Source organism: Phaeobacter sp. NW0010-22 (assembly GCF_040365955.1).
Taxonomy (GTDB): domain Bacteria; phylum Pseudomonadota; class Alphaproteobacteria; order Rhodobacterales; family Rhodobacteraceae; genus OMPR01.
Map to the genome: position 1 here is coordinate 454755 of NZ_BAABWT010000004.1, position 47834 is coordinate 502588.

The 47834-nt window shown below is 53.8% G+C and carries 51 protein-coding genes (1 of these 51 only partly in view); 28 read left to right on the forward strand and 23 right to left on the reverse strand.

The annotated features are described in order from the left end of the window. On the reverse strand, positions 1 to 438 hold the 5' portion of the coding sequence (locus ABWV33_RS11565) for an AraC family transcriptional regulator (protein ID WP_353330848.1). Its footprint begins 336 nt before the window's first position; 438 of the gene's 774 nt are visible here — the first part of the coding sequence; the start codon lies at positions 436 to 438; its stop codon lies off the left edge, out of view. Between the two features lie 136 nt (positions 439 to 574). Beyond that, positions 575 to 1450, reverse strand: a complete 876-nt coding sequence (gene miaA, locus ABWV33_RS11570; RefSeq protein ID WP_353330850.1) for a tRNA (adenosine(37)-N6)-dimethylallyltransferase MiaA — start codon at positions 1448 to 1450, stop codon at positions 575 to 577. Between the two features lie 119 nt (positions 1451 to 1569). Between miaA and pyrH the strand changes: the two genes are divergently transcribed. The 13 genes from pyrH (at position 1570) to ABWV33_RS11635 (ending at position 14150) form a co-directional block, all read left to right on the forward strand. After that, on the forward strand, positions 1570 to 2310 hold the full coding sequence (gene pyrH / locus ABWV33_RS11575; protein ID WP_113824305.1) for a UMP kinase: 741 nt from the start codon (positions 1570 to 1572) through the stop codon (positions 2308 to 2310). A gap of 48 nt (positions 2311 to 2358) precedes the next feature. After that, positions 2359 to 2922 carry a ribosome recycling factor gene (frr, locus tag ABWV33_RS11580; RefSeq protein WP_113824304.1) on the forward strand — a complete coding sequence of 188 codons (564 nt, stop codon included), beginning with the start codon at positions 2359 to 2361 and terminating at the stop codon, positions 2920 to 2922. A gap of 11 nt (positions 2923 to 2933) precedes the next feature. Then, positions 2934 to 3665 (forward strand): undecaprenyl pyrophosphate synthase, encoded by a 732-nt coding sequence (gene uppS / locus ABWV33_RS11585; RefSeq protein WP_113824303.1) that lies wholly within the window; start codon positions 2934 to 2936, stop codon positions 3663 to 3665. Next, positions 3662 to 4444 (forward strand): phosphatidate cytidylyltransferase, encoded by a 783-nt coding sequence (locus tag ABWV33_RS11590; protein ID WP_353330853.1) that lies wholly within the window; start codon positions 3662 to 3664, stop codon positions 4442 to 4444. The genes uppS and ABWV33_RS11590 overlap by 4 nt, the downstream gene beginning before the upstream one ends. Next, the gene (gene dxr / locus ABWV33_RS11595; protein ID WP_353330855.1) at positions 4444 to 5616 is read left to right on the forward strand and encodes a 1-deoxy-D-xylulose-5-phosphate reductoisomerase; all 1173 of its coding nucleotides are present in this window, start codon (positions 4444 to 4446) and stop codon (positions 5614 to 5616) included. Before ABWV33_RS11590 ends, dxr begins: the two co-directional genes overlap by 1 nt. A gap of 4 nt (positions 5617 to 5620) precedes the next feature. Next, complete coding sequence (gene rseP / locus ABWV33_RS11600) at positions 5621 to 6970, forward strand: RIP metalloprotease RseP (protein WP_113824300.1); 1350 nt, start codon at positions 5621 to 5623, stop codon at positions 6968 to 6970. A gap of 353 nt (positions 6971 to 7323) precedes the next feature. After that, positions 7324 to 9684: an outer membrane protein assembly factor BamA gene (gene bamA, locus ABWV33_RS11605; protein ID WP_113824299.1), complete on the forward strand. Its 2361-nt coding sequence runs from the start codon at positions 7324 to 7326 to the stop codon at positions 9682 to 9684. 3 nt (positions 9685 to 9687) lie between these two features. Beyond that, positions 9688 to 10281, forward strand: a complete 594-nt coding sequence (locus ABWV33_RS11610) for an OmpH/Skp family outer membrane protein (RefSeq protein WP_353330857.1) — start codon at positions 9688 to 9690, stop codon at positions 10279 to 10281. Positions 10282 to 10352: 71 nt separating this feature from the next. Continuing rightward, complete coding sequence (gene fabZ / locus ABWV33_RS11615; protein WP_113824297.1) at positions 10353 to 10817, forward strand: 3-hydroxyacyl-ACP dehydratase FabZ; 465 nt, start codon at positions 10353 to 10355, stop codon at positions 10815 to 10817. Between the two features lie 3 nt (positions 10818 to 10820). Next, positions 10821 to 11606, forward strand: coding sequence for an acyl-ACP--UDP-N-acetylglucosamine O-acyltransferase (gene lpxA / locus ABWV33_RS11620; protein ID WP_353330859.1), 786 nt, complete (start codon positions 10821 to 10823; stop codon positions 11604 to 11606). Between the two features lie 4 nt (positions 11607 to 11610). Continuing rightward, on the forward strand, positions 11611 to 12405 hold the full coding sequence (locus ABWV33_RS11625; RefSeq protein ID WP_353330861.1) for an LpxI family protein: 795 nt from the start codon (positions 11611 to 11613) through the stop codon (positions 12403 to 12405). Next, the gene (gene lpxB / locus ABWV33_RS11630; RefSeq protein ID WP_215402341.1) at positions 12405 to 13565 is read left to right on the forward strand and encodes a lipid-A-disaccharide synthase; all 1161 of its coding nucleotides are present in this window, start codon (positions 12405 to 12407) and stop codon (positions 13563 to 13565) included. Before ABWV33_RS11625 ends, lpxB begins: the two co-directional genes overlap by 1 nt. Before the next feature lie 6 nt (positions 13566 to 13571). Next, positions 13572 to 14150: a cadmium resistance transporter gene (locus ABWV33_RS11635; RefSeq protein ID WP_353330863.1), complete on the forward strand. Its 579-nt coding sequence runs from the start codon at positions 13572 to 13574 to the stop codon at positions 14148 to 14150. A gap of 6 nt (positions 14151 to 14156) precedes the next feature. Here the strand turns inward: ABWV33_RS11635 and mnmA are convergent, their stop codons facing one another. Further along, positions 14157 to 15302: a tRNA 2-thiouridine(34) synthase MnmA gene (gene mnmA, locus ABWV33_RS11640; protein WP_353330865.1), complete on the reverse strand. Its 1146-nt coding sequence runs from the start codon at positions 15300 to 15302 to the stop codon at positions 14157 to 14159. Positions 15303 to 15432: 130 nt separating this feature from the next. On the opposite strand from mnmA, the gene sciP reads away from it, so the two are divergent. The 5 genes from sciP (at position 15433) to ABWV33_RS11665 (ending at position 21192) form a co-directional block, all read left to right on the forward strand. Further along, a complete protein-coding gene (gene sciP / locus ABWV33_RS11645; protein WP_113821695.1) occupies positions 15433 to 15711 on the forward strand; it encodes a CtrA inhibitor SciP in 279 nt (92 codons plus the stop codon). Between the two features lie 99 nt (positions 15712 to 15810). Beyond that, positions 15811 to 16527 (forward strand): response regulator transcription factor CtrA, encoded by a 717-nt coding sequence (ctrA, locus tag ABWV33_RS11650; RefSeq protein WP_113821694.1) that lies wholly within the window; start codon positions 15811 to 15813, stop codon positions 16525 to 16527. 125 nt (positions 16528 to 16652) lie between these two features. Then, positions 16653 to 18773 carry an NAD-dependent DNA ligase LigA gene (gene ligA / locus ABWV33_RS11655; RefSeq protein ID WP_353330868.1) on the forward strand — a complete coding sequence of 707 codons (2121 nt, stop codon included), beginning with the start codon at positions 16653 to 16655 and terminating at the stop codon, positions 18771 to 18773. Continuing rightward, positions 18770 to 20860 (forward strand): ATP-dependent DNA helicase RecG, encoded by a 2091-nt coding sequence (recG, locus tag ABWV33_RS11660; RefSeq protein ID WP_353330870.1) that lies wholly within the window; start codon positions 18770 to 18772, stop codon positions 20858 to 20860. Before ligA ends, recG begins: the two co-directional genes overlap by 4 nt. A gap of 209 nt (positions 20861 to 21069) precedes the next feature. Then, positions 21070 to 21192, forward strand: a complete 123-nt coding sequence (locus tag ABWV33_RS11665; RefSeq protein WP_258547005.1) for a hypothetical protein — start codon at positions 21070 to 21072, stop codon at positions 21190 to 21192. Positions 21193 to 21415: 223 nt separating this feature from the next. Here ABWV33_RS11665 and ABWV33_RS11670 read toward each other — a convergent pair whose 3' ends face one another. Beyond that, positions 21416 to 21868: an iron-sulfur cluster assembly scaffold protein gene (locus ABWV33_RS11670; RefSeq protein WP_113821691.1), complete on the reverse strand. Its 453-nt coding sequence runs from the start codon at positions 21866 to 21868 to the stop codon at positions 21416 to 21418. Between the two features lie 67 nt (positions 21869 to 21935). Between ABWV33_RS11670 and hisI the strand changes: the two genes are divergently transcribed. Continuing rightward, the gene (gene hisI / locus ABWV33_RS11675) at positions 21936 to 22295 is read left to right on the forward strand and encodes a phosphoribosyl-AMP cyclohydrolase (protein ID WP_113821690.1); all 360 of its coding nucleotides are present in this window, start codon (positions 21936 to 21938) and stop codon (positions 22293 to 22295) included. 10 nt (positions 22296 to 22305) lie between these two features. Here the strand turns inward: hisI and gluQRS are convergent, their stop codons facing one another. From gluQRS to ABWV33_RS11695, 4 genes are all read right to left on the reverse strand, one after another. Further along, positions 22306 to 23145 carry a tRNA glutamyl-Q(34) synthetase GluQRS gene (gene gluQRS / locus ABWV33_RS11680; protein WP_353330873.1) on the reverse strand — a complete coding sequence of 280 codons (840 nt, stop codon included), beginning with the start codon at positions 23143 to 23145 and terminating at the stop codon, positions 22306 to 22308. After that, positions 23142 to 23756 carry a class I SAM-dependent DNA methyltransferase gene (locus ABWV33_RS11685; protein ID WP_353330875.1) on the reverse strand — a complete coding sequence of 205 codons (615 nt, stop codon included), beginning with the start codon at positions 23754 to 23756 and terminating at the stop codon, positions 23142 to 23144. Before ABWV33_RS11685 ends, gluQRS begins: the two co-directional genes overlap by 4 nt. Positions 23757 to 23793: 37 nt before the next feature. Further along, positions 23794 to 25134, reverse strand: coding sequence for a methylenetetrahydrofolate--tRNA-(uracil(54)-C(5))-methyltransferase (FADH(2)-oxidizing) TrmFO (gene trmFO, locus ABWV33_RS11690; protein WP_353330877.1), 1341 nt, complete (start codon positions 25132 to 25134; stop codon positions 23794 to 23796). A gap of 307 nt (positions 25135 to 25441) precedes the next feature. Next, positions 25442 to 26245 (reverse strand): enoyl-CoA hydratase, encoded by an 804-nt coding sequence (locus tag ABWV33_RS11695; RefSeq protein ID WP_353330940.1) that lies wholly within the window; start codon positions 26243 to 26245, stop codon positions 25442 to 25444. Positions 26246 to 26285: 40 nt separating this feature from the next. Between ABWV33_RS11695 and ABWV33_RS11700 the strand changes: the two genes are divergently transcribed. Then, complete coding sequence (locus tag ABWV33_RS11700; RefSeq protein WP_353330879.1) at positions 26286 to 26729, forward strand: PaaI family thioesterase; 444 nt, start codon at positions 26286 to 26288, stop codon at positions 26727 to 26729. Positions 26730 to 26818: 89 nt separating this feature from the next. On the opposite strand, the gene ABWV33_RS11705 is transcribed toward ABWV33_RS11700, so the two are convergent. Beyond that, a complete protein-coding gene (locus ABWV33_RS11705) occupies positions 26819 to 27046 on the reverse strand; it encodes a DUF1127 domain-containing protein (RefSeq protein ID WP_353330881.1) in 228 nt (75 codons plus the stop codon). A 98-nt stretch (positions 27047 to 27144) separates the two neighbouring features. Between ABWV33_RS11705 and ABWV33_RS11710 the strand changes: the two genes are divergently transcribed. Then, on the forward strand, positions 27145 to 28539 hold the full coding sequence (locus ABWV33_RS11710) for an aminotransferase-like domain-containing protein (protein ID WP_353330883.1): 1395 nt from the start codon (positions 27145 to 27147) through the stop codon (positions 28537 to 28539). Here ABWV33_RS11710 and ABWV33_RS11715 read toward each other — a convergent pair. After that, positions 28529 to 28930, reverse strand: a complete 402-nt coding sequence (locus ABWV33_RS11715) for a nuclear transport factor 2 family protein (RefSeq protein WP_353330885.1) — start codon at positions 28928 to 28930, stop codon at positions 28529 to 28531. The genes ABWV33_RS11710 and ABWV33_RS11715 overlap by 11 nt on opposite strands. Positions 28931 to 28974: 44 nt before the next feature. Continuing rightward, entirely contained in the window at positions 28975 to 29499 is a 525-nt protein-coding gene (locus ABWV33_RS11720; RefSeq protein ID WP_353330887.1) for a hypothetical protein, read from the reverse strand. A gap of 395 nt (positions 29500 to 29894) precedes the next feature. On the opposite strand from ABWV33_RS11720, the gene rplM reads away from it, so the two are divergent. Beyond that, the gene (gene rplM, locus ABWV33_RS11725) at positions 29895 to 30353 is read left to right on the forward strand and encodes a 50S ribosomal protein L13 (protein ID WP_113821681.1); all 459 of its coding nucleotides are present in this window, start codon (positions 29895 to 29897) and stop codon (positions 30351 to 30353) included. 5 nt (positions 30354 to 30358) lie between these two features. Continuing rightward, positions 30359 to 30844 (forward strand): 30S ribosomal protein S9, encoded by a 486-nt coding sequence (gene rpsI / locus ABWV33_RS11730; protein WP_113821680.1) that lies wholly within the window; start codon positions 30359 to 30361, stop codon positions 30842 to 30844. A gap of 112 nt (positions 30845 to 30956) precedes the next feature. Here the strand turns inward: rpsI and ABWV33_RS11735 are convergent, their stop codons facing one another. From ABWV33_RS11735 to ABWV33_RS11775, 9 genes are all read right to left on the reverse strand, one after another. Then, positions 30957 to 31571: a TetR/AcrR family transcriptional regulator gene (locus tag ABWV33_RS11735; protein WP_353330889.1), complete on the reverse strand. Its 615-nt coding sequence runs from the start codon at positions 31569 to 31571 to the stop codon at positions 30957 to 30959. After that, positions 31564 to 32433: a polyphosphate kinase 2 gene (ppk2, locus tag ABWV33_RS11740; RefSeq protein ID WP_164617284.1), complete on the reverse strand. Its 870-nt coding sequence runs from the start codon at positions 32431 to 32433 to the stop codon at positions 31564 to 31566. Before ppk2 ends, ABWV33_RS11735 begins: the two co-directional genes overlap by 8 nt. A gap of 49 nt (positions 32434 to 32482) precedes the next feature. Then, positions 32483 to 33382 (reverse strand): alpha/beta fold hydrolase, encoded by a 900-nt coding sequence (locus tag ABWV33_RS11745; protein WP_353330891.1) that lies wholly within the window; start codon positions 33380 to 33382, stop codon positions 32483 to 32485. A 40-nt stretch (positions 33383 to 33422) separates the two neighbouring features. Then, positions 33423 to 34340 carry a homoserine O-acetyltransferase MetA gene (gene metA, locus ABWV33_RS11750; protein ID WP_353330893.1) on the reverse strand — a complete coding sequence of 306 codons (918 nt, stop codon included), beginning with the start codon at positions 34338 to 34340 and terminating at the stop codon, positions 33423 to 33425. A 45-nt stretch (positions 34341 to 34385) separates the two neighbouring features. Next, positions 34386 to 35249, reverse strand: coding sequence for an ATPase (locus tag ABWV33_RS11755; protein WP_353330895.1), 864 nt, complete (start codon positions 35247 to 35249; stop codon positions 34386 to 34388). Positions 35250 to 35317: 68 nt separating this feature from the next. Then, positions 35318 to 36199 carry a DMT family transporter gene (locus tag ABWV33_RS11760; RefSeq protein ID WP_353330897.1) on the reverse strand — a complete coding sequence of 294 codons (882 nt, stop codon included), beginning with the start codon at positions 36197 to 36199 and terminating at the stop codon, positions 35318 to 35320. Between the two features lie 150 nt (positions 36200 to 36349). Continuing rightward, positions 36350 to 36658 (reverse strand): EthD family reductase, encoded by a 309-nt coding sequence (locus ABWV33_RS11765; protein WP_113821699.1) that lies wholly within the window; start codon positions 36656 to 36658, stop codon positions 36350 to 36352. Positions 36659 to 36875: 217 nt separating this feature from the next. Continuing rightward, positions 36876 to 38438: a glutamine-hydrolyzing GMP synthase gene (guaA, locus tag ABWV33_RS11770; protein ID WP_353330899.1), complete on the reverse strand. Its 1563-nt coding sequence runs from the start codon at positions 38436 to 38438 to the stop codon at positions 36876 to 36878. Positions 38439 to 38502: 64 nt separating this feature from the next. Next, complete coding sequence (locus ABWV33_RS11775) at positions 38503 to 39183, reverse strand: DUF2270 domain-containing protein (protein ID WP_215402340.1); 681 nt, start codon at positions 39181 to 39183, stop codon at positions 38503 to 38505. Positions 39184 to 39421: 238 nt separating this feature from the next. Here ABWV33_RS11775 and ABWV33_RS11780 point away from each other — a divergent pair, with 238 nt between their 5' ends. Next, complete coding sequence (locus ABWV33_RS11780; protein ID WP_353330901.1) at positions 39422 to 40966, forward strand: trimethylamine methyltransferase family protein; 1545 nt, start codon at positions 39422 to 39424, stop codon at positions 40964 to 40966. Positions 40967 to 41002: 36 nt separating this feature from the next. On the opposite strand, the gene ABWV33_RS11785 is transcribed toward ABWV33_RS11780, so the two are convergent. Then, entirely contained in the window at positions 41003 to 41302 is a 300-nt protein-coding gene (locus ABWV33_RS11785; RefSeq protein ID WP_113821671.1) for a DUF6477 family protein, read from the reverse strand. Between the two features lie 243 nt (positions 41303 to 41545). On the opposite strand from ABWV33_RS11785, the gene ABWV33_RS11790 reads away from it, so the two are divergent. Further along, positions 41546 to 42703: a DUF6456 domain-containing protein gene (locus ABWV33_RS11790; RefSeq protein WP_353330903.1), complete on the forward strand. Its 1158-nt coding sequence runs from the start codon at positions 41546 to 41548 to the stop codon at positions 42701 to 42703. A 265-nt stretch (positions 42704 to 42968) separates the two neighbouring features. Here the strand turns inward: ABWV33_RS11790 and ABWV33_RS11795 are convergent, their stop codons facing one another. Further along, the gene (locus tag ABWV33_RS11795) at positions 42969 to 43199 is read right to left on the reverse strand and encodes a catalase (protein WP_353330942.1); all 231 of its coding nucleotides are present in this window, start codon (positions 43197 to 43199) and stop codon (positions 42969 to 42971) included. Positions 43200 to 43419: 220 nt separating this feature from the next. On the opposite strand from ABWV33_RS11795, the gene ABWV33_RS11800 reads away from it, so the two are divergent. Continuing rightward, positions 43420 to 44346: a hydrogen peroxide-inducible genes activator gene (locus ABWV33_RS11800; protein ID WP_353330905.1), complete on the forward strand. Its 927-nt coding sequence runs from the start codon at positions 43420 to 43422 to the stop codon at positions 44344 to 44346. Between the two features lie 64 nt (positions 44347 to 44410). Here ABWV33_RS11800 and ABWV33_RS11805 read toward each other — a convergent pair whose 3' ends face one another. Continuing rightward, a complete protein-coding gene (locus ABWV33_RS11805) occupies positions 44411 to 44959 on the reverse strand; it encodes a peroxiredoxin (RefSeq protein ID WP_353330907.1) in 549 nt (182 codons plus the stop codon). 262 nt (positions 44960 to 45221) lie between these two features. Between ABWV33_RS11805 and lipA the strand changes: the two genes are divergently transcribed. Together lipA and ABWV33_RS11815 are read left to right on the forward strand one after the other, a co-directional pair. Further along, positions 45222 to 46175: a lipoyl synthase gene (lipA, locus tag ABWV33_RS11810; protein WP_113821698.1), complete on the forward strand. Its 954-nt coding sequence runs from the start codon at positions 45222 to 45224 to the stop codon at positions 46173 to 46175. A 530-nt stretch (positions 46176 to 46705) separates the two neighbouring features. Next, positions 46706 to 47563: a sulfotransferase family protein gene (locus ABWV33_RS11815; protein ID WP_353330909.1), complete on the forward strand. Its 858-nt coding sequence runs from the start codon at positions 46706 to 46708 to the stop codon at positions 47561 to 47563. Positions 47564 to 47834: the final 271 nt, after the last annotated feature.

The window sequence follows — 47834 nt, forward strand, 5'->3', positions numbered from 1 at the left end:
TGCAGCGGTTTTTTTAGGATCTGGCGGCGCTGCTGTCTGATAGCGTTGGAGCCAAATTCCGATGAGACTAGCGTAAGACTGCAAGCTTTGAGACAGGAGATTATCGCCCAATGTGTGTTCTCGATTAACCGCATCAAGCAACGCCACGAGTTCAGCCTGTTTGCCAGTTTCGCGAATCTTTAAATGCACGGGCTGGTCGGGCCAGTGTTCACCTTGATCTTTAGAGATTAACGCCGCTTGCCCAAAGCTCTGACGCCCCAGATCAATGGCCATGAGGTGATGTGCCGGAACAAAGATAGCGCTGTGCAGGCTGACCCCTGACCGAACCCCATCCAAAAGCGCCACACCCTGACCGCGGGTGATCCACAAGAGCAGGTGGTGATCACGATCATGTGACAGGTTCAGCTGCCAGGGCCCGAACGGGGTTAACTGCGCCAAAGCGACGTTCCGAATCGGGATTCTTTCTAAATCAGGGGCTGCCATATGTTCGAAAATCGCACACGCTTAAGGGTATCAGGCAGATGTACTCCACTTTTTGTACGATTTCAGCAGAAAAATGAAACAGCGCACCCGATCACTGATTCGGGGCAACGCGATGCCAGTTTTTCATTTTTGAACGGAACCACGTGCGTTGGCGCTTTGCAAATTGCCGCGTTGATATGCCTGCGCGCTCGCGGGCCGTATCCAATGAACAGGTGCCATCTAGATAGGACATCAATTCAGGCACCCCGATGGCTTTGCAAGCGGGCAGGGTGGGGTCATACCGGGATCGCATCGCAGCAACTTCGTCCAGAGCGCCTTGGTCCAGCATCATATCAAACCTTCGCATGATCCGATCCAGCAACCATTCCTTTTCAACATCGAAAACGAGTGGGACTGTCTCTGTAATCGACAACAAAGGTGGGGGTGTTTCGGCTTGCCAACTCAACAGCGAGCGTCCTGTTGCCGCCTGTACTTCCCATGCCCGCTGTACGCGGGCTCGGTTGAGCTGGTCAATTGCGCTGGCTGTTTCTTGATCCAGATCACCAAGCATTGTTGCCAAAGGCAGAGCATCTGCGGTCGTTCTAACCTCGGCCGGGGTTGGTGGTATGTCCGCCATCCCTTTTGTTAACGTTGAGAAATAGAGCCCCGTGCCACCGACGATAATTGGACGTTCTCCCCCCTTCAAAAGGGGTTGCACATCGCGCAGCCAGTGCCCGGCAGAGTACGCCGTGTCGAAGGGTACGTGGCCATACAGAAGGTGAGGTGCGTGCGCCTCTTCTTCGGCCGAAGGTCGCGCCGTGATTACCCGCCAACAGTCATAGACCTGACTGGCATCTGCATTGACGATAACACCCCCGAACCGGTCCGCGATTTCCAGAGCAAGTGCCGACTTGCCGGATGCAGTGGGACCGGCAATTAAAACGGGCGCCGCGTCGGGGATTGGAGGCACTTGATCTAACAATCCCATGCTGTGCTTTCCGAAACCATCACATTCCCACCCATATTTGCATCATGCAGCATTGAATCCCAACGCGTTTTGCTTCATTTTCGCCGGGAAAATAACCCCGTGCCGCAGCGGAGCGCAACATGACCTCTTCCTCCTCCATCGAGATCAACGAAACCACCTATAATCGAGTGATGCTTAAAATCTCCGGTGAGGCCCTAATGGGGGATCAGGGCTTTGGCCTGCATCCGCCCACCGTTCAGCGCATCGCCGAAGAGGTAAAGTCGGTTCACGATATGGGGGTCGAAATCTGTATGGTGATTGGGGGCGGCAATATTTTCCGCGGTCTCAGTGGCTCGGCTCAGGGTATGGAACGGACTACAGCGGACTACATGGGTATGCTGGCCACGGTCATGAACGCATTGGCGATGCAATCTGCACTGGAAGAGCTGGGCGTTTTTACACGGGTCATCTCGGCCATCCCAATGGATCAGGTGTGTGAACCCTACATTCGCCGCCGCGCTGTGCGCCATCTTGAGAAAAAGCGGGTTTGCATTTTTGCCGCAGGCACTGGGAACCCCTATTTCACGACTGACACAGCGGCCACCTTGCGCGCGAATGAGATGAGCTGTGAAGCGATTTTCAAGGGCACCAAAGTAGATGGCGTTTACGACAAGGATCCGGTCAAATTTGACGATGCGGTTCGCTATGACACCGTCTCTTATGATGATGTTCTGGCCAAACGTTTGGGGGTTATGGACGCTTCGGCCATTGCATTGGCAAGAGACAATAATTTGCCCATCATCGTGTTTTCGCTGGACGAACCCGGTGGGTTCCGTGGCATTCTTGCAGGTAGGGGCACCTATACAAAGGTGGTCGGCTAGGTTTATAGACCTCGGCAACCAATAATCCTTTTAAGGGGAGTGGGCAGCATGTCTGACGATTTTATTCTTGATACTGATGACCTTCAGCGCCGTATGGACGGTGCGATGTCAAACTTGAAAACAGAATTTGCATCTTTGCGCACCGGGCGTGCCTCGGGTTCGATGTTGGAGCCGGTGATGGTTGATGCCTATGGCTCAATGACACCGATCAATCAGGTGGGAACTGTGAATGTTCCCGAGCCGCGCATGGTTACGATCAACGTGTGGGACAAAGGTCTGGTCAACAAGGTCGAAAAAGCAATCCGTGAAAGCGGCCTTGGCATCAACCCGCAGCTGAATGGCACGATCATCATGCTGCCCATTCCCGAATTGAACGAAGAACGTCGCCGCGAACTGACCAAAGTCGCAGGCCAATATGCTGAGCATGCACGGGTTTCTGTGCGCAATGTGCGGCGTGATGGGATGGACCAGATCAAAAAGGCGAAAGCTGACGGCATGTCCGAAGATGACCAGAAGTTCTGGGAAACCGAAGTTCAGGAACTGACGGACAAGATGATCAAGGTCATCGACGATGGTCTTGAAGTGAAACAAGCCGAAATTATGCAGGTCTGAGCGTCGAGTTGATGCCCATTGACCCGTATTCAGAGCCCGCAGTCGGCCCGCGTCATGTCGCGATCATCATGGATGGCAATGGACGCTGGGCGCAGGCTCGTGGACGCCCTAGATTGTTTGGTCACCACGCGGGCGCAAAACGCGTGCGCGAGGTTGTTGATGTTTGCCCAACCATCGGGGTGAAATATCTGACGATTTTTGCGTTTTCGACTGAGAACTGGAAACGCACACAGGTCGAAGTTGCAGGCCTGATGAGTTTGTTTCGCCGCTATATCACTAAGGAAACACGTGAACTGCATCGCCGTGGCGTGCGGGTGCGGTTCATTGGGGACCGGCTGCGGTTAGATGCCAAATTGGTTGGGTTGATGGGGGAACTCGAAGATTTGACCAAGGACAACCCAGGGGTCCAATTGACGATTGCGCTTAACTACGGCGGTCGCGACGAAGTTGCGCGTGCAACCAAACGGCTGGCGCAGGACGTTGCTGACGGTAAGCTGTTGCCCAAGGATGTAGACGAAGAAACCTTGCCACGGTATCTGGATACACATGTTTTGCCGGATCCTGATTTGGTTATTCGAACCAGTGGCGAAGCGCGGATTTCCAATTTCCTGTTATGGCAATCAGCCTATGCAGAATACGAATTCATCGACACGCTTTGGCCAGACTTCACTGCGGCTGAGCTGACGCGCCTGTGCCAAAGCTATGGATCGCGTGATCGCCGGTTCGGAGCGGTCAAAACATGAGCGACAGTCGGTGGTCTGATCTTGCAGCACGTGTAACCTCAGCCGTCGTCTTGGTTGGGATTGGGGCCATCGAAGTTTGGCAAGGCGGTTTGTGGTTCGAGAGCTTCATCGCGGTTGCTGCTGCAATAATGATTTGGGAACTCGTGCGCATGCTCGACCCCGAACGATCTGGTGTTGCGGTGCAACTGGCGGTTCTTACCGGTGTCGCAGTGATGGCCTGCTATCATATCCCGCCCGTTTTCCGACTGCCTGTTGTCCTTGCGCCCGCGTTGGTTGGTATGGGGCAGTTGCGACAAAACCGGGGTCTGTATGTGGTGTTTTCCATTTGGATCACCGCAGCGGGTTTGGGTTTTATCTCAATCCGCGAAAACATGGGGTTTGACTGGATGCTTTGGCTCATCTGTGTCGTTGTCGCGACAGATGTGGCCGGGTATTTTGTTGGCAAGGCTATTGGTGGGCCAAAGTTTTGGCCCCGTGTGAGCCCTAAAAAAACCTGGTCGGGAACGGCTGGTGGTTGGGTCGCGGCAGGTTTCGTTGGGGTTGGTTTTGCAATCATCGGTGGGTTTGGCCTGCCATTGGTTGTGATATCGGTCTTAACCTCGATGGCCTCTCAGGCGGGGGATTTCGCAGAAAGCGCGATCAAACGCAAAACAGGGATCAAAGACAGCTCGAACCTTATCCCTGGACATGGCGGTTTTTTGGATCGATTTGATGGTATGATGGGGGCCGCTGTGTTTGTTCTGATCGTCGGATTGTTTCTGGCACCCGGAGATATGTAATGCGTAAGGTCTCGATTTTCGGGGCAACAGGGTCGATCGGTCAGAATACTATTGATTTGATTGCCCGTGCGCCTGAGAGCTATGATGTGGTCGCCCTGACAGGGGGCCATAACATTGAACAACTCGCTGCTGATGCCCAACGCGTGGGGGCGAATTTGGCTGTTACAGCCTTTGATGCCCGTCTTGATGATTTGAAAAATGCCTTGACCGGCACCGGGGTCGAAGCTGCGTCGGGGCAGGCGGCATTGACTGAGGCCGCCTCCAGACCTGCCGATTGGGTGATGTCTGCGATTGTTGGGGCAGCAGGGTTGGCACCGGGCCTAGAGGCCTTGAAACACGGGGCGACCCTTGCGCTGGCCAACAAGGAATCCTTGGTGTGTGCGGGCAGTTTGATATTGGAAACAGCACGCACGCATGATGCCTGTTTGCTACCGGTCGATAGCGAGCACTCTGCCATATTTCAAGCCCTGGTGGGGGAGGATATGGGAGCGGTTGAACGGATTATTATCACCGCCAGCGGGGGAGCATTCCGGGATTGGCCGTTGGTGGATCTGGAAAACGCAACGCCTGACCAAGCCTCAAGCCATCCCAATTGGGATATGGGGCAAAGGATCACCATCGATAGTGCGTCAATGTTTAACAAGGCGATGGAAGTCATTGAAACACGAGAGTTCTTTGGTGTTTCTCCTGACCAGATTGAGGTGATTGTTCACCCTGAATCTATTGTTCACGCATTGGTTGGGTTTCGCGATGGTGCGCTGATGGCGCACCTGGGTGCACCGGATATGCGCCATGCCATCGGATATGCACTACATTGGCCTGATCGGCTGGATTTGCCGGTTGAACGACTGGATCTTGCAAAGCTGGGTCAGTTGAATTTCCGCGCCCCAGAGGATGCGCGCTATCCGGCGTTGCGACTGGCGCGCTGGGTCATGGAGCGTGGCGGATTATCGGGTGCCGTCTTCAATGGCGCCAAAGAGCGCGCTTTGGATCATTTTATTGCCGGGCGCATTGGTTTTTTGGATATGGCGATCCTTGTTGAGCAGGTTTTGGACCGTTTTGAGGCAGGTTCGGGTCTCATTGATGCCGCAATGACCCTTGATAATGTGACCGAAACGGACCATCTCGCGCGTCAATGGACAGATGACGCCATGGTAAATAGAGCAGGGTAAAATTTTGGATATTGCAGCGTTGATCCCCCAATTCGGTGGTTTGATCTACATGATCGTGGCTTTCGTGCTGGCCCTTTCCGTGATTGTGGCGGTTCATGAATACGGACATTATATTGTTGGACGGTGGTCGGGCATTCACGCCGAAGTGTTTTCACTTGGGTTTGGGCCGGTTCTTTGGAGTCGTGACGACAAGCATGGCACACGCTGGCAAATAGCTTTGTTGCCCTTTGGTGGCTACGTAAAGTTTTTGGGCGACGCCAATGCAGCATCTGGAAAAGACGAAGGCACGATGGCCGATCTGGAACAGGATCCAGCCGCGCTGCGTCGGACCATGCACGGGGCGCCACTATGGGCCCGAGCTGCGACTGTTGCTGCGGGGCCTGTTTTTAACTTTGCGCTCTCTATTTTGGTGTTTGCCAGCATTTTCATGGCGCGCGGTGTTGCGACTGATCCACTGACCATTGGCGAACTCAAGACTCTTCCGAACACAGTACAAGAGCTGCAGATCGGGGATGAGATACAGGCGATCAACGGCAAAACTCTTCCAAAATTTGATGATGCAGACGGGTGGACTGACTATGTCGATTCCCTTGAGGCGCAGAAGCAACTGGAGTTTACTGTTAATCGCGATGGCCAAACGCAGACTGTTACCGGGCCTTGGTTGTTCCCGCCATTGGTACAACAGGTGGCCCCCCGTAGCGCGGCTATGGATATCGAACTGGCCTCTGGCGACGTTATCACGGCTGTTGATGGTCAAGACATCTTTGCGTTCGAGCAATTGAAAGAGGCTGTCGAAGGATCCGACGGACGAGTGTTGCTATTGTCTGTCTGGCGCGATGGTGAAATGCTGGAATTTGCGCTTGCACCCCGGCGTACGGATGAACCGCAACCCGAAGGTGGCTTTGTCACACATTGGCGTGTGGGGATCGTCGGCGGCATGATGTTGGTGCCTGCGACCGAGGCGGGTGGTGTTGGCATGGCGCTTACAGATGGCGTCGTTCAGACCGGGAAAATCATTCAAGGATCGCTGTCGGGCCTCTGGCATATGGTGACTGGGGCAATCAGCACCTGCAACATTTCCGGACCTATAGGCATTGCCGAGACATCAGGCGCGATGGCAAGTCAGGGCGCACAAAGCTTCATCTGGTTTATTGCGGTTCTGTCCACGGCTATCGGGATGTTGAACCTGTTCCCAATTCCTGCACTGGACGGGGGGCACTTGGTTTTTTATGCCTACGAGGCTGTCACAGGCAAACCACCAAGCGATACTGTGTTGCGTTTCTTGATGGCGATTGGGATTACCATGATCCTTTCGCTGATGGTTTTCTCGCTCGGCAACGATTTGTTTTGCTAAAATTTTCCCAACCTCTCTGAGCTAACGCCCAAGTCTGGCCACAATGTATGTCTAGATTGTGCTAAACGAGTAGCTCTAAGAGGATTTGGGCATGCAAACATTGCAGCATTCATATCGTGGCTTGGGCCTTTTAGTGGCCCTGAATTGGGATCGTGTGCTGTTTATTACAGCAATTGGTTTTGCGCTGCTCCTCGGGGCATTTCTCGGCAGTCTCTGATTCCGCTTCACATCTTTAGGACATTCGACAAGCAACACGCGGCTCACAGGGCCGCGTGTCTTTTTGTGCTTTTGACAACTCACGCCAATGCCGTTACTCACATCCCAAGGTCTAAAAAATTCGGGTTGATGATTTGATGTCTATTGGGAGATGCGCGGGTACATCCTGCGGAGGGAAAATTTCAAGCGACTACATCTTGTATCGCGTTCTAGGAGGGATTTTTCTTTTCTTGGCAACGGTTTTTACCGGATTGGCGACGCCAGCGATGGCTCAAACCTACACTTTCAATTCTGTGCAAGTGGAAGGAAATCAGAGAATCGAGACATCGACGATTGTCGCTCGAACGGGAATCGCCCGCGGTGAAAAGGTGACAGCAGGTCAATTGAACGACGCGTATAAGCGCATCCTTGACAGTGGTGTTTTTGGATCAGTCGAATTGACACCTCGTGGAAGCACATTGCTCATCACCGTCGAAGAGCACCCGACGATTAACAAAATTAGCTTTGAAGGCAATAAACGCATCAAAGATGAGACCCTAGAAGGTGTTGTTTCATCACAATCGCGTCGCGTTTTCACGCCCGAGCAAGCCGAAAAAGATGCCAGTGAAATCTCCAAAGTGTATTCTTCGCAAGGCCGTGTTGCAGCAACCGTCGTTCCTCGGATCATTCGCCGCTCAAACAACCGCGTGGATTTGGTATTTGAGATCGCCGAAGGGACCACGATTGAGATTGAACGCGTCAGCTTTGTTGGGAACCGTGTTTACTCTGATCGTCGTTTGCGTCGCATTCTGGCGAGTAAACAGGCAGGTCTGTTGCGTACATTTATCCGCTCCGACACATTTATTGCGGACCGGGTTGAGTTCGATAAGCAGTTGCTTCGCGATTTTTATCTGTCGCGCGGATACATCGATTTCCGGGTCAACAGCGCAAACGTAGAGTTCACACGCGAACGCGATGCGTTTTTTCTGGTGATGGACGTTCAGGAAGGTCAGCAGTTTTCGTTTGGTAAAATTTCGACCGTTAGCGAAATAAAAGGCGTGGAAGCTCCGAGATATAACGATGTTCTGAAGATCAAGCCCGGTGTGATTTACTCGCCGTCTCTGGTCGAAAATTCCATCGCACGTCAGGAACGCCTCGCCCTTCGTGATGGCGTGGATTTCCTAAGAGTTGAACCCCGGATTACCAGAAACGACCGGGATCTGACATTGGATGTTGAGTTTGCATTGGTTAAGGGCCCGCGCGTCTTCGTTGAACGGATCGACATCGAAGGAAACACGACCACCCTCGACCGGGTCATTCGCCAACAGTTTACTAGCGTTGAGGGGGATCCTCTGAACCCTCGTGAAATTCGTGAAAGCGCAGAACGTATTCGAGCACTTGGTTTTTTCAAGGAATCCAGCGTGGAAACCCGTGAAGGGACAACGCCCGACCGCGTGATTGTAGACGTTGATGTTGAAGAACAGCCAACAGGATCGCTTAATCTCGGTGGTAGCTTTTCGGCGGCTGACGGCTTTGGGGTGGCGATCGGTCTGAAGGAAGAAAACTTCCTTGGGCGGGGGCAACGTCTGGGCCTTCAAATTTCGACGGCTCAGGATTCTAAATCTTATGTTCTAGGGTTCGGTGAACCACATTTGCTTGGCCGAAATCTTGCCTTCAATGTTGATCTGGGGCTTTCGACCAGAAACTCCAGTTTTGCCAGCTATGACACGTCTCGTCGGTTCTTTAACCCTTCGCTGGCCTTCAAGCTTGGTGAGCTATCTACGTTGCAGGTCCGTTACGGATGGAACAACACAGAAATGTTGACCCGTACAAACATTGCAACTGGGGCCGTGATCACGTCAGAGATCGCGCAAGGAAAAAGATCTTCGAGCTCTCTAGGTCTAACCTATTCGTACGACAGCCGCCTCGGTGGATTGAATCCAAATTCTGGCGTGTTGTTCGAAGTCGGTCTCGATGCTGCTGGGCTGGGTGGTGACAACGAGTTCATAAAAACAGCGGCCAAGGCGATTGCGCAAACCAAGGTTCTGCATGAAGAAGTAACTCTGCGGGCATCTTTCGAAGTTGGTGCGTTGAGCTGGCGTAGTAATACAAGCAGCCGGACGATTGACCGCTTTATTCTCGGCTCCGAGGTCATTCGGGGCTTTGAACCAGCGGGTATTGGTCCACGCGATCTGTCCGGCGGGCAGGATGATGCAATCGGCGGCAACTACTTCGCTGCCGCCCGTTTTGAAGCGGAATTCCCACTTGGGCTCCCCGAAGAGCTCGGGATCCGGGGTGGGTTGTTCTATGATGTTGGTAATCTCTGGGACCTTAAGAACGTCAATACGGCCGGTGGCAATATTGTTGGTGCGGATGGGTCTTTGCGTCACGTCGTCGGGTTTTCCGTCTTGTGGACAACGGCGTTTGGTCCTCTGCGTTTCAACTTCACCAAAGCTCTCAAGAAAGAAACATTCGACAAGGAGCAGAGCTTTGACCTGACCATCCAGGCACGGTTCTAAACCGTGGAACTTAAGCTCCTCAAGAAACATTTCTGGACACAGGGCCTATTTCTGGCTCTGTGTCTTTTGCTTTGCCTTCCCTCCCAAGGTCTACAAGCGCAGGAATTAGGCGTCCCTCAAAGTCAGATCCTGACCCTTTCGTGGGAAACGATGTATGGGCGGTCAGCTTACGGACGTCGTATCGCCAATGAAATTGAGGCAGAAAGTGCTGTTCTTGCTGCTGAAAACGAGCGGATCATTGCTGAACTCAGTCAAGAAGAACAGAACCTAACAGAGCGGCGCAGCGAAATGGAACCCGAGGCTTTTCGGGTTCTGGTGGATGCGTTTGATCGCAAGGTACAAAGCCATCGAAATGGGCAGCGGGCCAAGCTGGAAGATTTGGATCGTAAGCAACAGCAGGCCGGAAGTGTCTTTCTGCAGTTGGCGCAACCTGTTCTCGAAGCCCTTATGCAAGAGGCCGGCGCCGTAGCAGTATTGGAGCGATCCAATGTGTTTTTACGTTCGAAGGATTCAGATATCACGGATATTGCCATTTCGCGCATAGATGCGACAATTGGAGATGGATCCAATATTCGCCTGCCAGCTCCTGAACAGTGAGCGCCTTGCTCTAACGCGCTTGTATTGTTAGTCAGATCCTAGAAAAACTAAAAAAATCAGGACACCTGCACATGACGACCGAAACCCAAAGTGCCGACATTCAGTTGATTCAGCGTATCTTGCCGCATCGGTATCCGTTTCTGCTGGTAGACAAGGTTTTGGACATTCGGGGCTATGAGTCCGCACGTGGCATCAAAAACGTGACGATGAACGAACCTCATTTCCAAGGACACTTTCCGGGTGTGCCGATTATGCCCGGCGTCACGATTGTGGAAGCCATGGCGCAAACAGCAGGTGTTATGATTGGTACGGCTTTGGATTTGGCGGATAAAGAGTTGCTGATCTATTTCATGTCGATCGACAAATGCAAATTCCGCCGCAAAGTTGTTCCCGGCGATGTGCTTGAGATGGAGCTCAAGACTCTGCGCGGCAAGCCGGGTGGCAAAGTCTGGAAATTTGGCGGCCTTGCAACCGTAGAGGGCGAAGTGGCAGCCGAAGCTGAGTTTTCCGCGCTCGTTGATCTTCAAAAGGCTTGACCCATGTCGCAGATTCATCCCAGCTCGGTCATTGAAGACGGCGCTGTTATCGGGGCCGATTGTACGATTGGACCTTTCTGCGTTGTTGGCCCGGACGTTCGTTTGGGGGATCGGGTTGAACTCAAGTCCCACGTCGTTGTGACCGGGGATACAGAAATCGGCGATGATTCCGTTATCTTCTCCTTTGCTGTGATTGGCGAAATCCCACAGGACCTGAAATTCAAAGGCGAACAATGTTCGGTCGTGATCGGGGCGAGAAACCGGATACGGGAACATGTGACCGTAAATGCCGGTACCGAAGGCGGTGGTGGCATCACACGGATTGGAAATGACAATCTGCTGATGGCTGGGTGTCATATTGCCCATGATGTACATGTTGGAAATCACGTGGTCATCGTAAATTCAGCGGCAATCGCTGGGCATGTCGTTATTGATGACAATGTCATTATTGGGGGCTTGTCCGGAGTTCACCAGTTTGTTCGTATCGGGCGCGGCGCCATTGTTGGTGCTGTCACAATGGTCACAAATGACGTCATTCCTTATGGCTTGGTTCAGGCCCCGCGTGGGGAGTTGGATGGGTTGAATCTTGTCGGCCTCAAACGACGTGGTGTCTCGCGACAGGATATCACATCGCTTCGGGCGGCGTTTCAAATGCTGGCGCAAGGCGAGGGCACGTTTCACGAGCGGGCCAAGCGTTTGGGTGATGAAACCGAAAGCGATTATGTGCGCGAGATAGTGGAATTTGTGATGGGCGACTCTGATCGGTCCTTCCTAACGCCGGGGAGCTAACACCATGCTTGCACTCATCGTCGGATCGGGTGGGTTGCCTGCCGAAGTTGTGGCGCGTTTGCCAAATGCGCCTTTGGTTTTCGCCCTCGAGGGATTTACTCCCGACGAGGTGCAGGTTGATCGTTCCTTTCGGTTGGAAACTCTTGGAACCTTGATTGCCGAGATCAAAGACAAAGGCGTCACTGATGTGTGCTTTGTCGGCTCTATTCAGCGACCACCAGTTGATCCGTCGCGGATAGATGCTGCAACGATGCCTTTGGTTCCGATCATTCAGAAGGCGTTGATGGCCGGGGATGACGGGGCTTTGCGCGCGGTGATCGAGATTTTCGAGCATGCTGGGTTGCATGTGCGCGCGGCGCATGAATTGGCGCCAGACCTGCTGCCTGAGGTTGGTTGCCCAACGAAGGCGCAGCCTTCGGACACGGATCACGCGGATGCCTCCCGGGGAACTGAAATCGTGCAATGCATGTGTGCCGCTGACGTGGGGCAGGCCTGTGTCGTTTTGCGTCGTCAGGCGTTGGCGATCGAAGGGGTGTTTGGAACTGATTGGATGCTGCAATCGCTGACCCAACGTCCTGATGCGGGCGGCGGTGTTTTGTTCAAAGCCCCAAAGCCTGATCAAGACCGCAGGGTGGACCTGCCAACCATCGGAGCGGGAACCGTCACCGCTGCTGTAGCCGCGGGCCTAGCGGGCATTGTGATAGAACAAGGTGGTGTCATAGTTTTGGATTGGGACCATGTGGTGGGCGAATGTGACCGCCTTGGCCTATTTCTATGGGTTCGTGAGCGAGCCGTCTGATGCGTGTCTTTATCCTGGCCGGTGAACCGTCGGGGGACCGGCTTGGTGCGGCATTGATGGAGGGTTTGAAAACCCTCTGTCCTGATGTGCGCTTTGATGGGATCGGTGGACCACTGATGCAAGGGCAGGGGCTGGTCAGCCGGTTTCCCATGCAAGAACTGAGCATCATGGGCCTGACTGAAGTGTTGCCCAAGTATTTTCATCTGAAGAAGCGGATTGCTGAAACTGCGGAACAGGTGCTGGAAACCCAACCCGATGTGATGATCACAATCGACAGCCCGGATTTTTGCCTGCGGGTTGCAAAGATCGTTAAAGCAGCCAGTAACATCCATACCGTACACTATGTTGCGCCCAGCGTATGGGCATGGCGTCCGAAGCGGGCGGACAAGATGGCGGCTGTCATTGATCATGTTCTTGCTCTGCTGCCGTTTGAACCTCCATATATGGAGGCCGCTGGCACGGCCTGTGATTTCGTCGGGCACCCAGTGGTTGGTGAGCCACAAGCAACCGAAGAAGAGATCACAGCATTCCGCGCGCATTATGGTTTAGGAGATGCGCCTGTTCTGCTGGCGTTACCCGGATCGCGACGTGGCGAAGTAGGCAAGCTAACCCCGATATTTGGGCAAGGGTTGAAACCATTCCTTGCCGATCATCCAGACATGCGCGTTGTTGTACCGGCAACGCCAAACGTCGCGGCATTGGTAACTGAGCTTGTCAAAGATTGGCCGGGAAATCCGGTTGTCATCAACCCTAGTGAATTTGACCAAGACATTGCCAAGAGCCATAAACGAGCGGCGTTCGCTACTGCTTCGATGGCCTTGGCAGCCTCTGGGACTGTGTCGCTTGAATTGGCCGCTGCACATACGCCAATGGTGATTGCGTACAAATTCAGCTGGCTGACCCATACCATCATGGAAAAGATGGCGCTGATTGATACCGTCACACTGGTCAATCTTGTCAGTGAGACCCGGACCATTCCCGAAAGCCTTGGCCCGGCCTGCTTGCCCGAGAATATAGCAGCAGGCTTGGCGCATGTATTCGAAAACCCAGAAGAGCAGGCAGAGGCGATGCGCATCACGATGGAACGTCTCGGTCGCGGTGGTGAAGATCCCGGCCTTCGGGCGGCGCGTGCGGTTTTGGCCAGACTGCCAAAAGGGTAACGGAGCATGGATATCCTGGCCTTTGCGCTCTCTGCTGGGTTGGCGCAAATTTTCACAAACATTGACAATCTTGCTGCCCTATTGGGGCTAAGCCTTGTTATGGGGCCTTGGCGGTCCATCCTCGCATACATGCTTGCACAAGGGCTGATCCTGACCGCTGCTATGGGCGTGGCACTAGGGGCCAATCAGGTGCAATTCGGGTCGGCTGGGCTGCTTGGGCTGATCCCGCTTTTTTTGGGCATGCGCGGTGTCTGGCAGCAGTTCGGGTCGGCAGAAAATAGCGCGGAGCAAGGTTTTTCTGGCCGTACATCCCTAGTGATGACAACGGTTCTTTTTCTCAGCCTGTCTTTGGACAGTTTCGCAGTGATGACGCCGCTTTTGGTCGAGTCTAGCCCGGTCTATCGCGGCGCAGCGCTGATGGGAGCTTTGATGGCTGTGGTGTTGCTTGGGGCGATCGGGCTGGTGTTTACAAAAACAGCCAGACCAACGGGTTCGTGGATCAGCAAGTTTGAAAGACTTGCCCCTTACGTTATGATTTGTGCGGGGCTGTATGTCTTGCTCGATAGCGGTACAGATGGGCTCTGAGGCGAGTTAGTACCCGCGCCAGATCCATCCACCGCCAAAGATGCGGCTGCTATCAGAATCATAGAAGACACAGGCCTGACCGGGCGATACGCCTTCCTCTGGAGTCAACAGTTCAACTTCGGCTGTTGTGTCGTTCAGCGGGCGAATGATTGCCTCACGGGGGGGGCGTGTTGATCGGACCTTGACCGAAACATGCCATTCCTTTTGCGAAGTAAACGGGGCGTCGCCCAACCAGTTGATTTCGCGGACGGGAATGGTGCGGGTGACCAGTAACTCTTTGGGGCCCACAACAACCTGCTTTTTATCGACATCCAGCCGCACAACATAGAGCGGTTCGCTCAAACCACCGATGCCGAGACCACGGCGCTGTCCAATCGTGTAGTGGATGACGCCGTTATGTTCGCCCAAGATGCGGCCATCGCTGTGGACGATCTGACCGGGCTCAGCGGCACCAGGGCGTAATTTCTGGATGACACTGGCGTAATCTCCATCAGGCACGAAACAAATGTCCTGACTGTCTGGCTTGTCCGCGACCGCCAATCCATACTGAGCGGCCATTTCGCGTGTGGCGTCTTTCGATGGCAGGTGGCCTAATGGGAAGCGAAGGTAATCGAGTTGCTCTGGGGTGGTTGAGAACAGAAAGTAACTTTGGTCGCGGTTTGCATCCTCGGCTGAATGCAATTCAGACCCATTGGATCCGACCTTACGCTGGATGTAATGACCGGTTGCCATGCAGTCCGCTTCTAGATCTTTGGCAGTCTCCAGCAGATCCTTGAATTTGACTCGTTCATTGCAGCGAATACATGGAACAGGTGTCGCACCCGCTAAATAGCTGTCGGCGAACTCATCAATCACCGCATCCTTAAAAATGTTCTCATAATCTAGGACGTAATGAGGGAAACCACGTTCGGCAGCAACGCGACGCGCATCGTGGATATCAATACCTGCGCAGCACGCACCTTTCTTGGCTAGCGCCGCGCCGTGATCATAAAGCTGAAGTGTCACGCCAACGACATCATAGCCCTGATCGGCCAAGTATGCTGCAACTACAGAGCTATCGACGCCACCGGACATAGCCACAACAACCCGCGTTTCAGCAGGTGGCTTGGCAAATCCAAGTGAGTTCAGCGGGTGTTCTGCATCAAGCGCCATGGGGCAGCTCCAGTCCGAGTTAAGGAAGACTGGCAGAATATAGGAAAATCCTAGACACTCTCAAGGGGCGGTTTCACCGCACGTTAAGTAGGCTGTTCGAAAGTTTCATCACTAGCAGAAAGGACAGGTGATGTTTTTGCGAAAAGTCGAAGGCCCAGGGGCCGTAACTTTGCCAGATGGCACAATTATGACGCGATCTGATTTGCCGTCTCCTGGCACGTCACGGTGGGTTGCCTCGCGCAAGATTGCCGTTGTGAGGGGGGTGTTATACGGGCTGATTACCCTGTCAGATGCCAAGAAAATGTATGGCCTCAGTGATGAGGAATTCAATGGATGGGTGTCTGCATTGGCAGATCATGGTGAAGATGCGTTAAAAACAACTTCCATAAAAAAATATCGACAACTTTAGGTTGATGATACATAATTTAATTATCGGTAACGCGGGGTTAACCTTTATTGGCCACGGTTGATCTCAACACGGGACTAAGTTTAAGGCGGAGAAATAGACATGCGTATACTTCTGGTTGAAGATGATCCAACGACATCTAAAAGCATTGAGTTGATGCTAACCCACGCGAACCTGAATGTTTACGCCACGGATTTGGGGGAAGAGGGGATAGATCTGGCCAAGCTCTATGATTACGATCTCATTTTATTAGACCTCAATCTTCCGGATATGAACGGACATGAGGTTTTGCGGCAATTGCGGATGTCTCGGATTGAAACACCGATTCTCATTCTGTCAGGCGAAGACGACACCGATAACAAGATTAAGGGCTTTGGGTTTGGTGCAGATGATTATCTGACAAAGCCTTTTCATCGTGAAGAGTTGGTCGCACGTATTCATGCCATCATCCGACGGTCCAAGGGCCATTCTCAGTCGGTGATTAAAACGGGGATGATTTCGGTGAACCTGGACGCCAAAACAGTGGATGTGGAAGGGCAACCGGTACATTTGACTGGCAAAGAATACCAAATGTTGGAACTGTTAAGCCTTCGCAAAGGCACGACACTGACCAAAGAAATGTTCCTGAACCATTTGTATGGCGGTATGGATGAGCCTGAATTGAAGATTATTGATGTGTTCATCTGTAAACTGCGCAAAAAACTCAGCAATGCCACAAATGGCGAAAGCTACATCGAAACGGTTTGGGGCCGGGGGTATGTTCTTCGTGACCCTCAACCGGTCGACATGCCTGACTCACGTATTGCCGTTAACGCATAGCATTTAGAGCGTCTTGTATTGACCACCTGTCCAGAGTGGTCGCTACCACTCACGAAGACAACATCTGGACCTGACCATGGCCTCGTCCTATCACTTGTCCCAACGACAAACGGCGGGACGAGGCCATGACCGACAGCATACCCACTCAAGACCTATCCAAAGAGCAAGCCAAGCAAGAGCTTGCGCGCTTGGCTAAGATGGTGTTGCAGGCGAACGAAGCCTATCATGGGGCAGATGCGCCTGAGATCTCAGATGCAGATTATGACGCGCTCAAATTGCGAAATGCTGCAATCGAAGCACGTTTTCCGGCGTTAAAGAGAACAGACAGCCCATCAGAACGGGTTGGATCCAAACCATCAGAGGGATTCGGCAAAGTTGCCCACGCTTTGCGTATGTTGTCGCTGGGCAATGCGTTCGACAACGACGATGTTGTCAGTTTTGATACTTCAATACGCAAATACTTGGGGATATCCGAGGCAACTTCCCTTTCTTACACAGCCGAGCCCAAGATTGATGGGCTGTCCCTGTCTCTACGGTACGAAGACGGGGTTCTGATTCAGGCTGCGACCCGGGGGGATGGGGAAACGGGTGAAAACGTTACAGCCAATGCACGGACCATCGCGGATATTCCGCATCAAATCTCTAACGCGCCCAAAATTCTCGAAGTCCGTGGCGAAGTGTACATGTCGCACCCAGATTTCGCAGCGTTGAATGCGCGCCAAACCGAACGAGGTGGTAAAACTTTCGCCAACCCGCGAAACGCCGCAGCGGGTTCTTTGCGTCAGTTGGATTCAGAAATCACTCGGTCGCGACCTTTGAAATTCTTTGCCTACGCTTGGGGTGAACTCTCAGAACCTTTAGCGGAAACGCAATGGGAGGCTATGCAACGCCTTCAATCGTTCGGATTTCAAACCAATCCGCTGACACGTTTGTGCGCAGATACAGACGAATTGATTGGGCACTACAAGGATATCGAAGCCCAGCGTTCGCAACTCGGCTATGATATCGACGGCGTTGTTTACAAAGTAAATGATCTTGGGCTGCAAGGTCGGTTGGGTTTCCGCTCTACCACGCCCCGTTGGGCCATCGCTCACAAATTCCCAGCAGAGCTGGCTTGGACCCGGCTGGAGGCAATCGATATTCAGGTTGGACGAACCGGGGCGCTCAGTCCAGTTGCGCGCCTGACGCCTGTCACCGTAGGCGGTGTCGTGGTGTCGAACGCGACGCTTCACAACGAAGATTATATTCGCGGTCAGGATGCCAAAGGCGAAACAATTCGCGATGGAAAAGATATCCGTGTGGGGGATTGGGTTCAGGTCTATCGTGCCGGAGATGTCATTCCAAAGATCGCCGATGTGGATCTGAGTAAGCGCAGTGAGTCCGCTGTTCCATTTGTGTTTCCGCAAACGTGCCCGCAATGTGACAGCCTCGCGGTACGGGAAGAAGGCGATGCCGTACGTCGGTGTACTGGCGGATTGATTTGCCCGGCGCAAGCCGTAGAAAAGCTAAAGCACTTCGTGTCACGCGGTGCCTTTGATATCGAGGGACTTGGGGCCAAACAGGTGGAGCAGTTCCACACTGATGGATGGATTGCGGAACCGGCCGACATCTTTACGCTCCGAGATCGGTTTTCCTCTGGCATGCAACAGTTGAAGAACCGCGAAGGCTGGGGTGAAAAATCTGCACAGAACCTATTTGATGCTATCGATGAAAAACGCACAATCCCTTTGGGACGTGTGATTTTTTCGCTCGGTTTGCGACACGTGGGTGAAGCCGCCTCCAATATGCTGGCGTTGCACTATGGCTCATGGGCTGCTTTTGAAACCGGGGTTACGCAAGCATCCAATCTGGAAGGGGCTGCGTGGGATGATTTGGTTGGCATAGATGGCATGGGGCAGGTAATGGCGACTTCGTTAGTCACGGAATTTGCGCAAGACAACGAACGAGCCTCGATCGACCGGTTGGTGTCACAACTCAACGTGGCCGACGCAAAACGGCCCGATACATCAGGCAGCCCGGTCGCGGGGAAGACCGTGGTCTTTACGGGAACCTTGGAAAAAATGACCCGTGCCGAAGCCAAGGCACGCGCAGAAACCTTGGGGGCCAAAGTGTCGGGATCAATTTCAAAGAAAACGGATCTGTTGGTGGCTGGTCCGGGCGCTGGATCCAAAGCGAAAAAAGCAGCTGATCTGGGGATCGAAACATTGGACGAAGACGGCTGGTTGTCGTTGATAGCTGGGGCATGAGCGGGCGCCCTGAACAGCTGTTTCCGCTTTTTGCCGGGCTGGAGACATTGGATGGAGTTGGTCCCAAAACCGCGCAACTCTTAAGCCAGATGGATATCGAAACCCCCCGCGATGTGGCGTTTTCGCTGCCTTATGCAGTGGTCGACCGCCGCCGGCGTGACACGATCCGTGGGGCTGATTTTCCCACGATGTTAACGGTCGAGGTGACAATTGGGGCGCATCACCCTCCTAGAAATAAAGGGGGTGCGTATCGGATTGATGTGGAGGATATGGAAGAAGAGTTCCAACTCGTCTTTTTCCATGCCCGTAGCGAATACCTGAATCGGATTTTACCCTCAGGTGAAAAACGGGTGATCTCTGGTAAGTTGGAGCTGTTCGATGGCACTGCGCAGATGGTGCATCCTGACCATATGCTACCGGTTCAAGAGGCCGGTGATATCCCTGAATTCGAGCCTGTGTACCATTTGACCCAAGGGGTGACGCAAAAAACGGCGTACAAAGCGGCGCGCAGTGCGCTTGCTCGGGCACCAGATCTTTCGGAATGGATTGATCCATCTCAGGTCGCTCAGGAGAACTGGCCGACGTGGCACGAAGCGATGTTGGCCGCGCATGAACCAATGGGCTTGGATGATGTTAGCCCCTTTGCCCCGTCTCGTGCGCGTTTGGCTTATGATGAACTTATGGCACACCAACTGACCCTTGCTTTGGCACGTCGTCGGGAACGCAAAGCCCGTGGGATTGTCAGTGTTGGCGATGGGCGTTTGCAATCGCAGGTTCTAACCAGCCTGCCGTATCGCCCTACGAATGCTCAGGCGCGCGCTATCGAAGAAATAGCGGCGGATATGGCGGGTGAAATGCGGATGAATCGCTTGCTGCAGGGCGATGTGGGCTCCGGTAAAACGCTGGTGGCCTTCATGTCGCTTCTTGTGGCTGTAGAAGCAGGCGGGCAGGGGGTCATGATGGCCCCTACCGAAATTCTGGCCCGTCAACATCTAGAAGGGCTGCGCCCGTTAGCTGAAGACGCCGGCGTTGTTCTCGATCTGTTGACTGGGCGTGACAAAGGCAGTGAACGCAAGGCGAAACTGGCGGCTTTGGCACGCGGAGATATCCATATTCTGGTTGGCACCCATGCAGTGTTCCAAAGCGACGTTGCCTTTCATGACCTGCGTCTTGTGATCGTGGATGAGCAACACCGCTTTGGCGTACGCCAACGCATGGAATTGGCGGAAAAGGGCATGGGCGCCGATGTATTGGTTATGACCGCAACACCGATTCCGCGCTCGCTCTCTTTGGCACAGTATGGGGATATGGACGTGTCAGTGCTGGATGAAAAACCAGCAGGTCGAAAACCGATCAAAACCGCCGTCATCAGTACACAGAGAATGAAGGACGTGGTCGACCATTTGCGCAAAGCTATCCATGATGGTCGGCAATGCTATTGGGTGTGTCCACTGGTCGAAGAATCTGAATTGGTGGATTTGACCGCTGCCGAAGAGCGGTTCAAACGTCTGCGCGCTATTTTAGGGGATGGGGTCGTGGGGCTGGTGCACGGGCAGATGCCCGCCGCTGAAAAAGACGCTGCCATGGCGGCGTTTCAGGCTGGCGAAACCAGCGTGTTGGTCGCAACCACCGTGATCGAAGTGGGCGTAAACGTTCCGAATGCTACGATTATGGTCATAGAACGTGCAGAGATATTTGGCTTGGCACAGTTGCACCAGCTTCGCGGGCGCGTTGGCCGTGGCGAAGCGGCCTCGACTTGTCTTTTGATGTACCAACCTCCGCTTAGCGAAAATGGACGCAAACGGCTCGAGGTTTTGCGCGAAACCGAGGATGGGTTTCAGATTTCGGAAACCGACTTGCAAATGCGCGGTGCCGGAGATTTGATCGGAACCGCCCAATCCGGCTTGCCCAAATTTCGGATCGCCGACCTGGAACGGCAAGCGGGCTTGATGGCTATTGCTCAATCAGATGCGCGGGCTCTGTTAACGGCTGATCCGGACCTCAGCAGCGAACGTGGTCGTGCAGCCCGGGCCCTGTTGTGGTTGATGAAGCAGGATCAAGCGATCAAGCTGATCTCTGTTGGGTAATATCTGGTGTGGAACATGTCTTTTGATGTGTTCCACATTCGGGTCTCAATGCCGTGAAAGCCGACAAAGAAAAACTCTTTAAGTTCCAATGTATTACATCGAAAATCCCTAAATGTTCGCAAATGTTCTCTAAAAGTTCTTTACAGAGCGCTCTAGAAATGAGAACAAAAGGTCAACAAAAGTTTAACCCTCTAGCCCGGAGTTTAACCATGTTGACCGAGATTAAATCTGTTCTGTCCCGGACGCAGCACACGCTGATCCAAGATGCCCTAGGGGCCGCATCCCTTGTCGTGATGTTGTTGGTTGGTCTTCATTTGCCGGGATTAATCTAACCACTTTCAGGGCCATGGCGCCCTTTGTTTTTCTGCCTGCGTTCTTGTGCCGACTCAAACTGCATCCTGTCCCATTCGATGCGAGGGTGACCTGCCTGTCCATACCCATCTAGAACCTGCCTCGGTTCTATAATGGTCGGATCCCACACAAGACCCGCACAACTGGCCGCCGCACTCTCCTGTCAGAGAGTGCGGCGGTTTTTTCTTTGATAAGGGATGCGCTTCAAGCGCAGTGCGTTTGCTCTGCCTGTTCCATCGCTTCCAGCGTCGCTTCGAGGGCGAGCAAGATTGATGCGTGACGGTTTTTATATTCACGTGCAGGCAATAGAACTTCTAACCCATCAAATGGGGCATCGGGTGCAGGTCCATCTTGTTTCAACATAGCTTTCAACTGATCCCGCGCAGTTTGAACCTGCTCGCGCGTGGCTCCAAGAATCGCTCCGCCAACAACCGATGCCGATGCCTGTCCCAAGGCACAGGCTTTGACATCCTGACCAAAGGCCGAAACTTTGCCATCCGTCATCTTCACATCGACCGTAACGGTCGACCCGCACAGGGGCGAGCGACGCTTGATCGTCGCATCTGGACTATCAAGACGGTCAATATGGGGGATATCAGCAGCAAGGGCCAGAATTCTGGCAGAATAGAGCTTGATCAGGTCGGTGTCGCCGGACATGGCTTTTCCTCTTTGGATATTCCTCATACATAGTACCGGAAATTCTCGATGCAAAAGGTTTTCGCAGATGTCCTTCGACCCGACGAGCTTGATCTATAATGACGCTGGCCTGATTCCAGCAATCGCGCAGGATGAACACACCGGAGAGGTGCTGATGATGGCGTGGATGAATGCCGAGTCGGTCGTTAGAACGCTTGAAACCCATCGCGTCACCTATTGGTCACGGTCGCGCCAATCTTTCTGGGTCAAGGGCGAAAGTTCGGGCCATGTGCAGGAATTGGTGGATTTTCGGGTGGATTGTGACCGTGATTGTTTGCTGGTCGTCGTTCGCCAGACTGGTCCAGCCTGCCACACGAACCGGCGAAGCTGTTTTTATACTTCGGTCCAATCGGGTGAAGAGGTCGAGTTGATGGCCCCAATGGTATAGCTGGGGTTGTTTACAAACCGACGAGGGTCCGGATCTTTGACGGGCTCACCCCGTCTGCTCGGTATTTAGAAATCGCACGCGCATCATCGCGTTTCGCGAGCCGTTTGCCTAGCTCATCTCGGATCAATCCGTGGTGATGATAAATCGGTGTTGGCAGGTCCAATAGCGCCTGCAACACCATTTGTAGAAATGTCGTCTGATATAGGTCCCCACCCCTTACAACATGCGTAATCTCTTGCTCTGCATCGTCGATGACGGCGGCCAGTACATAAGATGGGGTTTCAATTTCCTTTCGGCCCAAGACCGGATCCCCGACATCTCGCATCAACTGTTTAGGATCTAATTGATGGGTTCCCGAGTGCTTTGCGCCGGTTTCGATCATGTTAAGCGGGCCAAGGGTTTTCAAGGCGTGCCCCAGGTTCAAGCGCAAGGCATCACCGGATTGACGCGTATCCATTTTGCGGTGCCGGCACATGCCCGGATAAACTCCCGGCGCAAGCGGTACACCTTCTTGCGGCGCGGATAGGGCGGCTTTGATATCGCTGCGCCGACACGAACAGGGGTAGATCAGTCCACGCTCTGCCAGTTTCATCAGAGCTGCATTGTAATGCGGTAAGTGTTCTGACTGACGAAGCACGGGATGCTCCCACGTGAGGCCTAGCCAAGTCAGATCTTCGTATATCTGCTGCTCCCAAGCAAGTCTGGACCGGCCGGTATCTGTATCCTCGATACGCAGCAAGAAACGTCCCTGCTGAGCCTGAGCCACGTCAAACGCAAGCAAGGCAGAATAGGCGTGCCCCAAGTGCAAAGGCCCCGTTGGTGATGGGGCGAACCGAGTGGTGAATGTCACGCTTTTTCAACAATATAAATGTTGGAGTTCAAGTTTATATTCGGCAGGTGAGGTCCGTATTTTTTAACCAATAAACGCGCAGCACCCGGATCCAGCCACCCGTTCAGGCGCCCCTCGAAAGCACGATCTGCAATAGCATGATCGTTGAAAGAAAATGCCAGAATACCGCCTTTGGGCAAGGCATTCATCACCAGATCAAAAGTTTCAGGCGGAGCAGCGCCAACACCAATCACGCCACAGGCGACAATGACGGCATAACGCCCAGTTTCAACCGGATTTGGAGATGAGATATCAAGCGCACTCAAGTCGCGGTAAACATTGTGCTGTCGGGCTTTGGAGAGCATTTCGGGGGACGGATCGACACCATCCACGATATGAAATCCAACCCGCCGCAGTTCCACCCCACACAAACCAGTTCCGCACCCATAATCAAGGATCTCGATGGCAGGGTCTTTGAAATGATCCCACAACGCGGCAGCCAATCGGGTCGGCGTCGCATAACCATTTTCCGCTAATTCAGTCTCATAGGACTCGGCCCACTTGTCGTAATGGGCCAGAGTCTCTTCTACGCTTTCAAGCCCGTAAGCCTTGTTCAGGAATTTGTCGCTCATGCCGATATGTTACGCGCAGGTTCCGATACCCGTCCAGTCAGGAATGCGAGAGCCAGTCGTGCCACGCCGCTTTGGCGCGATCAGTATAGGCTTTGTACCGATCTTTGCGTCCACGACGCCCACCCTTGAGCCCCTCAACAGGTTGAAATAGGCCGAAGTTTACGTTCATGGGTTGAAAGGTCTTGGCTTCAGCGCCGCCGGTGATGTGATGGATCAATGCACCCATGGCGCTATCCTGTGGCACCACTGGCAATTCGATGCCCAGTATCTCAGCCGCCGCAAACCGGCCTGCCAACAGCCCCATCGCAGCGCTTTCGACGTATCCTTCGACACCGGTGATCTGGCCTGCAAATCGAATGTGTGGCTTGGATTTCAGACGCATCTGATTGTCCAGCAAGGTTGGCGAATTCAAAAACGTATTGCGGTGAATCCCGCCCAAACGTGCAAAGCTGGCATTTTCCAACCCTGGAATCATACGCAACACTTCGGTCTGTGCGCCGTACTTCATCTTTGTCTGGAACCCGACGATATTGAACAACGTCCCCAAAGCATTATCGCGACGTAACTGAACAACTGCATAAGCCTTGTTCTCGGGGTTATGTGGATTGGTCAGCCCAACTGGCTTCATCGGTCCAAATCGAAGCGTTTCGCGTCCGCGTTCGGCCATGACTTCGATGGGCAGACAACCGTCAAAATACCCAGCGGTTTCACCTTCGTGAAACTCGGTTTTATCTGCCGTTAGCAACGCATCGATAAACGCTTCGTACTGATCTTTGTCCATTGGGCAGTTAAGATAAGCGGTACGCTCTTCTTCGGTTTCGCCCTTGTCATACCGCGACTGCATCCATGCCTTGGACATATCGATGCTTTCGGCATAAAGGATCGGCGCGATCGCATCAAAGAAGGCAAGCGCCTCAGCGCCTGTTTCCGCTTGAATGGCGGCCCCCAAATTAGTTGACGTCAACGGACCCGTGGCAAAGATCCAATGCCCGTCTTGAGGCAGGTCGGTGATTTCTTCGTACGACACGGAAATGCGCGGGTGGGCCTTTAATTTGGCCGTTACAGTTTCGGCAAAAGGATCACGATCTACGGCCAAAGCACCACCCGCGGGCAGCCGGTGTTCATCTGCTGTGGTCATGATCAAACCATCAGCGGTGCGCATCTCCCAATGCAGCAATCCAACGGCGTTTTGTTCATCATCATCCGAGCGAAACGAATTGGAACATACCATTTCACCCAGATTGCCGGTTTTATGGGCAAAGGTTTCGACCTTGGGCCGCATTTCGTGGATCACCACGTCAACGCCCATTTCCGCTGCCTGCCAGGCCGCCTCGGACCCGGCCATGCCGCCGCCCACGATATGCAATGTCTGTGTCATGATGTGCCACATAGGCCAGCCAGAGCCAACGCGCAACATCTCAGCGGCCTGTCAAGCGACAGTGGCCCCTTGGTGGGGTTAATTTAAATTATGGCAGGGGGTTTTGGGGTCGCCGGTGCGGGAATGTCAACGCCAGAGAGAGAGCCTGGCTTGGAGGGACCTTCCGCCGGCGGCGACCCAAAAAGCGTCCAAGGCATTTGCCTTGCCCAATGTTTGCCATGTTCCTGCCCAATTTGAAAGTTCAAATTTGGAAACAATTTTACCAGATATAGGAAACGATCATCACTTTGGGTCCAATCCTCGGAATTTATTGGTCCCAATCGGGGTCACGTTTCTCGATAAAGGCGGCGATTCCTTCTTCGGTATCGCGATAGAGCATGTTTTCAACCATCACGTCACCGGTATAGGCATAGGCTTGATCCAGTGGCATTTGAATCTGTTCGTAAAACGCCTGTTTGCCGATTTTGACCGCTGCACCAAGCTTGCTTGCCAATGTTTCTGCAAGCGCATGTGTTTCCTGTGAAAGATCTTGCGCTGGAACGGCCCGGTTTATCAGCCCCAATTCCGCCGCGCGCGATGCATCAATGAATTGCCCCGTTGAAAGCATCTCAAATGCCTGCTTGCGGGATATGTTGCGTGATAACGCAACCATAGGCGTAGAGCAAAACAGGCCAATGTTCACTCCATTGACGCCAAACCGGGTGCCTTCGGCTGCAATGGCCAAATCGCACGATGCAACCATTTGACAACCCGCAGCTGTAGCAATGCCATGGACCTGCGCGATCACGGGTTGTGGCAACGCTTGAATCGACATCATCATGCGGGCGCAACGATCAAACAGATCCTTGAAATAGGCCTTGCCACCGTCTTCGGATTGGCGTCCGGCTGTCATCTGTTTCAGGTCATGGCCGGCACAAAATGCTTTGCCTTCACCTGACAGGATAACCACGCGAATGGTCGTGTCTGCTTGTAGCAGATCAAATTGCTCTTGCAAGGCTGCCAACATTTCATCGGACAAGGCGTTGATGCGCTCTGGTGCATTTAATTTCAGATGGGCAATGGCGCCTGTGTCGCGACGTTCCAAAATTGTCATCTTGCTCTCCCGATTAATATTGGCCCAACTCTAAAAGGAAGAGGCGAGGAGTAAAAGCATGCCATTGGCATTAAACAAAGAAGAATTGATGGCCTATCTGTCCGAAGTGTTCCCACAGGTGGCCGATGACTTTGCTCTGGATGCGCTGTCCGAGGATTGTTTGACCATGCGATTGTTGGTGGCAGATCGGCATTTGCGCCCGGGCGGAACGGTGTCAGGGCCATCTATGTTCGCTCTCGCAGACTGTGCGACTTATGCGATGGTTTTGGCGCGCGTGGGTCGACAGGCCTTGGCGGTCACCACTGGGTGTTCGATGGATTTCATGCGCAAGCCAGATGGGTCTGTTGATATGATTGCGGAAATTCGATTGCTTAAATTGGGTCGCTCGTTGGCTGTCGGAGACATTTTGCTGTTTTCCGAAGGGAGCGATAAGCCCGTTGCGCGGGCAACAATGACTTATTCAATTCCACCGCAGGGCTCAGCAGCAGCCGTGGCTGGGTAATGTAATTTGATACAATGCAGACATGAAACGAAAAAGGGCCGGGGACAAGCCCCGGCCAGTGAAGAGGTCCGTTTCCGGACGGGGATATCTTACAGCTGCCAAAATCTGAGCGCGTGTTCGCGATCAGCCTCAAGTCGGGAAACGCCAATATCTTCAAGTAGGTGTTTATCCAGCTTTTTCAGTTGTTTTCTTGTACGTTGGCGGGTGTCCCACTCTGTGACTGCATAAGCAAAACGGACTGCCAGCGTTGCCACCAAAGGCAGCCGTGGGCTTGCGCTGAGCAGGGACAGATCGTGGGCCGAGATTGCACGTGTCATAGTGGGGTCCTTTCCATATTGTATTGACACAATATTGTGACTTAAGTACGTTTGATTGATACATTGCGAATTGTGTTGAAATCAAAGGAAAGATTGTAATGGGTACAATTTGGCCGGACGCCCTGCCGAGCTCAAAGGGTCCGAAATACAAAGCTGTTGCTGAAACCATCCGAGGAGCCATTGATGGTGGCGCTTTGACCGAAGGCACAAAGTTACCCCCTGTGCGCGAATTGGCCTATCAGTTGGGCATAACGCCGGGCACCGTAGCGCGCGCCTATACAGTTTTGACCGACGAAGGGTTGCTCGAAGCCGGCGTTGGTCGCGGAACCTTTGTTGCGCCGCCCAAAACTTCGTTATTGGATGATGTCTGGGCCAGACAAACTGAACCGCCTAAAACTCATAACGTAAGCCTGTTCAGTCCTCGACTGATTGATGTGGGGCAGGTGGCTGCCATCAAAGATGCAGTGCGTCAGGTTGCCGAGGCCGACCCTTGGCTGTTTCTCAATTACCCAACCCGGGACGCCTATAAACCCGTGCGACAAGCGGTTGTGGATTGGCTATCGGATTTGCCGCTGGGATCTTTGGGGCCCGAAGACATCGTCCTGACACATGGTGGACAGAACGGATTGTGTGTGGTGTTTCAGGCTGTTTTGCGTGGTCCACGTCCTGTCGTTCTGGTCGAGGATCTGTCTTATGCCGGATTTCGGCGCGCTGCGGAATTAATGCGCGCCGAAGTTGTCGGGATCGAGATGGACCAATATGGCATTGTTCCAGAAGCTTTGGATGCAGCTGCACGTCAACATGGCGCGCAATTGTTGTGTGTCTCGCCAGAAGTGCAGAACCCAACCGGCGGCCACACCCCCTTGTTTCGACGCAAAGAAATTGTGGATGTGGCGAAGCGTCATGATCTGCAGATTCTCGAAGACGATTGTTACCGGATGGGCGAAGCTCGTGCACCCAGCTTTCGGGCTTTGGCGCCGGAACGAGGGTGGCATGTGTCCTCTATCTCTAAAACACTGACACCTGCTTTGCGCGTTGGCTTTGCCATTGCACCACAAGGACGAAGTACCGATCTTAGGCGCGCCGCAGAGTATGGGTATTTCGGCTTGGCGCAGCCATTGGCGGAATTGACCCGGATTCTTCTGACTGACCCCAGAACGCCTGAGCTGGCGAGGAAAATCCGGCAGTCGATGGCTGAATACGTTCGCGTGGCCGTGAATGCCTTGGGTGGTTTTGATTTGAACTGGGACCCGGAGGTGCCATTTGTCTGGCTCAAGTTACCGTCAGGATGGCGCGCGGCTGCGTTTTGTCGCGCTGCCGAAGGGCAGGGCGTTCAAATCCGGTCTGCAGATGAATTCGCCCTGCGCGATGGACGCGCACCCCACGCAGTGCGGATTGCCATGAACGGCCATGTCTCGCTTGAGGCATTTGAGGGTGCAATGATGCGCTTGCGATCATTGCTGGACAATCCGCCAGAACAAATCAGTGTTTGAACCAGTTCAGCAACCCCTTCCTCTTATCCAACGGCTCCGGGTCCCCCAAAAACCCAACCAACTGTACGATCCGGCCGTCTTGATCGAGTGTTGCAAAGTCATGCCCCTTTAATAGGGGGATGCCGCCCACAGCCACCATGGCCCACGTGAAATGCGCAACCTCGTGATGTGGATTGGGCTGGCTGGTCACGATGATCTTCGCGCCTTTGGCTTGCTCATGAAAGGCGTCCATGTAAGCAGCTAGCCCATCCCGGCCAGCCACGTCCCCGTTGGGATCAACATATCGACCATCTTCCGCCCAGCAGGTTTCCAAATATGCCATGCGCTTTTGTGGATCGCGCTCGTGCCATGCGGCACCATAAGCGGTTAGTATAGTATCTAGTGATTTCATGTTCGCATTCTCATAGGGGTGTGCAAACGGTTGCATGAGCTCAATCACTGAGTAAAGTTAATTGTCTCAAATGACACCAAATCTCTACTGCAACCTTGAGATCGCAGCAGAGGTCTCAGAGGCCTATTTATTTCGTGCTGGATCCAAACGGTAATATCGTTGGCGCCATAGGACCAGCTGTCTTTACTAACGGCAACAGCGGTTGAGGCTGCGGCAGCGACCAACCCAGCAACAGATGGCCCAGCGACAATAGTCCCCTCTAACTGTGGTTTAACTTCGAAATCCGTCTTCAAGTCGCCCTTTTGGCATTTAATACGCAGTTTCGTTGGCTTGCCCTTATACTTTGGGACGCGCAAAACTGCCGGTGTTGCAAAGTTCGCGCTGAATTCAACGGAATCGAGCGAACAGAGTGCACCGACGATCTCAATTTTTTGGCTATTGTTAGCTCCGACATCGCTTACGCCCGAAAAGCCTTGCTGGGTGTTTTCTTCTTCTTCCCTGGTAAAAGTACGCACGACTGGTTCAGTCACACCCTGAATGCGTTGTTGGTTGACGCCTGCATTCTTCAATCCAACCTCGACCGGCGGGGTTTTGATTGAAGCGGCGTCTGTGCAAGCCCCAAGGGCAAGAATGGCGACAACTGAAGTTTAGGAGGAAATGTTCATTTACATGCGGCTTTCTGTATATTTCTCGGACGCTTATTCCTTAAAGGCGAGTGAATTTAATATCTAATCGCGTTAAATGTAGCGCGTCTCTTTAGTATGGTAAAAGTGCGCCAAAAAGAGGGAAGCGAGTACATGAATTTTTGGGGTATTATAGTACCTATTTATTAAGCTGTTGTTTTTGCTTTATTAATTAACGCGCTTGTGGGTTGACCCGGATAAGCTGGGTCCCTAAAACCACCAAATCGAATTCGGACCGATCCATCGGGCCGGTCTAACACATCAAACAGGACTCTCCTGACATGAAAACCTTTTCTGCGACCCCTGCAGATATCGACAAGAAATGGATCCTGATCGACGCTGAAGGCGTTGTTCTGGGCCGTCTTGCTTCGATCATTGCCATGCGTCTGCGTGGCAAGCACAAAGCAACCTTCACGCCGCACATGGATATGGGCGACAACGTCATCATCATCAACGCCGACAAGGTACAGATGACTGGCAAGAAGCGCGAAGAAAACTTCTACTGGCACACTGGCCACCCGGGTGGAATCAAATCCCGCACCAAGCAGCAGATCCTCGACGGTGCACACCCCGAGCGTGTTGTGACCCAGGCCGTCAAGCGTATGCTGCCAGGCAACCGCCTGAGCCGCGTTCAGATGACCAACCTGCGCGTTTATGCTGGTGCTGAGCACCCCCACGAGGCGCAAAGCCCCGAAGTTCTAGACGTTAAGTCCATGAACAAGAAAAACACCCGGAGCTAAGTTAGATGTCTGATCAGATCAACACTCTCGAAGAACTCAGCGCCGTTGCTGGCATCGAAGCCGTGGCCGAAGAAATCGTAACACGTGAGCCGGTTCGTGACGAACTGGGTCGCTCTTATGCAACTGGCAAGCGTAAAGACGCTGTTGCTCGCGTTTGGATCAAGCCGGGTTCCGGTAAGGTCACCGTGAACGGCAAAGACCAGGACGTCTACTTTGCACGTCCCGTTCTGCAGCTGATCCTGCGTCAGCCATTCCAGATTGCTGGCGTCGAAGGTGAATTCGACGTTGTTGCAACCGTAAAAGGTGGTGGCCTCACAGGTCAGGCCGGCGCGGTTAAGCACGGCATCTCCAAAGCGTTGCAGCTGTACAACCCAGCCCTGCGCGGTGCTCTGAAAGCCGCTGGCTTCCTGACCCGTGACTCGCGTGTTGTTGAGCGTAAGAAATACGGTAAAGCGAAAGCCCGTAAGAGCTTCCAGTTCTCCAAGCGTTAAGTTTGGTACCGAAAGATTTGCAAAAGGCCGCGCAGTGCGCGGCCTTTTCGTTTTCGGAACAGCACATCTGGCTGTGCGTGGCTTGGATAAACCGCAAAAGACGTCAGGTGACTTATGCGTCAGGTGAAATCAGACCCAACCCGCGCAAATAAATACCAATTCCAGTCTCCAACAAATCTTCGGGTGGGAACGGCGACGCTGTACCGGTGTTCCGCGCATACAGTTCCACAACACCGTGGCTCATGGCCCAGATATGCGCACTGAACATAGAGGCAGGAGGGCGCTTTTCAGCAGGAATATGTTCTGACAATTCCGCCGCCGCCCGTTCAAGAACACCCTTGGCCCGTTGCGCCGATGTCGCAAGTTCTGGGGTGCAATTGACAGATATGCCGCTTTCGAACATGGAAATGTAGTGGCCGGGATACCGCCGGGCAAAGGCAAGATAGGCCCGTCCCGTCGCCTCAAACGCAGCGAGTGATGAGGGTTGCCCCTTATCATAGGCGTATTGCATCAGATCAGCAAAGATGTCGAACCCCTGCCGTGCAGCCTCGGCGATCAGATCCTCGCGACCCTTAAAGTGACGATAAACAGCTGCAGGGGTAACACCAGCCGCTTTTGCCGCTTCGGAGAGTGTGAACCCGGTCGGGCCTTTTTGTTCAATCAAAACCAGTGCCGATTCAATCAAAGCCTGGCGTAGATTGCCGTGGTGATATCCGCGTTTAGGCATCCCAGATCTCCGGGCCTCCGCAGATGGCAGGGTCGATCTCACGCAGGGCTTTCTCGTCTTTTCCGTCGTACTCCATCTGTGAGAGGACAGTCCGAATGGCGGCCAAACGGGCGCGTTTCTTGTCATCAGATCGGATGATTGTCCACGGGCAGATTTCAGAATGACTGCGGGTCAGCGTTTCACTGATGGATTGCGTGTAGGCATCCCATTTGTCCAACCCCTTGATATCTATGGGGCTCAGTTTCCATTGTTTGAGGGGGTCAGTTTCACGTTGCAGAAAACGACGCAACTGTTCCGCCCGGCCGACGTTCAACCACATCTTAAACAGGTGAATACCGTCATCAACCAACCCTTGTTCAATCGGGCGTACCTGACGGAAAAACCGCTCGCGTTCTTCGTCCGTGCAGAACCCAAATACGTTTTCGACCACACCCCGGTTGTACCAACTGCGATCGAAGAACACGATTTCACCCGCCGCCGGAAGATGTTCGATATAGCGTTGAAAATACCATTGGCTCTGTTCCGTGGTCGAGGGCTTGGAGAGCGCAACAACACGTGCGCCGCGTGGATTAAGGTTCTCCCGGAACCTTTTGATTGTACCACCTTTTCCGGCTGCATCACGCCCTTCAAACAGGATGGCAACCCGCTGCCCTGTCTTCTTGACCCAGGCTTGGAACTTGACCAGTTCTATCTGCAGATCTTCAATTTCGCCCTCATAGTCTTTACGCCCGATCCGGTCGGAATATGGGTAGCTGGGGCTGAGCACGTCATTCTTGTCGGCAGATTTGATCTGCTTGCGGATCTCTTCTGGAGCCTTGTCGCGAAAATACGCTTCGATTTCGCCTTGGTGGTGTTCTGTCATCCGCTGACTCCCAATGAATTCCGTATCTTAATATGGGATGTGAATCCGATTAACGCAAATCCGAGCGTTGCGCCACAGCCTCGACTGCCGCAACGACATCTGCGGTGGCCACGTGGTGGGGCATATGACCAATGCCCTGCAGGGTGTGCAGTTGTGCCTGCGGAATGCGTTGCGCCAAGCGAACCGCATGCAGGTCGTAATTGACCGTTGTATCGGCCGTGCCGTGCACAATACCTGTTGGCACAGAAATTTCGGTATAACGCGGGGCGAGCGCTGTGATTTCCGTAAGCAGGTTCGCGCGTTGTTTTGCATTCGCTCTCATGGATCCGCGCCGCAATGCCAAGCCCACTCCAAAGTGCTGGGCAAAGGTTTCGGGAACCGCTTGTGGCGCAAAAACGTCTTCAAAGGCCGCCACCACAGTGCGGTCTGGCACAAATGCCGTGAGCAAAGGCACCGCTAGGGCCGAACCGATTGGATGTGAGGTGACCAGATACACCGGGTCCAAAGGCGTGGTCCATGGGATGCCGGGAGCCGCAACTAGAACTAATCCAGACAAGGTTGTAGGCGCCTCTACCGCCCATGCCAAAGCCACGGCTCCACCATAACTTTGGCCCAGAACAATCGGGCTGTCCGCGCCTAATTTCTGCGCGGCGCGCTGTAAAACATCAGCCTGCTGTGTGATTGACCCACCGCCGGGAATGGCATCGCTATATCCCAAACCGGGCCGATCAAACAGGATGACCCGAAATTGCTGCTCTAGCGCGGGCGCTAGGGCAAAGCTCATATCGTGGGTGTTGCCGTTTGATCCGTGAATCATCACCAGATCAGGCCCACGACCGCGTACAACGGCATGCACGCGCAGGCCATCCACCATCACAAACTGCCCCTCGGGCGGGTATGCTGCTTCGACCTCGCGCTCATGCGCTGCAGCCAGCCAAAGCGTGACCAAAGCAGTCAGGCCCCCTAAAGCAGCGAGTATTATCAGCGCTTTACTGACCAATTTTTGACATATCAAACGGCGTGGACTGATAGATTTGGTTGATCCAGTTGCCGTACAAAAGATGCGCATGACTGCGCCACCGGTTCTGCGGCGTCTGAGACGGATCGTCGTTGGGATAGTAATTCATCGGCACATTAATGGGTGTGCCTTTGGCCACGTCCCGATCGTATTCCTGTTTCAATGTGTCGCTGTCATACTCAAAATGGTTAAAGATATAGAGCGCCCGATGCGCCGGATCTTCGACGAGACAGGGCCCCGCATCATCACTGCTGAGAAGGGTTTTCAAACCCGGAGCAGCGTCGATCTCATTCTGTTTCATTTCCGTCCAGCGGCTGACGGGGATAACGCAATCATCTGAAAAACCGCGTAAAAACGGCGATGCGGGATCAACGTTGCGATGGCGAAAACACCCGAATGCTTTGGCATCCAGCATGTGCTTTTTGACATCATGGAAATAGTTGATCATCGCCATGCCACCCCAACACACACCAAAGGTGGAATGCACATTGGTCTGTGTCCAGTCCATCACTTCGCGCAACTCGTCCCAATAGGTAACGTGGTTGAACTCAAGATGTTCAATCGGCGCACCGGTGATGATCAGACCATCGAACTTCTGGTCTTTGACCTCTTGAAAGGGATGATAGAACTCGGCCATGTGTTCGGCGGCGGTATTGCGGGTCTGATGTTCAGACATCCGGATCAGACTCAGATCAATCTGCAAGGGCGTCGCCCCAATCAGGCGCGCGAATTGGTTTTCGGTCTGAATCTTCTTGGGCATCAGGTTCAGCAACCCAATGCGCAAGGGGCGAATATCCTGACGGCCTGCCTCATCCTCGGACATGACCATAACGCCCTCTTTGGTGAGAACGTCATAAGCGGGCAAGTCGGATGGGATTTTAATAGGCATTTTTTCTGCTTTGCATTTGCGGGTGGAAACGGGAACCTAGGCGCCTTATGCCTTGGTCTCAAGAGCTTGCGCGATCAACTGTTCGAAATCAGCGGCGTCACGCACCGATCCGATTTGGTCTGCGGTGACAGTGACACCCCAATTTTTTGCCATCGCCTCGTACCGAGGTTGGCGATGGGCCAGCGCCTGCGCATAAGTCCAGCGGATAAAGGCATCCGGGTTGACCTCATGCGGGGCGCAATCCTGTTCGCTCAGATATTGATCCCAGACGCGCGACAGGAACTCAGGTTGATAGGACATTGGCTTGGGGGCCTTGTCGAACCGTTTGATCAAGGCTTCAGTGTGCGCCTCGTCGCCTTTTATCCAAATCATCAGCGTGTGTTTGGAAAGTTCGGCCAGCAATTGATCATCCGGGTTGGCCGCATCGACCCATTCACAGATGGACCCGCCAGTGTCGCAGATGAAATTCGGGTAGCCATACAGACGTTCAGCACGGTCGCTAAAGTACTCGGTGTCCAGCAGGGCATGGATCTCAGCCATCCGGAATTGTTCCTGACGGCGCCGATATTCGCTGATTTCCAAACCCCCTTGGGTCTGCGCACCGGGTTTGCCCAGATAGGTCGCGACAGGGGTCAGATTTTCGAACGAGATGTTGGACCCGATGTAGATCGAATCTGATAGCAGAAGATCCCGCAGAAACGGTACCTTCATGGCTTCGGCTTTAGCGTTATCAGTGATGTACTCACCCATATAACGCGTGCCGATACGGTAATCGATCGAGTAGTGGAACCAGTCGCCCTGGTCCCTCAGGATATTGCTGACATAGGTCTTACCCAGTCCCGACATGCCGAAAAACAGCACTTTTTTGCGCGGCGAGTCACGCCATTCCTGAGCTGAGCCGTAGATCATATCCCACCGTCCATTTTTTCCCTTTGCTACTTTGCAGCGCGGGCGGGGTCAATTGGCACAGCGCATGGTCAGGCCAATTGCGGTTTTCGGGTTTCGCCCCTGATGTTGATGTAATTCCCGGCAAAGATCACTACGGCGCCAACCAACACCCACAAATCCAGTGGCTCGGCATAGAATACCATACCGATGATCGCGATGACGGGCAGGCGGGTGAAATCAAACGGCACTACAACACTTGCCGGAGCAATGGCCAATGCATTGGTCAGTGAAAAATGCGCCAGCAATCCGGCACAGCCTATCAACACCAGCCAAGGTGCGGTGTGCAGGCTGGGCAAAGCGATGTCGCCATCATACCCAGCGGCGGCTAGCCCAAAAAACAACTGAATAAACGTCAGCCAAAACAGGATGCAGCCAATCGCCTCGGTCTTGGTCAACCGTTTGGTCAGAATGATTGTCAGAGCAAAAAAGATTGCGGCACTTGCTGCTGTGGCGATGCCGATATTCATTGTGTCTGGGCTGGGACGTGCAACGATCAGAATACCCACAAACCCCATCAGGGCGGCCACAGCGCGCACAGATGTTATGCGTTCGCCCAATAGAAGAGGTGACAAAACAATCACCCATAAGGGAGAGGTGAACTCCAACGCAAAGACCTGTGCCAAGGGAATGGCCGTAACAGCAAACAACCATAGATTCTGCCCAGCAAAATGGAGCGCATTGCGCACCACCTGCGTGCCCATCGACCGCCGCGTCACCTGAGCCCAGGATTTGGTCAGGGTTAACACCACACAGACCACAATTACGCCAACAAGGCTGCGATACATCATGATCTCAAAGGTGTCGTGGGCATAGGACACTTCGCGTCCGGCGACAGCCATCGCAGAAAACGACGCAATAGCGCCAGTCATCCAAAGTGCGGCTTTGGCCACTTGTGGCTTGTCTTGATCCATTTGGTCTCTCCCGTCGGACACGAGGACCCGATTGCCCGGGCAAGGTCAACCAGATTTCACACTCAAACGTGAAAACGCCGCGCACAGGTCGCTTAGAACGATCTGCACACGGCGAGGAACTGTCACGTTAGCACGCCCAACGGACGCGGATTAACCGGTGACTTCACCAATCAGGACCTGTGGCTGGCCGCTATAGAAGTTCGGAATGTCGGCCATAGCCGGACCACCTGCTGCAAGGGCCGCATTCAACGCGTCTTGGGTTTCAAACGTGATTGTCGCGATTGCATGGAACCCAGGAGGTGTATCAGGACCACCCGCCAACCCTTTGACAATAGTTGTGCTTTTTATATGAGGGCCCATGTGTTCACCAACGATCTCCATATGTTTAGAACCATAATAGGCATGGTCAAATGTGGTCTCGTTGTCCGTTGGATAGAGAACTTGCAATGAAACGGTCATGTTTTTCCCCTTGAGGTTTAGCCAATGAAATTTGGTCAACACGGGTCAGTGTAGGCAAATATATTCGTCTTTAGCCAGCCATTTGAGCGCAACCATGATGTAACGGAACATAATGGTTTGGTGGTTTGACCCACAAAAAACCGGGCAAAAAAAAGTGGCGGCCCGTTTGGGCCACCACTTTGCAATTCTCATACTCGAGGGTCGCCTCCAGTAGGTTTTATTCCCACTCGATCGTTCCCGGAGGCTTGGACGTGATGTCGTAAGTGCACCGGTTGATGCCTTTGACTTCGTTGATGATCCGGGTTGCGGTTTCGCCGAGGAATTCATGGCTGAACGGATAGTAATCCGCAGTCATGCCATCGACTGATGTCACCGCGCGCAGGGCGCAGGCAAAGTCATAGGTCCGGCCATCGCCCATAACACCTACGGTGCGTACCGGCAGAATGGCCACAAAGGCCTGCCAGATGTCATCGTACAACCCGTGTTTACGGATTTGGTCGATAAAGACAGCATCCGCTTCGCGCAGAATGTCCAATTTTTCGCGGGTGATCTCACCAGGGCACCGGATTGCCAAGCCGGGGCCGGGGAATGGGTGACGGCCAATGAACGACGCTGGCAGTCCCAGTTCGCGGCCCAACGCGCGGACCTCATCCTTAAACAGTTCCCGCAGGGGTTCGACCAGCTTCAAGCCCATCTTTTCTGGCAGACCGCCCACATTGTGGTGCGATTTGATCGTGACCGAAGGCCCGCCCGAGAAAGACACGGATTCGATCACATCAGGATACAATGTGCCCTGCGCTAGGAATTCTGCGCCCTCGATGCTGTCGGCATGTTTCTGGAACACATCGATGAACAGTTTACCGATGATCTTGCGCTTGGTCTCAGGGTCGGATTGCCCCTCAAGCTCGCCCAGGAACAGATCCTGTTCGTCTGCGTGGATCAGCGCCATGTTGTAGTTGTCGCGGAACATGGTGACGACCTCTTCGGCCTCGCCCTTGCGCAATAATCCATGGTCAACAAACACACAGGTCAGCTGGTCGCCAATCGCTTCGTGAATCAATACAGCCGCGACCGAACTATCAACGCCACCAGAAAGACCACAGATCACCTGCTTGTCGCCAACCTGTCCTCGGATCGCTTCCACCATCTGTTCGCGATACGCGCCCATGGTCCAATCACCGGAAAACCCTGCCAGTTTGACAAAGTTTTCGTACAGCTTTGCACCATTGGGGGTGTGATGTACCTCAGGGTGGAACTGAACCGCATAGAAATTGCGCGCAATGTCAGCGGTGATCGCATACGGCGCATTCGGTGAAGTGCCATAAACTTCAAAGCCGGGCGCGATTTCACTGACGTGATCGCCGTGGCTCATCCAGACCTGTTCATCGCCATCAGCGAACCAGCCGCCCAGAATGCCCAACTGCTCTTTTGTCGGGGTGACATAGGCACGTCCAAATTCAGCCGTGCCGTGCCCGGATTCAACCTTGCCGCCCAATTGGTGCATCATCACCTGTTGGCCATAGCAAATGCCGAGAATGGGCAGCCCCATCTCAAACACCTCTTGTGGTACGCGCGGACTGCCGTCGCGGGTCACGCTGTCAGGGCCACCGGAAAAGATCACGGCCTTTGGCGCCATTTCGCGCACAAAGTCAGCAGTGACTTTCTGATAGGGGTGGATTTCGCAATAAACGTTCAGCTCACGCAGGCGACGCGCAATAAGCTGCGTAACCTGGCTGCCGAAGTCTATGATCAATAGGCGGTCATGGGATGTCTGGCTCATGCAACAGGCTCTTATGATGCAGGGCGGTTTTGCGCAAGAGCTTTGCAGCACTGCGCAGACCTGATCATCCCATCGAGGCGGAGGGATCAACGCCTCGCTTTTTGGCGCGCCGCTTGTCTGATTGATAGCTCCAGATAGCAAGGAACGAAATGGTGCCAACATAAAGTACACCCAACCCCACCATGACGATACCGGGAACGGGGCCAACCGTCGCACGCCCCAACGCCTGCTCCAAACTCTGTGCAGGAGCGGGGTGAATGGTCACTTTGCCTGCAAACGCAATGGCTTGGATCAAGAGGATCCACAGATAATTGCGTCGAATGCGACGGCCCAGCGCACTAAGGTATGTCACGTGATAAACGGGCCGCAGGTAGTCTTCGGCCAGTACCTTTTGCCAGTTCTCTTCCATATGCAGATCGCCATCATGGAGCAGCGGCGCATAGAAATGCGTCTCCATCCATCGCGAGCGGGCACGCCAGACATTAAAGTAGCGATAGCGACGGGCCTCCATCGCCAGAAAGAACAGCATCAAAATGCCAACCAATACCAAAGGCAGCGGCGATGCCCCGGGCGAGGCAAACGAAATCGACAAGGCAACCCCCAAAGTTACAACCGCCCAATTGGTCGTGGTATCCAGGCGGGTACGCCAAATCGTGCTGCGGTACACTTCTCCGCGATACAAGTGAGCAATAGCACCGATTTCAGCTGCGCTAAGAGTTTTGCGCTCGGAGTCTGTTTCGCTCATGTCTTGGATCCATCTGGTTTTGTTGAGTCAGAAGTACAACTGAGTTGAAAGGGGTATGAAGCTCTTAGGGAGTGCTGAAAATTTAAGCAATACAAGGATGGAACGAGGCCCTGTCGTTTCGAACCCTGCAACATGTCGCTTTTCCCCCCGATGCGCCGTTATCCACATTCGAAAGCTGAACAGATTGGGATATCACATCTGTCAAACGCAATTCCGTACCAATCCGGGAGACGACCCTATGACAGAGGCAACTACACGCCGTAGATCACGTGGCGGCGGCGGGGCCGCGCGCCGCGCCGAACGCACGGCTGTCACCATTGAAACTGCCAAGTATATCGAACGCAATATTCCCAACTTCGAAGTTTTGACCGAAGAAGCGCTCGATATCATTGAGGCGAATGCCGAAACCATTCTGGAAGAAGTGGGAGTCAACTTTGTTGATAACCCCGCGGCTTTGGACCGCTGGCGCGAAGCTGGTGCGAACGTCACAGGTGAACGGGTTCGTATCCCACGTGGATTGGCCAAGAAACTGTGTTCGACTGCGCCCAAGCAGTTTACCCAGCACGCGCGCAATCCTGAAAAATCGGTTGTGATCGGTGGCAAGAACATGGTGTTGGCACCTGTGTATGGCCCTCCGTTCGTGCGTGACGTCGAAGGCGGCCGTCGCTATGCGACAATGGACGATTTCCAAAAGTTCGTGAAACTGGGCTACATGTCCAAATGGCTGCACCATTCGGGTGGTACAGTTTGCGAACCAACCGATGTGCCAGTGAACAAGCGTCATTTGGATATGCTACTGGCGCACATGACCCTGAGCGACAAACCGTTCATGGGATCTGTGACCGAACCAAGCCGTGCACAAGATTCTGTCGATATGTGCGAGATCCTGTTTGGCAAAGAGTTCGTGCAGGAAAACACTGTGATGACCTCGCTCATCAACATCAACTCGCCGATGACTTTCGACGATGTGATGATGGGCGCGATGGAAATCTATGCCAAAAACAACCAGGCTTGCATCGTTTCGCCCTTTATCGTTGGCGGTGCGATGGCTCCTGTTTCGGTTGCTGGGACCCTGACGCAGGTGATGGCGGAATGCCTTGCCGGTATCGCCTATAATCAGCTGTGCCGCCCCGGTGCTCCTGTGATCATGGGTGCGATGGTGACCTCGATCGACATGAACTCTGGTGCACCGACCTTTGGTACACCCGAAGCGTCGCACATTACTTATGGTGCTGGTCAGCTGGCCCGCCGTTTGGGTCTGCCGTTCCGTTCAGCCGGATCGTTCTGTGGCTCGAAACTGCCTGATGCACAAGCCGCTTATGAAACCGCCAACTCGCTCAACATGGGTCTGTTGTCTGGCGTGAACTTCATGCTGCATTCATGCGGCTGGCTCGAAGGCGGTCTGGTTGCTGATTTTGAAAAGTTCGTGATGGATGCCGACCAACTTGGTACGCTGCATGGTTTGGCCAAAGGCGTCCAGATGGACGAAGATGCGCAAGCCATGGACGCAATCCGCGAAGTTGGTCCCGGTGGCCACTATCTGGGCTGCGAGCATACGCAAAAGAACTTCAAATCGGCGTTCTGGAAATCCGACCTGTTGGACTACAAACCGTTCGAAACCTGGGAAGAGGAAGGCGCGCGTGATACGCGAACCCTTGCGACCCAACGGGTTGAGAAACTGTTGACCAACTATCAGCAGCCAGCGCTTGATCCGGCGATTGCACAGGCTCTGGCCGATTATGTGGCTGCCAAGAAAGCCTCGATGCCCGACGCGTTCATGTAAATCAACCAAAGGGTCCGTTGCCTCAAAGCGGACCCTTTATTGCACGACTGAAACACGGTTCGCGCGCAGCAACTGCGCTTCGCCCATCATCGCGATCATCAGATCCACGTGTCGGGTTAGGGAATAGCCCGCATCGTTCTCGCGCCGTTGTTCATTCAAACCCCGCTCCAATTCCATCAGACGCATCAAAGCCGCCGCAGGGCCAGGTAGGCTTCCATAGCCCAGGATCCGTTGCAGATGACGGGACCGGTTGTAGTCCTGTTGACCAAAGCGGGCCGCCCGGATCAGCAGCTGGGGACGGCGCAGGGCGGAAAGCATTGTCATTACATCTTGCATGTCGTGTCCTTTCAAGGGCGATCAGATTTCTGCCACAGTTGTGACACAACTTTGCCGGGTGTTGCCGAGTGCGCAATACCACCGTGCGCTGCTTTCATTACTGTTTATCATTTGGAAACAATATTGGGTAACAAGGCAGAAATTAACGAATGAGTAACTAGTGCAGCCCTAGGTTGTGTGAGTAACTCGAGGATAACTGCTGGATAACAGGGTCAGTTCTTTTGCCATTAAGGATGCGACACGATGGATGAAGTTTCCGCATTTTCCGTGCCTGGTTGGGTTCCCCAAGGTGCACAGCGTTACTTGGCGCATACAGAGGCTGGGCGATCCATTCGCGATCTGGCCCGGGGGGCGGGGTGTCATGCCTCGACTGTATTGCGACAGATTAGACGAGTAGAAATGCGGCGCGATGATCCTTTGGTGGATGCAGCCCTGCAAGCACTGGCTGCCGCCCATTTCCCTCCGCTTAAGGGTAAACCGGTAACGGCGCGCCGAGCGGGGGCCAGAACAAAGGTTGCCCCTTCTATGACCCCAGAACAACCGCGCACCGAAGACACGCCCGATTCCGACACTTTTGATCGCGAGGCGATGCGCGTTCTGCGTCGCCTCTGTGAATCCGGAGCCGTCCTTGCCGTCGCCGAAGATATGGACAGGGCTGTAGTTGTGCGAGATGACGGGCAGGGCGCAAACACCCGTACAGCCGTTGTTGAATGCGCGATTGCACAGGCGCTCGCGCTCAAAGACTGGATTTCATGCGACAAACCTGGACGCATTAGCCGCTATCACATTACCTCAGCCGGGCGAACCGCGCTGGGGCATATTCTGGCCAAGGCCGAAAATCAGGCGCGCGCAGATAACGAAGGGGGATTCGCAGAATCCCAAACCCCTTTTGGCGCGCAGCATCGCATCATGGGCGAAAAAACCGTCGCTGGTGACGCTGGTGAACGCTCCCGTCGCGTGCGCTACAACATGGCGGAAAGCCCGCTGATCGCTCTTGCTCGTCGCAAAGACCGTGATGGCCAACCCTTTTTGGACGAAGCCATGGTGCGGGCGGGTGAACGTCTGCGCGAAGATTTCGAATTAGCCCAGATGGGCCCAAATGTCACTCAAAACTGGGATCGTTTCCTAACCGGGGGCGGGCGCAGCACCTTTGATTCTGCAGGGTCTCCTTGTGAGGGCCCGGCAGATGCCCGGAACCGGGTGGCCAAAGCGCTGTCCGATCTGGGACCGGGACTCAGCGATGTGGCTTTGCGCTGCTGTTGTTATCTCGAAGGGTTGGAATTGGCTGAAAAACGAATGGGATGGTCAGCACGATCGGGTAAAATCGTCCTGCGCATCGCCCTTCAACGGCTCAAGCGCCATTATGAAGAACTCACAGAATCAGACCGTATGATCGGATAAACACTCCTCCCAAGTTTGTTCGATTAAAAAGCCCGCCGTCGCACAAAGATGCAGCGGCGGGCTCTATTTTACCTAGTTTCCTACGCGCGTCTCGGATGCAATCGCAATAAGTATGGCTGGTTAGTTCATACTGCCCGATGTGCGAGTGATGATCTCATCGGGTACACCGATCACGGACTCGGCAGGGTTCGTGTCCAGCCGTGGAGTTTGTCCACTACCACCAATTCGTGCAGGGATAGTGGAAGGGCAGCCGCGAACCCGGAGCCTAACAAAGCCACAATGCGGTTTCAGACCGCGAGCTGGTACGAGGATAACGATTCTGTGTAATGGGGAATCCTGGAAATTGTATGGGCCATGTAAGAGGAACCGGCGTATTGTTTCCAAAAAGATCCCAATTGCCTTCCTCGATATTGAACTTCAGGGTATAACCGCGTACATCGCGATCATTGTCTGCCGCACTGAATTTACCCGCATGGGTTGAAGTTAGGGAACTGATGGGCGCCTACTTGCTCACTTCTGAAAACAGCTTGGATTTGCTACATTTCGAAAAGGCTTGTGGCTGTTAGGGGCCCATGTGCGCGACGGTCTTTTGCATGCACAACGCGCTCCGCGATTGGGTCACGCATCCGATGTACAAGCTCCAATCAAAATCAGCTTGCTATCCGATACTGATAAACACCAATTGCACTTTCTTTGAATTTTTATAATTTTGAGTTATGAGATTCACACTCCGACAACTCGAATATTTTCGCGCGTTGGCCGAACAGCGCAATTTTGGGCGTGCGGCAACGGTTTGCCACGTGTCGCAACCGGCACTCTCGGTTCAGATTCGTAGCCTAGAAGAGCTTATGGGTGGCCCTTTGGTCGAACGCCACGCCCGCGATGTGGTGTTGACCCCTTTAGGCCGGGATGCACTGGGCTTGGCCCAAGATGTGCTTGCCACCGCCGAACGTCTGGAACGCCTGTCGCAAGATAAAACTGGTCAAAGATCACTGTCATTGGGCCTGATTCCAACCATGGCACCCTATCTGTTGCCCGGTGTTCTTGCAGCCCTGCGTGCGGGCGATCTCTCGCTAAAAGTTCAAGTGCGCGAAGCCCGGACCGAACCGCTGCTTGATGCATTACGGCTAGGTGAAATCGATGCGGCAGTATTGGCGCTCCCGGCTGCAGGAGACGGTCTTTTTAGCAGTCCTCTGTTTCAGGATCGCTTTTTACTTGCTGGGTCCGCAACCCGGCTCGATCGCTTGTCCCATGGCCCCGAAACCCTCCGTCCAACGGATCTAAAGGCGGCACAGTTGATGTTACTCGAAGACGGCCATTGCCTGACCGATCAAGCACTCGAGGTCTGTGGCCAGGATCGTACCGGCGCCGGGATCAACATGGGGGCGTCATCCCTTGGCACCCTGTCTCGCCTCGTTGCCGAAGGGTTTGGCCTCACTCTGATGCCAGAACTGGCGGCTCAATCCGAATGCGCCGCGGTGCAGGGGCTGAAACTGATCCGGTTTCCAGATCCGGAACCGGCTCGTACCGTGGGTCTTGTGCGCCGCGATACGACTCGCGCCGAAGGGTGGTTTGACGATCTCGGAGATCTGATCCGACAGGTTGGCCAAGACATCGTGTCCAGCTGTCGCACCGATCACTAGCCGATCAAACGAAAAAGAGGCCCGCCAACGGCGCGCCTCTTCTCTGAATACTTGTCGTGCGAGCTTAGGCCAGCGCGGGCTCTTTTTTGTCGACCAGATAGGACAGAACGGTTTCGGGCGACGACACACCATAGGGATCTTCGGGGTGGTTGTCGGCCAGACCGGGCTCTTCGAACCATGCTTCAACAACACCGTCGTTGATCACTGCTGCATAGCGCCACGAACGCATGCCAAAACCCAGATTGTCTTTGTCGACCAGCATGCCCATTTTGCGAGTGAACTCGCCGGATCCGTCTGGGATCACATTAACTTTGGACAGGTTCTGCGACTCGGCCCATTTGTTCATCACAAAGCTGTCGTTTACGGACATGCAGTAAATCGCATCAACGCCCTGTGCGATGAAATCGGCGTGGCCGTTTTCAAAGCCCGGCAACTGGTAGGTCGAGCAGGTCGGGGTGAACGCGCCCGGCAACGAGAACAAAACAACGCGTTTGCCCGCGAAATAATCTGCGGTGGTTTTATCTTCCCAACGGAACGGGTTGGGGCCTTCGATGGCCTCGTCACGTACACGGGTGTGGAAGGTTACGTTGGGCAGGATTGCTCCGGCTTTCATCATCAGGCTCCTGTGAATCAGATGTATCTGAAACGTGAATTAAAACGATTCTAAGCAGTCTTCAACGCTTGAAATGCCGCATGCGCATTCATGGTAAAGAATGTCGCAAAGATACTGATTCAAAGCGCAAAATTGCCAGAAAACGACCCCACGGTTCCACCCTTGCATAGCGGCCATGCGTCACTGGTCCTTTTTCCGACGCTGCGTTATGTTATTCCAAAGCAAGCTGACCCAATTTTGCCCAAGCCAAGGGACCATCTCTGTGCGTGATCTGAAAATTCCCGAGCAACGACACCCCGAAAAAGCCCATCGTCCCGACAATGCCCAGCCCAAAAAACCCAGCTGGATTCGCGTCAAAGCACCGGGCGGCAAGGGCTATGCCGAGACACATAAGATCATGCGTGAAAACAAATTGGTCACGGTCTGCGAAGAAGCCGGTTGCCCCAATGTTGGCGAATGCTGGTCCCAGGGGCACGCCACCATGATGATCATGGGCGAAGTTTGCACACGCGCCTGTACCTTCTGCAACATCGCCACTGGGAAACCGCCCGAGGATCTGGATCCTTTCGAACCCGGTCGTGTTGCCCATGCAGTGGAAAAGCTGGGCCTGAACCACGTGGTGATTACATCGGTCGATCGCGACGATGTTACTGATGGCGGCGCCGATCACTTTGCCCAAACCATCCGCGCCGTGCGTCATCGTTCACCCAATACCACCATTGAAATCCTGACACCCGATTTCATCAAATGTGACCCCTCGGTGCTGGAACTTGTGGTCGAAGCGCGCCCCGATGTCTTTAACCACAATCTGGAAACCGTTCCGGGCCTCTATCCGCAGGTGCGACCCGGTGCGCGGTACTTCCATTCACTGCGCCTGTTGCAACGGGTCAAGGAACTGGATCCCTCTATGTTTACCAAATCCGGTATCATGGTGGGCTTGGGCGAGGATGAGCAATCCGTACGACAAGTCATGGACGACATGCGCGCCGCTGACATCGATTTCCTGACCATCGGCCAATACCTGCAACCCACGCCCAAACATCACGGTGTTGATCGCTTTGTCACACCTGAGGAGTTCGCCTCCTACGAAAAGGCCGCTTATGGCAAGGGCTTCTTGATGGTTTCGGCCACACCGTTGACCCGTTCTTCCTATCACGCAGGCGATGATTTCGCTCAACTGCGAGATGCCCGGCAAGCAAAGCTCGGACAGGCCTAGGGAAAGTTACCCGGCGCAGCGCTTTATGCTGCTTCCGCTCAGATTTGGTGGAGCGCCCGAATGCCCCACCTCCAGCGCCACAACGGTAATCCCGCGCTTTCCTCAAGGCACTGGTCTCCCATGAACAACACATCTTCAACCGCTCTGCGTCAGGTGACGGAGGGAGGTTGTTCTGTGGATGTGGCCCAAAAAGATCATGATGAGGGCGGCGCAGCGCCGGAAGGGAACTTTACAACGTCGCACGAACGGCGGGTAAAGGCCGTGCCCGATGTTCTTGTTGCCACATTGTAGCAACACCGGACCGGCCATTCGCGGCTATCGCGCAATCAGGGTACACTCGAATTCAAACTGTCCGGTCATTCTTGACCCCGGCCTGCTCGTGCGAACAGAACTATCTGCAGATCACATTCTCGCACATATCGTTGCGGCGAACACAGAACGAACGCTTCAACGCAAAGCCGTTTTCTTCATGGACCACCTGCCGACAATGCGCTAACTTTTGACTTGGACCAGACAAACGGGGCCACGCAATGCCAGCCAAAGATCGCAGCTTTCATTTCATCTCTGGCCTGCCGCGGTCCGGATCGACATTGACCGCAGCGATATTACGGCAAAACCCACGATTCAGTGCCAACATGTCGAGTCCAATTGCAGGGCTCTTTGATGGGATGATCGCTCAGGTCTCCGCCGGAACCGAGCTTTCGGCTATGGTTTCGCAAGACCAACGTGCTCGGCTGTTGCGCGGGCTCTTCGAGAGCTACTACGCCGAGCAAACCGAACCCGTAATTTTTGACACCAACCGGGCTTGGACAACGAAACTTCCCGCATTGATGCAGGTTTTTCCTGAGGCCAAGGTTATCTGTTTGGTACGTGATGTTTCTTGGATTATGGATTCAATGGAGCGTCAATTCAGGCAGAATCCGTTCGAGCATACGTTGTTGTTCAATTCGCAGGGAGAACGTTCCACCGTTTATACTCGGCTTGAAGCGCTGGCCGGCGCTGCACGTCTTGTCGGCTTTCCCTGGCACGCTTTGCGGGAGGCCTGTTATTCGGAGTTCGCAAACCGGATCATCATTGTGGAATACGATCTGATAACCCACCGTCCAAAAGAAGTTTTCCGGTTGCTCTATGAGTTTCTTGGCGAAGAGCACTTCGAACACGATTTCAGCGCAGTCGACTATGATGCCCCATCGTTCGACGCACAACTTGGGCTGGAAGGTCTGCACAAAGTGCACTCAGAGGTCGCGCCGCGTCCCCGCAAAACAATCCTGCCTCCGGACCTTTTCAAGCGTTTCGAAAACATGGCGTTCTGGCGCGACTTGCCTGACTCTGCTGCGTTCAAGATCACCGCGGCGAGTGACGACACGCCGCAAAATGCGCCTTTGTAAGACACGCCATGCACCGATAATGTGACTGCCAAGGCAGGTTGATCATTAAATCCCGCAATCTTCGGTTTTGCTGAAAGTAAGGATAGCCTGCACGTAACCCCCCGAGTCATTGGCGCTGGCAGAGCTTGTAGGTCCGACCTACCTTTTCCCCCCAAATGGTGGTTTTTGCGATGATTACACGAGGATGAAATCGGTTTCTGTCAAGGCCAGCCCCGTGGTGAGGGTCGCGAATTGCTGGGCCGTTCCGGCACCGTTGCCGTCGGCGTCATAG

Bases quoted from the DNA above. Each gene is read 5' to 3' on its own strand.
- miaA (WP_353330850.1), bottom strand. From the start codon at position 1,450: ATGGGATTGTTAGATCAAGTGCCTCCAATCCCCGACGCGGCGCCCGTT.
- pyrH (WP_113824305.1), top strand. From the start codon at position 1,570: ATGACCTCTTCCTCCTCCATCGAGATCAACGAAACCACCTATAATCGA.
- frr (WP_113824304.1), top strand. From the start codon at position 2,359: ATGTCTGACGATTTTATTCTTGATACTGATGACCTTCAGCGCCGTATG.
- uppS (WP_113824303.1), top strand. From the start codon at position 2,934: ATGCCCATTGACCCGTATTCAGAGCCCGCAGTCGGCCCGCGTCATGTC.
- ABWV33_RS11590 (WP_353330853.1), top strand. From the start codon at position 3,662: ATGAGCGACAGTCGGTGGTCTGATCTTGCAGCACGTGTAACCTCAGCC.
- dxr (WP_353330855.1), top strand. From the start codon at position 4,444: ATGCGTAAGGTCTCGATTTTCGGGGCAACAGGGTCGATCGGTCAGAAT.
- bamA (WP_113824299.1), top strand. From the start codon at position 7,324: ATGTCTATTGGGAGATGCGCGGGTACATCCTGCGGAGGGAAAATTTCA.
- fabZ (WP_113824297.1), top strand. From the start codon at position 10,353: ATGACGACCGAAACCCAAAGTGCCGACATTCAGTTGATTCAGCGTATC.
- lpxA (WP_353330859.1), top strand. From the start codon at position 10,821: ATGTCGCAGATTCATCCCAGCTCGGTCATTGAAGACGGCGCTGTTATC.
- ABWV33_RS11625 (WP_353330861.1), top strand. From the start codon at position 11,611: ATGCTTGCACTCATCGTCGGATCGGGTGGGTTGCCTGCCGAAGTTGTG.
- lpxB (WP_215402341.1), top strand. From the start codon at position 12,405: ATGCGTGTCTTTATCCTGGCCGGTGAACCGTCGGGGGACCGGCTTGGT.
- ABWV33_RS11635 (WP_353330863.1), top strand. From the start codon at position 13,572: ATGGATATCCTGGCCTTTGCGCTCTCTGCTGGGTTGGCGCAAATTTTC.
- mnmA (WP_353330865.1), bottom strand. From the start codon at position 15,302: ATGGCGCTTGATGCAGAACACCCGCTGAACTCACTTGGATTTGCCAAG.
- sciP (WP_113821695.1), top strand. From the start codon at position 15,433: ATGTTTTTGCGAAAAGTCGAAGGCCCAGGGGCCGTAACTTTGCCAGAT.
- ctrA (WP_113821694.1), top strand. From the start codon at position 15,811: ATGCGTATACTTCTGGTTGAAGATGATCCAACGACATCTAAAAGCATT.
- ligA (WP_353330868.1), top strand. From the start codon at position 16,653: ATGACCGACAGCATACCCACTCAAGACCTATCCAAAGAGCAAGCCAAG.
- recG (WP_353330870.1), top strand. From the start codon at position 18,770: ATGAGCGGGCGCCCTGAACAGCTGTTTCCGCTTTTTGCCGGGCTGGAG.
- ABWV33_RS11665 (WP_258547005.1), top strand. From the start codon at position 21,070: ATGTTGACCGAGATTAAATCTGTTCTGTCCCGGACGCAGCACACGCTG.
- ABWV33_RS11670 (WP_113821691.1), bottom strand. From the start codon at position 21,868: ATGTCCGGCGACACCGACCTGATCAAGCTCTATTCTGCCAGAATTCTG.
- hisI (WP_113821690.1), top strand. From the start codon at position 21,936: ATGTCCTTCGACCCGACGAGCTTGATCTATAATGACGCTGGCCTGATT.
- ABWV33_RS11685 (WP_353330875.1), bottom strand. From the start codon at position 23,756: ATGAGCGACAAATTCCTGAACAAGGCTTACGGGCTTGAAAGCGTAGAA.
- trmFO (WP_353330877.1), bottom strand. From the start codon at position 25,134: ATGACACAGACATTGCATATCGTGGGCGGCGGCATGGCCGGGTCCGAG.
- ABWV33_RS11700 (WP_353330879.1), top strand. From the start codon at position 26,286: ATGCCATTGGCATTAAACAAAGAAGAATTGATGGCCTATCTGTCCGAA.
- ABWV33_RS11705 (WP_353330881.1), bottom strand. From the start codon at position 27,046: ATGACACGTGCAATCTCGGCCCACGATCTGTCCCTGCTCAGCGCAAGC.
- ABWV33_RS11710 (WP_353330883.1), top strand. From the start codon at position 27,145: ATGGGTACAATTTGGCCGGACGCCCTGCCGAGCTCAAAGGGTCCGAAA.
- ABWV33_RS11715 (WP_353330885.1), bottom strand. From the start codon at position 28,930: ATGAAATCACTAGATACTATACTAACCGCTTATGGTGCCGCATGGCAC.
- rplM (WP_113821681.1), top strand. From the start codon at position 29,895: ATGAAAACCTTTTCTGCGACCCCTGCAGATATCGACAAGAAATGGATC.
- rpsI (WP_113821680.1), top strand. From the start codon at position 30,359: ATGTCTGATCAGATCAACACTCTCGAAGAACTCAGCGCCGTTGCTGGC.
- ABWV33_RS11735 (WP_353330889.1), bottom strand. From the start codon at position 31,571: ATGCCTAAACGCGGATATCACCACGGCAATCTACGCCAGGCTTTGATT.
- ppk2 (WP_164617284.1), bottom strand. From the start codon at position 32,433: ATGACAGAACACCACCAAGGCGAAATCGAAGCGTATTTTCGCGACAAG.
- metA (WP_353330893.1), bottom strand. From the start codon at position 34,340: ATGCCTATTAAAATCCCATCCGACTTGCCCGCTTATGACGTTCTCACC.
- ABWV33_RS11755 (WP_353330895.1), bottom strand. From the start codon at position 35,249: ATGATCTACGGCTCAGCTCAGGAATGGCGTGACTCGCCGCGCAAAAAA.
- ABWV33_RS11760 (WP_353330897.1), bottom strand. From the start codon at position 36,199: ATGGATCAAGACAAGCCACAAGTGGCCAAAGCCGCACTTTGGATGACT.
- ABWV33_RS11765 (WP_113821699.1), bottom strand. From the start codon at position 36,658: ATGACCGTTTCATTGCAAGTTCTCTATCCAACGGACAACGAGACCACA.
- guaA (WP_353330899.1), bottom strand. From the start codon at position 38,438: ATGAGCCAGACATCCCATGACCGCCTATTGATCATAGACTTCGGCAGC.
- ABWV33_RS11775 (WP_215402340.1), bottom strand. From the start codon at position 39,183: ATGAGCGAAACAGACTCCGAGCGCAAAACTCTTAGCGCAGCTGAAATC.
- ABWV33_RS11780 (WP_353330901.1), top strand. From the start codon at position 39,422: ATGACAGAGGCAACTACACGCCGTAGATCACGTGGCGGCGGCGGGGCC.
- ABWV33_RS11785 (WP_113821671.1), bottom strand. From the start codon at position 41,302: ATGCAAGATGTAATGACAATGCTTTCCGCCCTGCGCCGTCCCCAGCTG.
- ABWV33_RS11790 (WP_353330903.1), top strand. From the start codon at position 41,546: ATGGATGAAGTTTCCGCATTTTCCGTGCCTGGTTGGGTTCCCCAAGGT.
- ABWV33_RS11800 (WP_353330905.1), top strand. From the start codon at position 43,420: ATGAGATTCACACTCCGACAACTCGAATATTTTCGCGCGTTGGCCGAA.
- ABWV33_RS11805 (WP_353330907.1), bottom strand. From the start codon at position 44,959: ATGAAAGCCGGAGCAATCCTGCCCAACGTAACCTTCCACACCCGTGTA.
- ABWV33_RS11815 (WP_353330909.1), top strand. From the start codon at position 46,706: ATGCCAGCCAAAGATCGCAGCTTTCATTTCATCTCTGGCCTGCCGCGG.